This window comes from Kitasatospora sp. NPDC058190, from assembly GCF_042883685.1.
In the GTDB taxonomy this organism is placed as follows: domain Bacteria; phylum Actinomycetota; class Actinomycetes; order Streptomycetales; family Streptomycetaceae; genus Kitasatospora.
On sequence record NZ_JBHVVI010000051.1, the window covers coordinates 1 to 56,315 of the forward strand.

Below are 56,315 nucleotides of genomic sequence, written 5' to 3' on the forward strand. Positions count from 1 at the left end.
GCCCCAGCGACTCGCTGGGGCCGCGGCCTTTTTGTTTTTTGCGAACTTGCACGAGACCGGCAGGCCGGGACTTCCGCCCAGGCGCGGACGCTTCCGACATGCCGGACAATGGAGATGGTGCGCGGCCAGGAGGCCGGCGCCGATACCGCGTGACGGCACTGGTGTTGGTCGGTCCGCGGTGGAGCTGAAGCAGCAGAAGGAGTCACCAGGATGTCGAACCAGCCCCAGGACCGTCCCGAGCGCCGATCGGATGACGGCCGAGGCTACGAGCCCCGGTCCCGTGGGGGCTGGTCCAACGACCGTGGCGGCTCCCGTCGTGACGACCGCCCCAGCGGTTTCCGTCGTGACGATCGTGATGAGCGTCCGCGTCGTGACGACCGTCCGTACCGTGACCGCGATGACCGCGGTGGCGACCGTGGCGGCTTCCGTCGTGACGACCGTCCGGCCGGCGGTGGTTTCCGCCGTGACGACCGCCCCTCCGGTGGCGGCTTCAACCGTGACCGTGGCGACGACCGCGGTGGCTTCCGTCGCGACGACCGTCCGGCCGGTGGCGGGTTCCGCCGTGACGACCGCCCGTCGGGTGGTTTCCGTCGTGACGATCGTGATGAGCGTCCGCGTCGCGATGACCGTCCGTACCGTGACCGCGATGACCGCGGTGGCGACCGTGGTGGTTTCCGTCGTGACGACCGTCCGGCCGGCGGTGGTTTCCGTCGTGACGACCGCCCCTCCGGTGGTGGCTTCAACCGTGACCGTGGCGACGACCGCGGTGGCTTCCGTCGCGACGACCGTCCGGCCGGTGGCGGCTTCCGCCGTGACGACCGCCCCTCGGGTGGTTTCCGTCGTGACGACCGTGACGACCGTGGCGGGTTCCGCCGCGACGACCGCCCCAGCGGTTTCCGTCGTGACGACCGTGATGAGCGTCCGCGTCGCGATGACCGTCCGTACCGTGACCGCGATGACCGCGGTGGCGACCGTGGCGGCTTCCGTCGTGACGACCGTCCGGCCGGCGGTGGTTTCCGTCGTGACGACCGCCCCTCCGGTGGCGGCTTCAACCGCGACCGTGGCGACGACCGCGGTGGCTTCCGTCGCGACGACCGCCCCTCCGGTGGCGGCTTCCGCCGTGACGACCGCCCCTCGGGTGGTTTCCGTCGTGACGACCGTGACGACCGTGGCGGGTTCCGCCGCGACGACCGCCCCAGCGGTTTCCGTCGTGACGACCGTGATGAGCGTCCGCGTCGTGACGACCGTCCGTACCGTGACCGCGATGACCGCGGTGGCGACCGTGGCGGCTTCCGTCGCGACGACCGTCCGGCCGGCGGTGGTTTCCGTCGTGACGACCGCCCCTCCGGTGGCGGCTTCAACCGCGACCGCGGTGACCGTGGCGAGCGCGGTGGTGACCGTGGCGGTTTCCGTCGCGATGACCGTGGCGGCGACCGTGGCGGCTACCGCCGGGACGACCGCCAGGGCGGCTTCCGCCGCGACGACCGTCGGGACGACCGGGGCGGCGACCAGGGCCGTCGGGACTACGACGACCGCCGTGGCAACTACGAGCCGGTCAAGCGCCTGCCGATCCCGGAGGACGTCACCGGCTTCGAGCTGGACGCGGACGTGCGCCAGGAGCTCAAGAGCCTGCCCAAGACGCTCGCGGACGACGTCGCCCGCAACCTCGTGATGGTGGCCCGCCTGCTCGACGGCGAGCCGGAGGAGGCCTACCAGTACTCGCGCGTCGCGCTCCGGCTGGCCTCCCGCGTCGCGGCCGTCCGCGAGGCGGCCGGGTTCGCCTCGTACATGACGCAGCGCTACTCCGAGGCGCTGACCGAGTTCCGCGCCGCCCGTCGGATGACCGGCCGCGCCGACCTGTGGCCGGTGATGGCCGACTGCGAGCGCGGTCTGGGCCGTCCGGAGCGGGCGCTGGCGATGGCCGGTGAGCCCGAGGTGAAGCAGTTGGACAAGGCCGGCCAGGTCGAGATGCGCCTGGTCGCGGCGGGTGCCCGCACCGACATGGAGCAGTTCGACGCCGCCGTCGTGACCCTGCAGAGCCCGGAGCTGGCCTCCAGCGCCGTGCACGCGTGGACCGCGCGGCTGCGGTACGCCTATGCCGAGGCGCTGATCGCGGCCGGCCGTGGCGACGAGGCCCGCGACTGGTTCGCCAAGGCCGCCGAGGCCGACACCGACGGTTCGACCAACGCCTCCGAGCGCCTGGCAGAGATCGACGGCGTCGAGTTCACCGACGCGCTCGACCCGGAGCTGGCCGAGGAGGAGACCGAGAAGGCCGAGGCCCCGGCGAAGAAGCGGGGCGGCGACATCGCCGACGACCGCGTGATCTTCGAGGACGAGGAGGACGTCGAGGAGTACTACGACGAGGACGACCTCGAGATCGACGAGGACTTCGACGGCGTGGTGCCCGAGCGTTCCGAGGACGCCAAGACCGAGGACAAGCAGGCCGAGCAGGCCGAGCAGTCGGAGAAGGCCGAGAGGGCCGAGGACAAGGGCGACGCCCAGAGCTGAGCGCCCTGACCTGGCACACCGTGAGGCCCTGCCGCTCCCTCGGGGAACGGCAGGGCCTCACGGCGTCCAGGGCGGTCAGCCCAGGGTGAGGTTGCGCAGCACCAGCCCGGTGGCCGGCTTCGGCCCGAAGGAGGTGGACTTGCGCGGCATGGTGACGCCCTGCTCGGCGAGCCGCCGCACCACGCTCTCCCGGACCGGGTGCAGCAGGACGGCGGTGCCGCCGGTGCGGGCCGCCTCGCGTTCGGCGGCCGCAGCGGTGTGCAGGTAGCCGATGTCGTCCGGGCCGTCGGGGACGTGCCAGGTGTGGTCGAGCAGGGTGGCGTGCAGGACGGTGGCGTCCAGGTGGCGCCACTCCTCGGGCCGGTCGTGCGGCACGGTGGCGTCCAGCAGGGACTCCTCGGGCTCGCCGAGCAGCCAGTAGACGCCGTTGCCGCCGGTCAGCACGAAGCCGTTGCCGCCGTGCCGCTTCTGCTCGGCGAGCGCCTGGAGCGCGGCGGGCAGCGGGCCCGGGACCTCCTTGACCTTCCAGTGGTCACCGAGTCTGTCCAGCGCCTCGGCCACCGGCAGCCGGTACAGCACGCGGTGGATGGCCCGGACCCGCAGCGGGTAGCGGGCGGTGTCCACCAGGAGCACCATGCCGCGGTCCCACGGGCTGCGCGGCAGGTGGCGGTGCTCGCGCTGGAGCCGCAGGTACATCTCCCAGCGGTGGTGGCCGTCGGCGATCAGCGCCCGGCAGGTGGCCAGGTCGCGGCTGATCTCGGCGATCTCGGCGGGGTCGGTGACCGCCCACAGGCGGTGGTGGGTGCCGTCGCTGGTGGCGGTGGAGAGCAGCGGCTCGCCCTCGACCGTCCGCTCGAGGACGCCCGAGGCGCCGCCGTTGCCGCGGTAGGTGAGCAGCAGCGGTTCGAGGTTGGCCCGGGTGGTGCGCATCAGGCCGACCCGGTCGGCGACCGGCTGGGGCATGACGTCCTCGTGCGGGAGGACCACACCGGCCTCGGGCCCGCTCACCGCGAGGGCACCGATCAGACCGCGCTGGAGCAGCTCGGGGGAGTCGGCGGTGGCGGGCACCCGCTGCTCGTAGACGTAGATCGCGGGGAGCGGGTCGGCGGCGAGCACGCCCTCGCGCTGCCAGGCGGCCAGCAGCCGGGCGGCGTGCCGGTACTTGGTGTCGCGGTCGGGGCGGTCACCGGCGTCCTCGGGCTCGGGCCGGGGCAGGATCAGCCGGACCACGTTGAACGGGTCGGCGGTCTCCAGGTCGAGCCGGCGCCCCGGGTCGACGACGTCGTACGGCGGGGACATCACCGCGGCCAGCGCGCCGACCCGGTCGGGGACGTAGCGCAGGCCCCGGAAGGGGAACAGGGACAGGCCTGCGGTGGCGACGTGCCCGGGATCGCCGGGGCCGCCCTCGGGAGTCTCGACTCCGTCTTCTGCACTGGGTGCGCTCATTCTGGGCATGGTAACCGGGTACACGTTGTTGAAAGATCTGTATACCCGTGCCGTCTCGTGGGGCGGGCGAGCGATCGAGGGCGAGGTACGGCATGGACGACGGGCAGGGACGGTCGGACAGCGGCGGCCCGGGGGAGGGCGTGCCGATGGGGGGCATCCCGGCCCAGGGACGGCCCGGGGAGCCCGCCGGGGACGTGTACGACTGGTTCCGCCGGGGCGCGAAACTGCTGGCCCAGGGGCATCCGGCGGCCGCAGAGCAGCTGCTCGCCCGGGCGGCGGACGCCGAGCCGCACTCGCGCAGCATCCGGGAGGCGCTGGCCCGGGCGCAGTTCGACGCCGGGTCGTACGCGGCGGCGCTGGAGAACTTCCGGGCCGTGGCGCTGGCCGATCCGGCGGACGACTACGCTCAGTTCGGGTGGGGCGTCGCGGCGGCCCGGCTGGGCGACTTCGAGACGTCCGTCGAGCACCTGGCGCTGGCCGTGGCGATGCGGCCGGAGACCGACCACTACCGGGAGGCGCTGCGGCAGACCCGGGCCACCCTGGCGGCCCGCGCCGGGGCGTTCGGCCCGCTGCTGCCCGGGGTCCCGGCCAACGGCAGGAGTCAGGGCGGGGAGTCCGTGGCGGATGCCGGGGAGCAGGCGGGGGGAGAGCCCGAGGGTGTCAACGGCGACGCCTGAACGGGCAGGTACGAGCAGTGCAGGTGTCGAACGCGGTGAACCGCAGTGAATGAGGTAGCGCAGCCATGACCGAGACGGCCACCATCGTGCGACGCACCGCCCCCGGCGGCAGCGAGGGCCCGCTGACCGAGGCGTACGACACCGCGCTGCTGGACCTGGACGGCGTGGTCTACGCCGGCCCGCACGCGATCGAGCACGCGGTGGACTCGCTGGCGGCCGCCCGGACGGCCGGGATGCGGCTCGCGTACGTGACCAACAACGCCTCCCGCCCGCCGCGGGTGGTGGCCGAGCACCTGACCGAGCTGGGTGTGCCCGCCGAGTCGGCGGACGTCATCAACTCGGCCCAGGCGGCCGCCCGGGTGGTCGCCGAGAAGGTGCCGGCCGGGGCGAAGGTGCTGGTGGTGGGCGGTCTGGGGCTGGAGGAGGCGCTGGCCGAGCGCGGGCTGGTGGCGGTTCGCTCGCTGGACGAGGAGCCGCTCGCGGTGGTCCAGGGCTTCGACCCGTCGGTGGGCTGGCCGCAGCTGGCGGAGGCCGCGTACGCGGTGCGCGCCGGGCTGCCGTGGGTGGCCTCGAACACCGACATGACCGTGCCGACGGCGCGCGGGATCGCGCCGGGCAACGGAACGCTGGTCGCGGCGGTCAGGGCCGCGACCGGGGTGGAGCCGGAGGTGGCGGGCAAGCCGCTGCCGCCGATGCACCGGGAGACGGTGCTGCGGACCGGCGCCCGGCGGCCGCTGGTGGTCGGGGACCGGCTGGACACCGACATCGAGGGCGCGTTCAACGGCGGGGTGGACAGCCTGCTGGTGTTCACCGGGGTGACCACCCCCGCCCAGCTGCTGGCGGCCCCGGTCGAGCACCGGCCGACCTACCTGGCGGCGGACCTGCGCGGCCTGCTGGTCCCGCAGCCGGCGGTGACGGCCCGGGACGGCGGCTTCGGCTGCGGCGGTTGGGTCGCGACGGCCGAGGGCGGCGAGCTGCGGTTGACCGGTGCCGGGGACCGCTGGGACGGCCTGCGGGCGCTGTGCGCGGCGGCGTGGACGGCGCTGGACGCGGACGGCGGGCCGGTGGACGGACGGAAGGCGCTGGCCGAGCTCGGCTTCTGAGGCTTCCGACTCCCGGTGGAGGTCAGAGCAGGGTGCGCAGCCGCAGCAGGTCGCGGAAGCCGGCCTCCAGCCTGACCCGGCCGCTCGCCCAGGCGGAGGCGAAGTTGAGCGTGCCGCCGACCAGGGAGAGCAGGTCGTCGCTGGCCATGGTGAGCCGGATCTCCGCCTTCGCGGCGGGCGCGCCGGGCGCGGCGACGACGTCCTGGATCCGGCCCTCGCGCAGCCGCCCGGTGAAGGTCAGGTCGAGGTCGGTGATCCGGCAGCTGAGCGAGCGGTCCATGGCGGCGGCCTTGCGGACGTCGCCGGTGGAGTCGGACATGTTCCGGCTGAGCTGCTCCAGCGCCTCCCGGCACTCCTCGACGTTCGCCATGGCGGTGGCTCCATCCCCAGGTCACTACGGCGCTCTGACTGCCCGGGCCACGGTACCTCAGGAGGGTTTTGGCGGTAGCGTCGTCAGTGGGGTGCCCGGAAACGGCCCGGGTACCGACGGCGACGGAGCGATGCGCGCGTAGGCGCTAAGGAGGCACCCGGATGCTGCCGAGGACGGTGCGGGGAGCGGTGGCGGCCGCCGCCGTGGTGGTGGAGGAGGTCGGCAAGCGGGTCGTCGAGACGGCGGCCGCGGTCCTGGAGAAGACCGGCGTCGACGTGACCGAGGTCGAGCGCAAGCTCGGCGGGCAGTTCCCGCCGTCCGCCAAGACGCTGCAGACGATGGCGGAGGAGGCCGTCACCGCCGGGCGGGCCGGGGTGGACCTGGCGGTCGGGGTGGCGCGCAACGAGGTGGAGAAGGCCTTCGAGCGGGTCGGCGACCAGGTGACCAAGGTCGGCGTGGTGCTGGCGTACCTGGAGAGCAAGCTGCGCGAGATCGAGGAGGAGCCGGCCGCGGCGAAGCCCGGACCGGTCCCGTACGAGGCGGCGGAGGAGCCGGCGCCCGCGCCGCGGGCGGACGACCTGTTCGGACGCGGTTGGGAGTACGAGAGCGAGCGCGTGGCGGGGGAGCCGATAGTGGCCGAGCGGGTGGAGGTGGACGAGCCGGTCGAGGTCGATCCGCCGGTGCCGCCCGCGCCGCGGGCCGGGGCGCGGGAGCTGCGCACGGCGGACGCCGCGCAGGCGCCGGTGACCGGGGAGCCGACGGCCGTGAAGAAGGCGACGGCGAAGAAGGCGACGGCGAAGACCGCGACGGCCGGGAAGGCTGCCGCGACGAAGACGACGGCCGGAAAGTCCGCCGCGAAGAAGACCACCACCGCCAAGAAGGCCGCGGTCAAGAAGACCGCCACCGCGAAGCAGCCGGACGCCCAGCCCAAGACCGCCGCCAAGCGCACGGCGACGAAGAGGACCACCGTCCGCAAGGCCACCAGTACGAAGAACCCCGATGCCCGAGACGAGCCCGATGCCCGAAACAAGTGAGCCCAGCCCGCCGGTCGAGCCGCTCGGCGTCGAACTGCTGCCCACCGGCCACCCCGGGGTGGACGCCGGGCTGGCCCGGCTGGAGGCTCTGGACGGGGTCCCCGCCGAGGCACACGTCGCGGTGTACGAAGATGTTCACCAGCGGCTCGCCGACACGCTGGCCGCACTCGACCAGGAATGACCCGCAGGACCCGTAGGAGCTGAAGCACCAGTGGCAGTGGCACGACGCCGACTCGACGCGGAGCTGGTCCGCCGTAAGCTGGCCCGGTCGCGTGAGCACGCGTCCGAGCTGATCGCGGCCGGTCGGGTGACCGTCGGCGGCACCACCGCGACCAAGCCGGCCACCCAGGTGGAGACCTCGGCGGCGGTCGTGGTGGCCAAGGACGACAACGATCCCGACTACGTCTCGCGCGGCGGCCACAAGCTGGCCGGGGCGTTCGCGGCCTTCGTGCCGCAGGGCCTGGTGGTCGAGGGCCGCCGGGCGCTGGACGCGGGTGCCTCCACCGGCGGCTTCACCGACGTGCTGCTGCGGGCCGGGGCCGCCCACGTGCTGGCGGTGGACGTCGGCTACGGGCAGCTCGCCTGGTCGCTGCAGAGCGACGAGCGGGTCACCGTGATGGACCGCACCAACGTGCGCGAACTGACCCGGGACGCGATCGGCGGCACCCCGGTCGACCTGGTGGTCGGCGACCTGTCCTTCATCTCACTGGGCCTGGTGCTGCCGGCGCTGGCCGCCTGCGCGGCGGAGGACGCGGACCTGGTGCTGATGGTCAAGCCGCAGTTCGAGATCGGCAAGGAGCGCCTGGGCAGCGGCGGGGTGGTGCGCAGCCCGCAGCTGCGCGCCGAGATGGTGCGCCAGGTGGCGGGGCAGGCGTGGGAGCTCGGGCTGGGCGTGCGGGCGGTCACCGCGAGCCCGCTGCCGGGGCCGTCCGGGAACGTCGAGTACTTCCTCTGGATGCGCCGGGACGCCCCGCAGCTGGACCCCGCGGAGGCGGACCGGGCCGTGGCGGAGGGGCCCCGGTAGGTAGGGTGCTTTGCGAGCGTCCGGCCCGTCATGCTGTATGGCGCGGCCGCACGAGCCAAGGGCGCCCCGGGCAGGCGTAGGGAGAGGGGCAGCGGCATGAGCGATGAAGAACGTACGGTCTTCCTGATCGCGCACACCGGCCGGGAGGCGGCGCTGCGCAGCGTCGAGGCCCTGGTGCACGGGCTGCTGAAGGCGGGGCTCCGGATCAGACTGCTGGAGGCCGAGGCGGTGGACCTCGACCTGCCGGACGGGGTCGAGAAGGTGGCCGAGGGGCCGGGGGCGGCGGACGGCTGCGAGCTGATCCTGGTCGCCGGCGGCGACGGGACGCTGCTGCGCGGCGCCGAGCTGGCGCGCTCGCACGGGCTGCCGATGCTGGGGATCAACCTCGGCCGGGTCGGCTTCCTGGCCGAGGCCGAGCGGGACGACCTGGCCGTGGTGGTCGAACGGGTGGTGGACGCCGACTACGAGGTCGAGGAGCGGATGACGATCGACGTGATCGTCCGCACCAACGGCGATGTGGTCCACCAGGACTGGGCGTTGAACGAGGCGTCCATCGAGAAGGCGTCCCGGGAGCGGATGCTGGAGGTGGTGACCGAGGTGGACGGCCGACCGGTCTCCAACTTCGGCTGCGACGGGGTGGTCTGCGCGACGCCGACCGGCTCGACCGCGTACGCGTTCTCCGGCGGCGGGCCGGTGGTGTGGCCGGAGGTGGAGGCACTGCTGATGGTGCCGATCTCCGCACACGCGCTGTTCGCCCGGCCGCTGGTGACCTCGCCGGACTCGGTGCTGGCGGTGGAGGTGCAGCCCAAGACCCCGCACGGGGTGCTCTGGTGCGACGGGCGGCGCTCGGTCGAACTGCCCGCCGGGGCACGGGTGGAGGTGCGCCGGGGGCAGACGCCGGTGCGGCTGGCCAGACTGCACCGGGCGCCGTTCACCGACCGGCTGGTGGCCAAGTTCGCGCTCCCGGTGACGGGTTGGCGCGGGCGGTCGAAAACCGGGCACTGAGGCGGAGTCTGGCGAACCGTCAGACCGCCAGTGGCTGGGCCTCGTCGGCCGAGCCGAGCCGGCCGCCCGCCGCCGCGCGGGCGGCCACCGCGGCGAGCCGCTCGACGGCGGCGGGCACGGCCGCGGCGGGCACGGTGAGCGGCAGCCGGATGTGGTGCTCGAAGGCGCCGTCCGAGCCGAACCGGTTGCCGGAGGCGATCCGGATCCCGGCGCGCTCCCCGGCCTGGGCCAGTGCCGCGCCGGACAGGCCGTCGGTGGAGACCCACAGCGCCAGGCCGCCGGGCGGCATCGGGAAATCCCAGCCGGGCAGGTGCCCGGGCAGCGCGGCGGCGAAGGCGTGCGCGGTGGCCCGCAGCCGGTCCAGCTGGTGGGCCCGGACGGCTTGGAGCGGCTCGCCCATCAGCTCGGCGGCGATCAGCTGGTCGAGTACCGGGGTGCCGACATCGCTGTAGACCCGCTCGGTGGCCAGTCGACGCACGAGCGCGGGCGCGGCGCGGACCCAGCCGATCCGCAGGCCGCCCCAGAGCAGCTTGCCGGCCGAGCCGACGGTGACCACCTGGGCGGCGCGGTCCAGCGCCGCCATCGGGCGCGGCAACGGCGTGGACTGCGGCACGCCCCAGCCGAGTTCGGCGGTGGTCTCGTCGACCAGCACGACGCTCCCGGCGGCCCGGGCTGCGGCCAGCAGCTCGCGGCGCTGCTCCTCGTCGATCAGCGCGCCGGTGGGGTTGTGGAAGTCCGGGATGACGTAGGCGACCTTCGGCGCGGCGCCGCGCAGCACCCGCTGCCATTCCTCCAGGTCCCACTGTTGCTCGCCCGCTCGCGCCCCCGGACCCCAGCTGTACGGCACCGGCACCAGGCGCGCCCCGGTGAGGCGCAGGGCCTGCAGGGTGTGGGCGTAGCTGGGGGCCTCGACGGCGACCCGGTCGCCGCGGCCGATCAGCACCCGCTGGACCAGGTGCAGGCCGCCCATCGCGCCGGTGGTGATGAGGATCTGGTCGGGCGTGGTGGGCAGCCCGCGCTCGGTGTAGCGGCGGGCGACGGCCTCGCGCAGCACCGGGACGCCGGTCGGGTAGTGGCCGTGCCCGGCGGCGTAGTGCGGGAGCAGCTCGACGGCCCGGGCGGCGGCCTGCCCGATCCAGGGCTGCGGGGCGGGCAGCGCGGCGACGCCGAGGTCCAGGGTGCTGCCCTGCTCGTCCGGCGGGACTGGGTGCAGGGCGTCGCTCGGCGGCGGGGCGCCCTCGGGCAGGGCGGTCCAGCTGCCGGCGCCGCGGCGGCTGAGCAGGTAGCCGTCGCCGCGCAGGGTCTCGTAGGCGGTGGCGACGGTGGTGCGGCTGAGCTCCAGGGCGGAGGCGAGTTCGCGTTCGGCGGGCAGCCGGGCGCCGACCGGCAGCCGGCCCTCGGTGACCAGCAGCCGGATCTGGCCGGCGAGGGTGCGGTAGGCGGGGCGGCGCGTGGTGGCCGGCTCGGGGAGCCGGGCGGTGGCGAGCAGCCGGGCCAGTGCGGGCGGGGTGACGGTGGTGTGCCAGTCGGCCATGGCGCTCCTCCTGATGGCTCGCTCGCTGTGCTCGCTCATCAGTCCACTTGCTCGGAATTGGCCCTGGAAGGGGTCTGTTTGGCCTGCTCATCATGGCAGGGCGGCCGTCGAGCCGCCACCGCCGGGGCCGCCCCGGGGTGCGGAACCACCCGCAGGAGCACCGATTGGCCACCACGACCACGACCCCGCCCGCCCCCGGGCCGACCCGGCCGGGCTCGGCCGTCCGGATCCTCGGCGACACCCACGCACTGGGCCGCCGGCTCCCGCAGCTCGCCGTCGGCCTGGTCCTGTACGGCGTGAGCATGGCGCTGATGCTCCGCTCCGGCCTCGGCCTCGATCCCTGGGACGTCTTCCACCAGGGCCTGCAACGGGTGCTCGGGCTGACCGTGGGCGCCTGGGTGACCATCTGCGGCGTCCTCGTGCTGCTGCTGTGGATCCCGCTGCGCCAGCGCCCGGGCCTGGGCACCGTCGCCAATGTGCTGATGATCGGCGCGGCCATGGACCTCACCCTGCGGCTGGTCGGCGGCCCCGCGGGCCTGCCCGCCCGGATCGCGCTGATGGCCGCCGCGGTCGTGCTCAACGGCCTGGCCTCCGGGCTCTACATCGGCGCCCGCTTCGGCCCCGGCCCGCGCGACGGCCTGATGACCGGCCTGCACCGGCGCACCGGCCGCTCGCTGCGGCTGGTGCGCACCGGCATCGAGGTCGCCGTGCTGGCGGTCGGTGTCCTGCTGGGCGGTACCGCCGGGGTCGGCACGGTCATGTACGCGCTGGCCATCGGCCCGCTGGTGCAGCTGTTCCTGCCCTGGTGCACCGCGTCGTCGGCCCAGGACACCTCGCCGCAAACGCCCCGGATGGGGTGAACTTCCGGGCACGGAGTTGCCGCGCGCCGTTGCCGCTCGTCGCGCTCCGGGGGCGGAACCTCGTAAGGTCGTCTCCGTGTTGGACGAGATGCGGATACGGGATCTTGGGGTCATCGACGACGCGGTGGTCGAGCTGGCCCCCGGCTTCACCGCCGTGACCGGTGAGACCGGCGCCGGCAAGACCATGGTCGTGACCAGCCTCGGCCTGCTGCTCGGCGGCCGCGCCGACCCGGGCCTGGTGCGCAACGGCTCCGGACGCGCCGTCGTGGAGGGCCGGCTGGAGCTGCCCGCCGACTCCCCGGTGGCGGCCCGCGCCGTCGAGGCCGGGGCGGAACTGGACGACGGCGCCCTGCTGATCAGCCGGACCGTCTCCGCCGAGGGCCGCTCCCGGGCCCACGTCGGCGGACGGGCCGTCCCGGTCGGGCTGCTCGCCGAGCTCGGCGAGGACCTGATCGCGGTGCACGGCCAGACCGACCAGCAGCGGCTGCTGCGCCCGGCCCGCCAGCGCGGCGCGCTGGACCGGTACGCGGGCGAGGCGGTGGCCGAGCCGCTGGCCCGCTACCGGGAGACCTACCGCGCCCTGCGCGAGGTCTCGGCCACCCTGGAGGAGCTGACCACCCGGGCCCGCGAGCGCGCCCAGGAGGCCGACCTGCTGCGCTTCGGCCTGGACGAGATCGCCGCCGCCGAGCCGGTGGCCGGGGAGGACGTCGAGCTGGCCGCCGAGGCCGAACGGCTCGGCCACGCCGACGCGCTCTCCTCCGCCGCGACCCTCGCCCACGGCGCCCTGGCCGGCGACCCGACCGACCCGGAGGCGCTGGACGCGGGCACCCTGCTCGCCCAGTCCCGCCGCGCCCTGGACGCCGTGCGCCACCACGACGAGCGGCTGGCCGCCCTCGCGGACCGGCTGAACGAGGTCGGCTACCTGCTGGCAGACGTGGCCGGGGACCTGGCCGGCTACGCCGACGACCTGGACGCCGACCCGGTGCGCCTGGCCGCCGTCGAAGACCGCCGGGCCGTGCTGGCCCAGCTGCTGCGCAAGTACGGCGGCGAGGAGAACACCCTCGCCGAGGTGATCGCCTGGGCCGAGGCCGGGGCCGCCCGGCTCGCCGAACTCGACGGCGACGACGACCGGATCGACCGGCTCGGCGCCCAGGAGACCGAGCTGCGGACCGAGTTGGCCGAGCTGGCGGCCGAGGTCTCGGCCGCCCGGCGGGCCGCCGCCGGCCGCTTCGCCGGGGCCGTCTCCGCCGAACTCGCCGAACTGGCCATGCCGCACGCCCGGGTGACCTTCTCGATCACCCAGCTCGACGACCTGGCCGGGATCGAGGTCGACGGCCGCACCGTCGCGTACGGGCCGCACGGCGTGGACGAGGTCGAGGTGCTGCTCGCCCCGCACCCGGGCGCCCAGCCGCGCCCGATCGCCAAGGGCGCCTCCGGCGGTGAGCTGTCCCGTGTGATGCTCGCCGTCGAGGTGGTCTTCGCGGGCGCCGACCCCGTCCCCACCTACCTGTTCGACGAGGTGGACGCGGGCGTCGGCGGCAAGGCCGCGGTCGAGATCGGCCGCCGACTGGCCAAACTGGCCGAATCCGCCCAGGTCGTGGTGGTCACCCACCTCCCGCAGGTCGCCGCCTTCGCGGACCGGCACCTGGTGGTGGAGAAGACCAACGACGGCACCGTGACCCGCTCCGGCGTCAAGGTGCTGAACGACGAGGAGCGGGTGCGCGAACTCTCCCGGATGCTGGCCGGCCTGGAGGACTCGGAGCTGGGCCGCGCCCACGCCGAGGAACTGCTGGCCACCGCCCGGGCCCCGCGCCGGCGTTAGGCCTGTCCGGTGGGTTTCGCCGGACCGGCGAGGATCCGCCGGACAGGCCCTGAGCCGGTCGCTCCGTCGGGTCCGGCGGCCCTCGCGGCACCACGACGCGCCCTGGTGGCGCCGACTGTCCAAGAGGGCCGCCGACCTGGCATGGTGGCGGCTGGACACTGGCTTTCCAGTCCCGAGTGCCGCCGGGCGGGCAATCCTCGCGAAGCGGCGCGCGAACCTGATCGAGTCGGATGCGAGACGACGTGGACCATTCCGCCGCCCGGGCCACTGCGGCCGCCCCGGAACCGGGGCAGCTGCACGTGGTGCTCGTCCTGGCCGCCAGCACCGGCGGCATCGGTGCGCACGTGCGCTCCCTGGCCCAGGGCCTGGTCGCGCACGGGGTGATCGTCACGGTCTGCGCGCCGGCGGGCACGGACGCGCTGTTCGGCTTCTCCCGCACCGGCGCCCGGTTCCACACCGTCGACATCACCCCCACCGCGGGCGCCCGCAGCGACGCCACCGCGATCGGCGAGCTGCGCCGGGCCTTCACCGGCGCCGACCTGGTGCACGCCCACGGGCTGCGCGCGGGGCTGCTCTCGGACCTCGCGCTGCGCACCGCCGGCCGTTTCCCGGGCCTGCGCCCGGAGACCCCGCTGGTGGTCACCTCGCACCACGCGCTGCTGGCCACCGGCATGGAGCGCCGGCTGCAGCGGCTGATGGAGCGCCGGGTGGCGCGCGCCGCCGACCTCGTCCTCGGCGCCTCCTCCGACCTGGTCGCCCGGGCCCGCGAACTGGGTGCCACCGACGCCCGGCTGGGCCCGGTGGCCGCCCCGCCGATGCCCGAGGGCCGGCTCGGCCGCCCCGAGGCGCGCGCCGCGCTGCTCGGTGACGGCCCGGACCGCCCGCTGGTGCTGGCGGTCGGCCGGCTCGTCCCGCAGAAGGCCTTCGGGCTGCTGCTGGACGCCACCCGGGAGCTGTCCGCGCTGGACCCGGAGCCGCTGGTGCTGCTCGCCGGGGACGGCCCGGAGGCGGGCCCGCTGCGCGAGCGGGTGACGGCCGAGAAGCTGCCGGTGCGCCTGCTCGGCTACCGCACCGACGTGCCCGACCTGTTGGCCGCCGCCGACGTGGTGGTGGTTTCCAGTCGCTGGGAGGCCCGCTCGCTGGTGGTCCAGGAGGCGATGCGGGCCGGTGTGCCGGTGGTCGCCACCGCCGTCGGCGGCATCCCCGAGCTGGTCGGTGACGCCGCCGTGCTGGTGCCCCCGGGCGACCCGGCGGCGATCGGACGGGCGGTGCGCGGGGTACTGGCCGACCCGGCCCGTCGCGAGCAGCTGGTGGCGGCGGGCCGGCAGCAGGCCGAGACCTGGCCGGACGAGGCCGCCACCGTCGCGCAGGTGCTCAGCACCTACGACGAGTTGGTGCAGCGTTCCTAGACGGTCGCCTGCTCGACCCGGTCGGCGGCCAGGCCGTCCGGCTGGGCCGACAGGTAGGCGGCGCCGCAGGCGGTCAGCCGCAGGGCGGTGTCGATCAGCGGGACGTGGCTGAAGGCCTGCGGGAAGTTGCCGACCTGGCGCTTGAGCCGCGGGTCCCACTCCTCGGCGAGCAGCCCGAGGTCGTTGCGCAGCGAGAGCAGCTTGTCGAACAGCTCGCGGGCCTCCTGCACCCGGCCGATCATGGCGAGGTCGTCGGCCAGCCAGAACGAGCAGGCCAGGAAGGCGCCTTCGTGGCCGGAGAGCCCGTCGACGTTGTTGCCGCTCTCGTCGTGGGTGGGGTAGCGCAGGACGAAGCCGTCCTCGGTGGACAGTTCGCGCTGGATCGCCTCGATGGTGCCGATCACCCGCTTGTCGTCCGGCGGCAGGAAGCCCACCTGGGGGATGAGCAGCAGCGAGGCGTCCAGTTCCTGGCCGCCGTAGTACTGGGTGAAGGTGTTGCGCTCGGGGTCGTAGCCCTTCTCGCAGACGTCCCGGTGGATGGTCTCGCGCAGTTCGCGCCAGCGCTCCAGGTGGCCGTCGGAGGGGGCGTCCTCGGGGGTCTGCTCCAGCAGCTTGATGGTGCGGTCGACGGCGACCCAGGCCATCACCTTGGAGTGGACGAAGTGCCGGCGCGGGCCGCGGACCTCCCAGATGCCCTCGTCCGGGTTCTGCCAGTGGTCCTCCAGGTACTCGATCAGGCGCAGCTGGAGGTGGAGGGCGTGGTCGTTGCGGACCAGACCGGTCATGTGGGCCAGGTGCAGGGCCTCCACCACCTCGCCGTAGACGTCGAGTTGGAGCTGTCCGGCGGCGCCGTTGCCGACCCGGACGGGCTGGGAGCCCTCGTAGCCGGGCAGCCAGTCCAGCGAGGACTCGGTGAGCTCGCGCTCGCCGGCGATGCCGTACATGATCTGCAGGTTCTCCGGGTCGCCGGCCACCGCGCGCAGCAGCCACTCGCGCCAGGCGCGGGCCTCCTCGCGGTAGCCGGTGCGCAGCAGCGAGGAGAGGGTGATCGCGGCGTCGCGCAGCCAGGTGTAGCGGTAGTCCCAGTTGCGCTCGCCGCCGATGTCCTCCGGCAGGGAGGTGGTGGGGGCGGCGACGATGCCGCCGGTGGGGGCGTAGGTGAGGCCCTTGAGGGTGATCAGTGAGCGGATCACGGCCTCGCGGTAGGGGCCCTGGTAGGTGCACTGGTCGGCCCACTCGTGCCAGAAGTCGGCGGTGGCGTCGAGCATCGCCTCGGCGTCCGGGACGGCCGGCGGGTCGAGGTGGGAGGCCTGCCAGGTGAGCGCGAAGGCGATCCGCTCGCCGGCCGTGACGGTGAAGTCGGCGTAGGTGGTGAGGTCGCGCCCGTAGGTCTCGGCCTCGCCGTCCAGCCAGACCGAGTCGGGCCCGGCCATGGCGACGGTGCGGTGGCCGCCGTCGGCCTGCTCGACCCGGTGCACCCAGGGGACGATCCGGCCGTACGAGAAGCGCATCCGCAGGGCCGAGCGCATCCGCACGGTGCCGGCCACGCCCTCGACGATCCGGATCACCTGGGGGACGGCGTCGCGGCCGGCCAGCGGGCGGGGCGGCATGAAGTCGATCACCCGGACGGTGCCGTCCTGGGCGTCCCACTCCTGCTCCAGGATCAGCGAGTCGCCCCGGTAGCGGCGCCGGTCGGCGGGCAGGGCGGGGGCGGCGGCGGTGGCCGGGGGGACGCGCAGGTCGGCGGTGTCGGCGAAGCGGGTCCGGCCGTCGGCTCCGGCAGGTGCGGTGGCGGGGACCTCGGTCGCGACGGCTTCGGCCGGGCCGATCCGCCAGAAGCCGTGTTCATCGGTGCCGAGGAGGCCGGCGAACACCGCCGGCGAGTCGAAGCGGGGAAGGCAGAGCCAGTCCACCGCCCCGTCCCTGCTGACCAGGGCAGCGGTCTGCATGTCCCCGATGAGTGCGTAGTCCTCGATACGGCCGGCCACGTGGATCTCCAGTTCGCAATGTGGTCAGGGCATCGGCGAACGGGGGAGCGAGCGGTCTGCGGGGCCGGAGGTTCACCCCGGGACGTCCGGTCCGCCGGGGGGTGGTGGCGGGCCTTGCTGGAGTGTCCGCGCGGGGCTCGGTGGAGCCCCTGAGGTGGGTGGGGAGGAGCTGGAATACGGGGAGGTCCGGTCGCGCATCGGGGACCGGGAGTGTCCTGACGCTCCCACGCCCTCCGCGTGCTCGTGCTGTCGCGATGCGTCCGTGCAGCTTACGACGGACGAAAGGGGCGAAGCACGCGGACGCTGCCCCGTGTGGCGCCGCAATTCGGCGGAAATGCCGTGCATCGCGGAGGCGTGGCGCAGGATGGTCCGGAAGGATCACCTCCGGGTGGCCGTAACGGAGGAGCCGGTATGGCCCGGACGGATGCCGCGGGCTGGTCCGGTCCGGCCGGTCGTGCGACCGGTGTGACCCGTGCGGCCGATGGTGCGCCGGTGGTGCGCCAGGCGCACGCTCCCGGAGTGCCGCGCGCGGGCCGCACGGCATCCCGGTCAGGTCACTGATACCCTGGTATCCCGTGGACCGGCGGGATAAAACGCCCCGGACCAGCCGAACCGACGACCCTTCGAGTGCCGCCTACCGAGTCGGCCTCCCGTCGCCCGGCGAGCCGCGAGCCTCCCGCCCACGTCACCTTCGACACGCGACCCACGGGAGCCCCCTCTTGGCACAGCCCCATTCCGGCAAGGCAGCGAACGGCCGCGCCGTGACGACCAAGCACCTCTTCGTCACCGGGGGTGTCGCCTCTTCGCTCGGCAAGGGGCTGACCGCCTCCAGCCTCGGCGCGCTGCTCAAGGCCCGTGGCCTGCGCGTGACGATGCAGAAGCTCGACCCGTACCTCAACGTGGACCCGGGCACCATGAACCCGTTCCAGCACGGTGAGGTCTTCGTCACCGACGACGGTGCCGAGACGGACCTGGACATCGGTCACTACGAGCGGTTCCTGGACACCAACCTGCACGGCTCGGCGAACGTCACCACCGGCCAGGTGTACTCGACCGTCATCGCCAAGGAGCGCCGCGGCGAGTACCTGGGCGACACCGTCCAGGTCATCCCGCACATCACCAACGAGATCAAGTCCCGGATCCGCCGGATGGCGACCGAGGACGTCGACGTGGTGATCACCGAGGTCGGCGGCACCGTCGGCGACATCGAGTCGCTGCCGTTCCTGGAGGCCGTCCGCCAGGTCCGCCACGAGGTCGGCCGGGACAACGTGTTCTTCGTGCACGTCTCCCTGCTGCCGTACATCGGCCCCTCGGGCGAGCTGAAGACCAAGCCCACCCAGCACTCCGTCGCCGCGCTGCGCAACATCGGCATCCAGCCCGACGCGATCGTGCTGCGCGCCGACCGCGAGGTCCCGCAGGCGATCAAGCGCAAGATCTCGATGATGTGCGACGTGGACGAGGAGGCCGTGGTCGCGGCCATCGACGCCAAGTCGATCTACGACATCCCCAAGGTGCTGCACGGCGAGGGCCTGGACGCCTACGTGGTGCGCCGCCTCGACCTGCCGTTCCGCGACGTGGACTGGACCACCTGGGACGACCTGCTGCGCCGCGTCCACGAGCCGCAGCACATCGTCAAGGTCGCCCTGGTCGGCAAGTACATCGACCTGCCGGACGCCTACCTGTCGGTGACCGAGGCGCTGCGCGCCGGCGGCTTCGCCAACAACGCCCGGGTCGAGATCAAGTGGGTCACCTCGGACGACTGCGAGACGCCCGAGGGCGCCCAGGCGCAGCTCGGCGACGTGGACGCGATCTGCATCCCCGGCGGCTTCGGCGACCGCGGCGTCAACGGCAAGGTCGGCGCGATCACCTACGCCCGCGAGAACAAGGTCCCGCTGCTGGGCCTGTGCCTGGGCCTGCAGTGCGTGGTCATCGAGGCGGCCCGCAACCTGGCCGGCCTGCCCGAGGCCAACTCCACCGAGTTCGACGCCGCCGCCAAGCACCCGGTCATCTCCACCATGGCCGAGCAGCTGGCCATCGTCGACGGCAAGGGCGACCTGGGCGGCACCATGCGCCTGGGCCTGTACCCGGCCAAGCTCGCCGAGGGCTCGATCGTCCGCGAGGTCTACGGCGGCGAGCAGTACGTCGAGGAGCGCCACCGCCACCGCTACGAGGTCAACAACGCCTACCGCGCGGACCTGGAGAAGACCGGCCTGCAGTTCTCCGGCCTCTCGCCCAAGGGCGACCTGGTCGAGTACGTCGAGTACCCGCGCGAGGTGCACCCGTACCTGGTGGCCACCCAGGCCCACCCGGAGCTGAAGTCCCGCCCGACCCGCCCGCACCCGCTGTTCGCGGGCCTGGTCAAGGCCGCCATCGACATCAAGACCGCGGCCTCCGAGTAGTCGTCTTCTTCTTGGCCTCGGTCGTTCACCGGACGGCGGCCCCGCGTTACCCGCGGGGCCGCCGTCCGGCGTTAGATTGTGTCGCACTGACGAAAAGGGGAGAGCGATGGACGAGCAGAGCGACCAGGTGATCGCCGACGTGGCCGAGGAATGGGAGGTCCGCGGCAGCGCGACGCCGTTCCAGGGCAAGGTCACCGGCGTGCGCAGCGAGGAGGTCCGGATGCCCGACGGCAGCTGGGCCCGGCGCGACTACCAGACCCACCCCGGCTCGGTCTCGGTGCTCGCCCTGGACGACAAGCAGCGGGTGCTGGTCCTGCGCCAGTACCGCCATCCGGTCCGCCAGCGCCTCTGGGAGCTGCCGGCCGGCCTGCTCGACGTGCCCGGCGAGAACCCGTGGCACGCCGCGCAGCGCGAGCTGTACGAGGAGGCGCACTGCCAGGCCGACACCTGGCGGATCCTCGCCGACTACTACACCTCCCCGGGCGGCACCGACGAGGCGCTGCGGATGTTCCTGGCCACCGACCTGTCGGCCGCGGAGGGCGAGCGCTACCAGGCCGAGGGCGAGGAACAGGAGATCGAGGTCGCCTGGGTCCCGGTGCCCGAACTGATCCGGCTGATCCACGCCGGGCAGCTGCACAACCCGACCCTGATCACCGGCACCCTCGCCGTGCACGCCGCGCTCACCGCCCCGGACGGGCTGGACGGGCTGCGCCGGCCGGACTCGCCGTGGCCGGCCCGGCCCTTCGAGGCCTGAGCCTCCTTCGAGGACGCGGGGCCGTCCGAGGCGCGGGCGGACCGCCCGGGTTGATGCCTTGGGGTGATTTGCCGGTTCGTACGACCGGATGTCATCTCGGCTGAGCCGGACGGTCGAACTACGCTTCGCAGACGGGGCGCCCGTGCCGGGCCGCCTTCGCCGAGCGCCGGACGCTGACCAGCCGGACGCCGGGCGCGGGATGACGTCGGGAGTGGCACGGGTGGCGAGGAAGACGGCGACGATGGACTCCGGCCCTGACACGCCCGCGAGCGCCGTCCCCGGACTGGAGCGGCTGCCCGCCGGGCCCACGGTGTTCGCCGGGCGGCGCGCCGAACTGGCCGCGCTGCGGGCGGCCGCCACCCGTCCGGTGAGCGGCCGCTGCCCGGTGCTGGTGCTGGCCGGGCGCCCCGGCTCCGGCCGGACCGCGCTGGCCGCCCGCTTCGCCCGCACCGTCGCCGCCGACTACCCGGACGGCGTGCTGTTCGCGCGGCTGTCCGCCCCCGACGGCGGGCGGGTGCAGCCGGCGCGCGCGGCCCGGCTGCTGCTGGAGCAGCTCGACCCGCAGGCCGCCGTGCCGCTGCCCGGGGCGGTCGAGGACGGGCGGGACGAGCCCGGTTGCGTGGCGCTGCGGGAGGCGCTCGCGGGGCTGCGCGTCCTGCTGGTGCTGGACGACGTGCGGGACGCCGGGCAGGTGTGGCCGCTACTCGCCGACGAGCCCGGCTGCCTGGTGCTCGCCACCACCGCCGGGCCGCTCACCGGGATCGAGGACATCGACCCGGTGATCCTCGGCGGGCTGGACCGGCAGGCCTCCGGCGAACTGCTGGCCGACCTGGTCGGCGGCACCCGGATCTCCTGCGACCCGGTCGGCGGGGCCGACCTGGCCGAGGCCTGCGCCGCCCGGCCGGCCGCCCTGCGGCTGATGGCGGGGTGGCTGCGCGGCAACCCGGAGATCGCGGTCACGGACGCGGCGCGGCAGCTCAACCTGGTGGTGGGGGAGGAGTCGGCGGCCGCCGGTGGCAAGGGCGGCAAGGCGGGCAAGACGGGCAGGACCGGTGGGGCCGCGGCCGAGGCGGGGAAGAAGAGGGAGGGGCCGCAGCAGTCGGCGGAGGACAAGGCCGCGGAGCCCGTCGCCACGCCCGAGCCGGCCGGTGACCCGTCGACCTGGGTCAGGCCGGAGCCCGAGCCGGCCGAGCCGGTGCCCGTACCCGACAACGACCCGCTGATCGGCGCGTTCACCCTCGTCTACCGCACCCTGTCGCGCGCCCAGGCGCGGATGCTGCGCACCCTCACCCTGGCCCCGGCGCAGACCGCCGACCCGCGCACCGCCTCCGCCCTGGTCGGCTGCCCGGCGGCGGAGGCCGCCGCGACGCTGGCCGCGCTCGCCGAGCGGGAGCTGCTCGGCGAGGAGGCGCCGGCCGGCGACGGCGCCCCGCGCTACCGGGTGCCCGGACGGCTCTACCCGCGGCTGGTCCGGCTGCGCGAGCGGGAGGACCGGCCGGCCGAGACCGAGCTGGCCCGGGCCCGGCTGCTGGAACGGCTGGTCCGGCTCACCGAGTCGGCCCGCGCCCTGCTCGACCCGGCGGGCGGCCCAGGACCCGAGCCGCTGCCCGCCGCGCTGCGGCTGCGCTCGGCCGCGCAGGCCCGGGACTGGCTGCTCGGTGAGCGGGAGCTGCTGCTCGGCGCGGTGGCCGACGCGATCGGTCAGGGCGATCTGGACGGCTCGGCCGGGCGGCTGGTCACCGCGCTGCTGCGGTCGCTGCCGCTGACCGGCGCCGCCCCGGCCGACCTCTACCGGCTGCACGAGCTGGTGCGCACCGTCGCCGAGCGCAACGGCCGGCCCCGCCGGGCCTCGGCCGCGCTGCTCAACCTGGGGGACCTGCAGGTCGCGGCGGGCCGCTGGGAACAGGCTGCCGCGCACTACCGGGCGGCCCTGGAGCACGCCCGTACGGTCGCGGACGAACCGCTCTGCGCCCGGGCCCTGGAGGGAGCGGCCAGCTGCCACCGGGCGCTCGGCGACGCGGTGCGCGCCGCCGACTGGTACGGGCGGGCGCTCGGGCTGCGGCAGTCGCTCGGGGACCACGCGGCGGAGGCCCGGCTGCTGGCGCGGGTGGCCGAGGCGCACACCGCGCAGCGCCGTTTCGAGGAGGCCGACCGGGAGTACCGGGCCGCGCTCGCGGTGCTGCGCCGGATCGGCGACGAACGGGGCCGGGAGGCCGTCGGGGCGGCCCTCGCGGACCTGCGGGAACGCGTCGACGCCGGGTGGTGAGGACGCTTTCAGATGTATCGTCGGAAGTGCCTGGTTGCGACACCTATGGCAGGTAAGCTCCGGCGGAAGCCTACGAACCTGCCAATGTGTTCAGCGAAATTATTCGATTTGGAAGGCTGACAGGCCGCCTGGGCTTCATTACACTCGAACTCAGTCGCGCAGCGATCCCCTGCCCCGGGCTGCCCGGAGGCTTCCCCACGTGCGCGTCGCCCACCGGTCTTCTCCGGTCGGGACCCCCATGGCAAGAGGACGTGTTTAGCCGTGAAGGTCGGCATCCCCCGCGAGGTCAAGAACCACGAGTACCGCGTGGCCATCACGCCCGCCGGCGTGCATGAGCTGGTCCGCAACGGACACGAGGTCTACATCGAGGACAATGCCGGTCTCGGCTCCTCGATCCCCAACGAGGAGTACGTGGCCGCCGGCGCCACCATCCTCCCCACCGCCGACGAGGTGTGGGCCACCGCCGACCTGCTGCTGAAGGTCAAGGAGCCCATCGCCTCCGAGTACCACCGGCTGCGCAAGGGGCAGACCCTCTTCACGTACCTGCACCTGGCGGCCGACCGGGCCGGTACCGACGCGCTGATCGCCTCGGGCACCACCGCCATCGCGTACGAGACCGTCCAGCTGGGCAACGGCGCGCTGCCGCTGCTCGCCCCGATGTCCGAGGTCGCGGGCCGCCTGGCCCCGCAGGTCGGCTCGTACCACCTGATGCGTCCGGCCGGCGGCCGCGGCGTGCTGCCCGGTGGCGTGCCCGGCACCCACCCGGCCAAGGCCGTCGTCATCGGCGGTGGCGTCTCCGGCTGGCACGCGGCCACCATCGCCATCGGCATGGGCTACGACGTGACCCTGCTCGACCGCGACATCAACAAGCTGCGCGAGGCCGACCGGATCTTCGGCACCAAGATCAAGGCCATCATGTCCAACTCCTTCGAGCTGGAGAAGGCCGTCCTGGACGCCGACCTGGTCATCGGCGCCGTGCTGATCCCGGGCGCCAAGGCCCCGAAGCTGGTCACCAACGAGCTGGTCTCCCGCATGAAGCCGGGCTCCGTGCTGGTCGACATCGCCATCGACCAGGGCGGCTGCTTCGAGGACTCGCACCCGACCACGCACGACGACCCGACCTTCCAGGTCCACGACTCGGTCTTCTACTGCGTGGCCAACATGCCGGGCGCCGTCCCGAACACCTCCACCTACGCGCTGACCAACGCCACCCTGCCGTACGTCATCGAGCTGGCGAACCGCGGGTGGAAGGAGGCGCTGCGTCGCGACGAGGCGCTCGCCAAGGGCCTCAACGTGCACGAGGGCCAGATCACCTTCCCGGCCGTGGCCGAGGCCTTCGGCCTGGAGTCGGTCACGCTGGAGAGCGTGCTCGCCTGAACACCCTGACCGCTCGGCGGTCGTTCGCCCCCGACCCGATCACTTCGGGTCGGGGGCTTCGCCGTGCCCGTGAACAGTCGGTGGACCGGGCGGGTCGCTCTGTCGTCAATTCCCGTGGGTCGTGTCACTCGACCGCAGAAACGTTAGGGTCATAGGCCTACTCATCCCTTGACAGCAGCCCGCCCGATAGTCGACACATCGTGCCCACTACCGTGGATTGTGTTGCTGCGAACGCCTTGAACGGCCTAGAGTCGCAAACCGTCGGCGTGCTGCCACGCTGACGAATCGACATAGAGTCCTGGATCCCCAAGGAGGTAAGACGACTTGTGAATGAGTCGACAATTGCTCCCGGGGGTGGTCAGCCAGGACTGGCGGAGCTCACCGCCGGCCAGCCGAGTGAGGAGTCCGAGGCCCGGCAGCCCACCGTGGGCTCGGCCGAGGTCGGCTCGGTCGCACTCCGTACCTTCGAAGCACGCCAGAACACAGCGCAGGTGACCACGGTGACCGATCACGACGCCGACTTGGCCGCCTACGGCCTGGCCTACGGCGAGTTCGCCTACGGCGCCTACGACGACCCGGACGCCGAGTACGAGCCGGACCCCGAGTACGCCGCCACGCTGGCCCCCGACGCCGCGCGACAGCGCCGCGAGCGGGTCGGCCCGACCGGCCGTCCGCTGCCGTACTTCCCGATCCCCGCGCCGGTCGCCGAGCACGGCCCCGCCCAGATCATCGCCATGTGCAACCAGAAGGGCGGCGTCGGCAAGACCACGTCGACCATCAACCTGGGCGCGGCGCTGGCCGAGTACGGCCGCCGGGTGCTGCTCGTCGACTTCGACCCGCAGGGCGCGCTCTCGGTCGGACTGGGTGTCAACCCGATGGAGCTCGACGTCACCGTCTACAACCTGCTCATGGAGCGGGGCCTGACGGCCGATGAGGTGCTGCTGAAGACGGCCGTCCCGGGCATGGACCTGCTGCCCTCCAACATCGATCTCTCCGCCGCCGAGGTGCAGCTGGTCAGCGAGGTGGCCCGGGAGTCCGCGCTGGCGCGCGCCCTGAAGCCGCTGCTGCCCGACTACGACTACGTCATCATCGACTGCCAGCCCTCGCTGGGCCTGCTGACGGTCAATGCGCTGACGGCCGCTCACAGCGTGATCGTGCCGCTGGAGTGCGAGTTCTTCGCGCTGCGCGGTGTCGCGCTGCTGACCGAGACCATCGAGAAGGTGTGCGAGCGGCTCAACCCCGAGCTGCGCCTGGACGGCATCCTCGCGACCATGTACGACTCGCGCACCGTGCACAGCCGTGAGGTGCTGGCGCGGGTCGTCGAGGCGTTCGGCGAGCACGTCTTCCACACCGTCATCGGGCGGACCGTGCGCTTCCCGGAGACCACCGTCGCCGGCGAGCCCATCACCACGTACGCCACCAACTCGGTCGGTGCCGCCGCCTACCGCCAGCTCGCCAGGGAGGTGCTCGACCGGTGCCGCCCCGCCGAGTGAGTCTCCCGGGTGCCGACGAGCTGTTCCGGACCACCGGCGGGATGGCGCTGTCGCCGTCCCTCGCGCCGCGTCCGGCCGCCGAGGCATCCAGACCGGAGACCGCGCGGACCGTCAACGGCACGGACGGCGCCGAGGGCGCCCGGGACGACCGGCAGGAGCAGCAGTCGGCCGCCGGGGTGCCCGCGCCCGCGCAGCCGCCCGCCCAGCGACAGGCCGGGGACCAGGGTGCCGGGAAGGCCGTTTCCGGCGGCCGTGGCGCCGCAGCCGCCCCGGCGGGCCGGGCGCACGCGGGTGCCGCCGAGGAGCAGGCCGGTGCCGCCGGGCGCGCCCGGCCGCGGGGACGCGCGCCGCGCCGCCCGAGCGGGCGCGAGCGGCACGACGAGAAGATCACCGTGTACGTCTCCGCCGAGGAGCTCATGGACCTGGAGCACACCCGGCTGGTGCTGCGCGGCGAGCACGGCCTGGCCGTGGACCGCGGGCGGATCGTCCGGGAGGCCATCGCGGTCGTCCTGGCGGACCTGGAGCAGCGCGGCGAGGCCTCCATCCTGGTCCGGCGGCTGCGCGGCCGGTAGGACGGCGTCCCCAGGGCTGTCCGCCGGGCGCTGAGCGCCGCAGGCCGGGCGACCTGGAGCCGAGGCCGTCGGTCGGGCCCCGGGGCCCGTCGGGCGGCGTGTCGACGGCCCCGCGGCGGGGTGGGCGGCGGGGCCGGGTGAAGATGGACCGTCATGCCGAGCACCGTCGAACCAGCCGCCACCGCCGTGAACCCCACCGAGGAGGAGTCCCGGGGCGGTTTCCGCGTACGGCTGGACAACTTCGAGGGCCCCTTCGACCTGCTGCTCGGCCTGATCGCCAAGCACAAGCTGGACGTCACCGAGGTGGCGCTGGCCACGGTGACGGACGACTTCATCGCGTACATCCGGGCGATGGGACCGGACTGGGACCTGGACGCGGCGACCGAGTTCCTGGTCGTGGCCGCCACCCTGCTGGACCTCAAGGCCGCGCGGCTGCTGCCCGCGGCCGAGGTCGAGGACGAGGAGGACCTCGCGCTGCTGGAGGCGCGGGACCTGCTGTTCGCGCGGCTGCTGCAGTACCGGGCGTACAAGCGGGCGGCGGCGCTGTTCGGCGAGCGCTGGGCGGCCGAGCTGCTGCGACGGCCGCGGACCGTCGGGCTGGAGCCCCGGCACGCCGAGCTGCTGCCCGAGGTGGTGATCACCGTCGGGCCGGAGGGGCTGGCCCAGCTGGCGGCCAAGGCGATGGAGCCCAAGCCGAAGCCCGTGGTGTACGTCGACCACATCCACACCCCGCCGGTCAGCGTGCGCGAGCAGGCCGGGCTGGTGGTCCACCTGCTCACCGGCCTCGGGGAGGCCTCCTTCCAGCAGCTCGTCGCGGACGCGCCGGACACCCTGGTGGTGGTCGCCCGGTTCCTGGCGCTGCTGGAGCTCTACCGGGAGCGGGTGCTCGCCTTCGAGCAGCCGGAGGCGCTCGGGGAGCTGCGGGTGCGCTGGGTGGCCGAGGAGGGCCGGGGCGCGGTCGAGGTGACGGACGAGTTCGACCGGCCGGCGGGCGAGGGCGCGGAGAAGGCCGGGGAGAAGGCCGGGGACAAGGCCGCGGACGGGGTCGCGGGCGAGGCGAAGGAGGACGGGCGGCGATGAGTGGCGGGAGCGACGGCGGGCGGCCGGTGCGGCGCCCGCTCGGGCTGCCGGGGCAGCCGCGGGCCGAGGAGTGGCTGGAGCCGGCCTTCGAGCTGCTGCCGGAGCCCGTGGCGGCGCCTGTGGCGGCTTCGGTGGGCACCGAGCCGAGGGTGGTGCACCAGAAGTCGGCCCCGCCGGCCTCCGACGTGCCGGGGGAGCCGGTCGGGCCCGGGCTGCGGGCCGAGCTGGAGGCCGTCCTGATGGTCGTCGACGAGCCGGTCACCGAGGAGCGGCTGGCCGGGGTGCTGGAGCGGCCGCCTGCCGAGGTGGCCGCGGCGCTGCGCGAACTGTCCGCCGAGTACGAGGCGGCGGGCCGCGGTTTCGACCTGCGGCTGGTGGCCGGCGGCTGGCGGTTCTACAGTCGGGACAGCTGCGCCCGGGCTGTCGACCGCTTCCTGCTGGACGGCCAGCAGGCCCGGCTGACCCAGGCCGCGCTGGAGACCCTGGCCGTGGTCGCGTACCGGCAGCCGGTGTCCAGATCGCGGGTTTCCGCCGTCCGCGGTGTGAACTGTGACGGCGTGATGCGTACCCTGGTACAGCGAGGACTGGTGGAAGAGGCCGGATCCGAGCCCGAAACAGGTGCGATCCTGTATCGGACGACGAACTACTTCCTGGAACGGATGGGGCTCCGCGGCTTGGACGAGCTGCCGGAGCTCGCTCCCTTCCTGCCCGAGGTCGACGACGTGGAAGCGGAGTCCCTGGAGGGCACGATGATCGCGGAGGCGGTCGCCTCCGCTGCCGCACAGGCCGCGGACGGCAGTGGCGAGGCCGGTCGGGCAGCGCCTGATCGGTAGGGGGAGGTGAGGTCGGCCGAAACGACCGCACATCCCAGACGGAACGACGTACGGACACTTTGATGCGTAGCAGTGGCAACGGCAGGAACAGCAGCGGCGGCGGCAGCGGTCGCGGCGGACAGGGCGGGGGCCGGGGCGGCTCCTACGGCGGCAGCGGCGGCGGCCGCGGCGGCTCGGGCTCGCGCGGGGGTTCGTACGGCGGCGGCTCGGGTTCCGGCTCGCGCGGCGGCTCGTACGGCGGCGGCTCGGGTTCGGGCTCGTACGGTGGTGGCTCGGGCTCGCGCGGCGGCTCGTACGGGCGGGACAGCCGCCGGGACGACCGGCGCGACGACCGCCGCTACCCGGACCGCCCGCTGCGGCCCGAGGAGCGCAAGTACGACCGCCCCGAGTACGGCGGCGGCCCCAACGCCACCCCGGCCCGCGGCGGCTTCGCCGGTCGGCGCCCCGGCCCGGCCCCGCGTCCGCGCCGTGAGGGCCAGGGCGCCCCGGGCGACCCGCGCCGCCAGCCGCAGCGCTCGCGCGAGCTGCAGGCCAAGATCGAGGACGCCGTCCTCGCCCGGCACGACAAGCCGGCCGTCAAGCTGCCCAAGACCTTCGGCGAGCCCGAGGGCGAGCGCCTGCAGAAGGTGCTGGCCCGGGCCGGCGTCGGCAGCCGCCGCGCCTGCGAGGAGCTGATCGAGCAGGGCCGGGTCGAGGTCAACGGCAAGCTCGTCACCGAGCAGGGCAAGCGGGTCGATCCGCAGAACGACGAGATCAAGGTCGACGGTCTGACCGTCGCCACCCAGTCCTACCTGTTCTTCGCGCTCAACAAGCCGGCCGGCGTGGTCTCCACCATGGAGGACCCGGACGGGCGCCAGTGCCTGGGCGACTACGTGACCAACCGGGAGACCCGGCTGTTCCACGTCGGCCGCCTGGACACCGAGACCGAGGGCATCATCCTGCTCACCAACCACGGCGAGCTGGCCCACCGCCTCACCCACCCCAAGTACGGCGTGACCAAGACCTACCTGGCCGCGATCCAGGGCCCGATCCCGCGCGACCTGGGCAAGCAGCTGGCCCAGGGCGTGGAGCTGGAGGACGGCTACGCGCGCGCCGACAGCTTCAAGGTGGTCTCCAACGTCGGCAAGAACTACCTGGTCGAGGTGACCCTGCACGAGGGTCGCAAGCACATCGTCCGCCGGATGCTGGCCGAGGTCGGCTTCCCGGTCGAGAAGCTGGTGCGCACCCACTTCGGTCCGATCGCGCTCGGCGACCAGAAGTCGGGCTGGCTGCGCCGTCTGACCAACCCGGAGGTCGGTCAGCTGATGCGCGAGGTCGGCCTGTAGGCCCTGGGGTCCGTCCCCCGGGTTTTCACCGGTCGTTCGTCGGAGGGTCCTCCGCCCGTGGTGGCGGGGGACCCTCCTCCGTGTATGTGAGTCGGGACGCAACCCCTGGTCACGGCCTTGTCAGCGTCATGATCCGTGGCAGAGGATGGCCACTGGACCACCGCCCCGCCCTGTGGCGGGACTGCGCCAGGACGGGCGCCGGTGGGGTGTCCGGGGCGAGCAGGGGGAGACGGCGTCGTGTCCGATGCAGTACTGGGGCGGTCGGCCGGGCAGGCCCTCGGCCCACTGGGGCTGGCCGAGCCGGACGGGCAGGTCTACGCGGCGCTGGTGGCCAATCCGCAGTCCACCGCGGAGGAGCTGGCCGAGAGCTGCGGCCTGACCCTCCAGCAGAGCGTGCACGCGCTGGACCGGCTGGCGCGGCAGGGCATGGCCACCCGCGCGCCGGTGGACCGGCAGCGCTTCCTGGCGGTCGCCCCGGACGTGGCGATCGGCACCCTGATCGGCCACCGGGAGTCCGAGCTGCGGCAGGCCCGGGCCGAGATGCACCGGCTGATGGACGCCTTCCGGGAGGCCTCGCGCTACACCGACCCGGCGCACTCGGTGGAGGTGCTGACCGGCGGCGAGGCGATCGCCCAGCGGCTGGAGCACATCACCGAGACCAGCCAGTACCAGGTCCGCGGCTTCGACCGCCCGCCGTACATCCAGGACCCGGTGGCGCCGATGCCGTTGCAGCGGCGGCGGCTGCGGGAGGGGCTGAAGTTCCGGACCATATACGACCGGGAGGCCGTGGCCTGGCCCGGCCGACTGGAGAAGAACATCCTGGTCGGCGTCGCGGACGGGGAGGAGGCCCGGGTGCGGCCGACCCTGCCGATGAAGATGATCATCTCGGACGACCGGATGGCGGTCATCCCGATCAGCGTCGGCGACAGCGTGCTGGACGCCGCCTACGTGATCCACCCCTCGGCGCTGCTCCAGGCGCTGGACACGCTGTTCGAGGCGGAGTGGGAGCGGGCCGTGCAGCTGCAGGCCGCGATCGGCACCGGGGACGCCTCGCCGGAGCCGGAGGCCGACCACCGCAAGCTGCTGGGCCTGCTGGCGGCGGGGCTGACCGACGAGTCGATCGCCCGCTCGCTGGGCTGGAGCGCCCGGACGACCCAGCGGCGGCTGCAGAGCCTGATGCGCTCGCTGGGGGCCACCACCCGCTTCCAGGCCGGGATGGCGGCCCGGGAGCGGGGATGGCTGTGAGCGTCCCGGAGCCGGTCAGCTCCAGGGGCTGAGCGAGACCCAGCGGCCGTCCGGGCCGCGCTCGACCTTCTCCAGGCCGACCACGGCGGAGCGGTTCAGCCGGCCGTAGATGTGCGGGAAGAGGATGCCGGGGGTGGCACCCGGCGGCGGTGCTCCGTGCGGGGCCTCCCACTTGACCATCGGTTCCACCAGCGACTCCTCGATCAGCAACACCATCAGCGGGTCGGGCGTGTCGGCGAAGAAGGCGTTGGCCACCGCGAGTGCCGTCTGCTCGTCCGCGGAGCAGTGGATGAACCCGTCGGTGAGCAGTGACGCGGCGGCGTACGGGCGGCCGGGGTCGGACAGCCAGTCGTCCAGGGGAGCGAGGTGGAGGATCATGTTCCTTTTCTACCCGTTTCAGTCCTGAGCGGTCGTCACGAGCGGTCGGGAGTCATGGCCCGGCCTCCGGCCACCGCCCGACCGCTTCGGTCACCGCCCGACCGCTTCGGTCACAGCCCGGCCACCTTGGCGGAGGCCGAGATCTCGTACACCAGGGTGAGGGTGCGGCGGGCGCCCGGGCCGAGCGGGACGTCCCAGCGCACGATGCCCTCGGCGTCGAAGGAGTCCGGCGGCGGGGAGCACTCCTCCTTGCGCAGCCGCACCTCGACCGCCGCGACCTCGGAGACCGGTACCCGTTCGCGCAGCGTGACCAGCTGCTCGTCGTGCTCCTCCGGACCGGAGAAGCGGGACAGGTGCAGCCGGACGGTGCGGGTGGTGGTCTGGCGGCCGGTCAGGGCGGCGGTGGCCTGGCGTTCCTCGGTCTCGCGGACCACCCGGTAGCCGTCCGAGCTGCCGAAGGACAGCTCGGTGTCGGCCCCGGCGGCGGTGAAGCGCAGCTCGCCGCGGCCGGTGAAGCCGCTGCCGCGGACCAGCTCGACCGGGCCGGCCAGCAGTGGGTGCCCGGCCGCGTTGCGGAACCGGACCACCTGGGTGACCAGCGGGGACAGCTCCGGGGCGCAGGCGTACTCGCCGTTCGCCGGGCTGGTGAAGGCGCCCAGCGGAACCTTGTGCGCACAGCCGTCCGAGGGGACGGTGGCCGGGGCGGGGGCGGGCAGCACCCGTACCTCGCCGCCGTCGTCCAGACCGGGGACGGCGGCAGTCGGGCCGAGGGTGCTGATCTTCTCCTCGCGCAGCTCGACCTCGACCGTGCGGCGCTCCTCGTCGGTGCGCTCGCGCAGCGTCAGCAGGTCCTCGGTGAGCGCGGGCGGGTCGGTGGCGAGGGCGGAGCGGGCGGTGGAGAAGGTGAGCCGGGCGCCGGTCCAGTCCTCGCCGGTGTGCTGCCAGACCACCGCCTCCGACTCCAGGCGCAGGCCGCCGCCGTCGTCCAGGGTGGCCCGGTAGGACGGGCGCCAGAGCGCGCAGGGCACCAGGTGGCTGACGGTCAGCGCGGCCGGGCCGGGCCGCTCGGCCTCGACGGTCAGCTCCAGGTGGGCGACCAGCTCGGCGGGCTCCTGCTCGGCCTCGTCCAGGGCGATCAGGGCCTGGGAGCGCTCGTGGTCCAGGCGGCGCAGCCGGGAGTGGGTGGCACGCAGCTCCTCGCCGTAGCGTTCGCGCTCGGCGTCCACCCGGTCCAGCTCGCGGGCCCAGCGGGTGCGCTCGATCTCGCCGACGCCGGCGCCCTCGCCGACCTCCCGCAGCAGGTCGGCGCTCAGCTGGGCGAGCAGGGCGAGGCGGGCCTCCAGCCGGGCCCGGGTCTGGTCCGCGAGGCGCGACTCGGCCTCCAGAGCGTGCAGCCGGTGGCGCAGCGCGGAGTCCTCCGGGCCGGGCGGCATTGGGGCGCGGGGGCTCCAGGTGCGGACCAGCCGGGCCTCCAGCACCCGGGTGCCGGGGGCGGTGGTCTCGGCGCGCAGGGTGCGGTCGACGGCGAGGGCGGTGAGCGGGCCGAGCCGCAGCCGTTGGACGCCCTCGGCGAGCTCGACGGTCACCGTGCGCTCGACCTGGGCGCGGTCCTCCAGGCAGGTGACGGCGGTGACGGGGAGGGGGGTCCCCTGAGGGGGCGTAGGTGCTCCGGTCATCTGTCAGTTCCTCCGGTTTCCGCCCACGATGGCCTTTCCGGCCGGGATCTTGATCTGGTAACCGCCGTCCAGCTCGGTGCGGCCGCCCGGTGGCAGGTCGACCCGCCAGAGCCGGGTGCTGGGCGGGCAGTCCGGTGTCGGTTCGGTCGGGGCGTGCCAGTCGGCGCGCTCCTCGATCCGGATCTCGGCGTCGGAGGTGACCGGCACGCGCTCGCGGACCTCCACGGTGACGGTGCGGCCGAGCCGGTTCGCCAGCCGGACGTGCACCCGGTGGTCGAGCACGGTGCTGTTGCCCTTCAGCATGCCCGTGGCGGACTCGCGCAGCTCGGTGCGGCGCGCCACCTCGATGCTCTCGGTGACGCCGATGCCCAGGCGCCGGGTGCCGCCGGGGGCGAGGGTGGGCAGGGCGGCGGTGAGCAGGAACTCCTCGTCCACGGTGACCTCGACCGGGCCGGCCAGCACGGCGCGGTCGGTGCGGTTGGCGAGCACCAGGGTCGCGTACACCTTCTCCTCGACGGCCGGGACGGTGACGTACTCGGGGCGGACGGAGAGCGGGATCTCGTCCACCGTGACGGTGTGCCAGGTGCCGTCGGACGGGATGTCGGCGGGGGCGGCGGCGTCGAAGCGGTGGTCGAAGGAGCCGGCCGACTCGCGGGGCGGGACGGCGTGGCGGGGGAGGGCGAGGTCGCGGAGGCGGCCGCCCTCACGGCCGCCGGGGAGGAACCGCTCCAGCTCGTCGCGCTCGACCCGGACGGGGTTCGGGCGCAGGGTGCCGCGCCGGTCGGCGGGGGCGTCGGGGCCGGCCAGGAGGAGGTCGGGGTAGTCGAGCAGGGTGGTGTCGAGGGCGAGGCCGGCGGTGGCCGGGGGCGGGGTGGCGCGCGGGCTGCGGAGCCGCGCTCGGCGGGGCTCCGCCGGCATGGCGCCGCCGGGGGCCTGGGGCATCGGTGCGGCGGGTGCGGGTGCGGGTGCGGGTGCGGAGAGCGCGGGCGGGGCGCCGTAGCCGGCGAAGCCGGGCGGTGGGGCCGCAGGTGCTGCCCCGTGGGGTGGCGGCTGGGGTGGTGCCAGGGGCGGTTCCTGGCCCGGTTCCTGGACGCTCAGCGAGCCGCCGCCGTACGGGCCGGCGGGCGCCGCCTTCTCCGCGAGCGGCTCGGGGTGGGCGCCGCCGGGACGACCGGCCATCCGGGCGGCCTTGGCGGCGACGTGGGCGGACACCGGGAGCGGGGTGTCGCGCTCGGCGGCGGCGCGGGTGGCGGTGGCCGCGTCGTAGCCGGTGAAGAGGTCGGACAGGCCGGCCGGGGGCTCGCGCCAGCCGGAGGGCGGCGGGGCGGGCTGGCTGCGGCCGATCCGCAGTGAGCTCAGCTTGGGCAGGTCGGTGCGGCGGTCGAGGTCGGCGGTGGACAGGGCGAGTCGGACGCCCGTCCAGTCCTCGCCGGTGTGCTGGGCGACGGCCGCGCGCAGGACGAGGTGGCCGGTGTCGGAGCCGGTGCGGTAGGAGAGGCGGTAGGCGGGCACCCAGCGGGCGGTGGGGACGCTGTACTCGAGCTCCAGCTCCAGCGCCAGGTCGGGCTCCAGCGCCGGCTCCCGGTCGGGCTGTTCGGTGTCGGCCGAGCCGGTGGTGTGCAGGGTGAGCAGCACGGTGTCGACGGTCTCGATCAGCGCGGTCCGCTCGGCGGTGGACGCCCGCTCCAGCCGGTCGGCCGCCAACTCGCGCTCGTGGTCGGCGAGTTCGATATCCCGGGTGAGTTGTTCGGCGCGCTCCTGGAGTCGGGCCAGCCGCTCGTCGACGAAGTCGGCGAGCTCCAGCCAGGCCTCGGCGGGGGTGCGGCGCAGCGGCTCGCCGTGGCGGCGCTGCGGCGGCACGGCGCGCAGTGCGGCGGTTTCGGTGATCGCGGCCAGCACCAGTCGGTGGCGCTCGTTCAGTGCGCTCTGCCGCTCCATGGCCTCGTCCAACTCGCGGCGCAGAGTGGTGAGTTCGCCCGGTTCGAGGAGTTCGGCGAGGGTTTCGAGGCGGGCCTCGGTGACCGTCGTACCGGCGGGGCCGGAGAGCACCCGGGCGCGCAGCGAGTTGCCGTCCATCGAGTCGGGCAGGCCGGTCAGTCGCAGCCGTCCGCCGGGCGGGACCGGGACGGTGGCCCGGCGGCGGCACACCGCGCCCTCGGCGTACACCACGACGGAGTCGAGCACCGACGGGTGTGCCGGGACGGCCGGAGGTTTCGACGGCCCGGTGTGACTGCTGTGCTGATCGTCCATGCGCAACCCCTTCGTTCGCGTCCGGTGCGGCGCGTCCCGCCGGGCGCCGTTGTGCCGCGTCGGCCCCCGGGCGGCCAGTCTGCCCCGGGGCGGGGCAGGCGTCGCCGGATTTCCCGGGGCGCGGCGTGTGCACTGTGTGGGACGGGGGCCGAGGCGCCGCGGTTGCCGCCGGCGATGCCGCCACCAGCGGGACCGGGGACGGGGGCGGGGCGGGGCGGCGGTCGGGGTCCGGCGGGTGGGAGGATGGGCGCGGGTGCTCCCGGCCGGTCCCGGCACCCGGCGAGAATCGTCAGAGGATCGTCGAACCGTCGAGTCGAGAACCGTGATCGAGGAGAGCCACCCGCCATGCGCACTGCCGTCGTCGTCGGTACCGGACTGATCGGTACCTCCGCCGCCCTGGCCCTGTCCGCACGCGGGCTGACCGTCCATCTGGAGGACGCCGACCAGGACGCCGCCCGCACCGCCGAGTCGCTCGGCGCGGGCACCACCGAACCGGCCGAGGGCCCGGTCGACCTGGCGATCATCGCCGTCCCGCCCGCGCTGGTCGGCAAGGTGCTCGCCGACTGTCAGCGCCGCAACCTGGCGCGCTGGTACACCGACGTGGCCAGCGTGAAGGCCGGCCCGGGCAGCGAGGTCGCGGCGCTCGGCTGCGACACCGTCCACTACATCGGTAGTCACCCGATGGCGGGCCGGGAGCGCTCCGGCCCGCTGGCCGCCCGTGCCGACCTGTTCGAGGGGCGCCCCTGGGTGCTCACCCCGACCGCCGACACCGACACCGACACGCTCAACGCCGCGCTGGAGCTGGTCGCGCTCTGCGGTGCGATGCCGATCGTGATGGACGCGACCCAGCACGACCGGGCCGTCGCCCTGGTCTCGCACGCGCCGCAGCTGGTGTCCTCACTGGTCGCGGCACGGCTGGAGCACGCAGACGAGACGGCCATAAGGCTGTCCGGCCAGGGCGTGCGCGACGTGACCCGGATCGCCGCCTCCAGCCCCGCGATGTGGGTCGACATCCTGTCCGCGAACGCGGGCGCCGTCGCCGACGTGCTGGAGGAGGTCGCCGCCGACCTCGGCGAGACCGTCTCCGCGCTGCGCGCCCTCGCGGCGGTCGAGGAGGGCCAACGCCGGGCCGGCGCCCAGGGCATCGAGGCGGTCATGCGGCGCGGCAACACCGGCCAGGCCCGAATCCCCGGCAAGCACGGCGCGCCGCCCACCCGGTACGAGACGGTCGCGGTGGTGCTCGGCGACCAGCCGGGCGAGCTGGGGCGGCTGTTCGGGGAGGTCGGCGACGCCGGGGTCAACATCGAGGACGTCGTCATCGAGCACTCGGACGGGAAGCAGGTCGGTTTCGTCCAGCTGGCGGTGGCACCGACGGCGGTCAAACGGCTCGCGGCGGCGCTGCGGGCGGGCGGGTGGAGCGTTCGGGACTGACGGCGGTCGGGGCGAGGGGGCTGGTGTGATCATCGACACTCCGCTCGGGGACGGCCAGGAGCCGGGCGATGTGGCGGGGCTGGAGGTCGTCGGGAACGACGGCTTCCTGGCCGCGGTGATGGGCGGGGAGTTCACCGTCCACCACCGCAGTACGGAGACGCTGCTGGCGGCGCCGGGTGAGCGCCGGCCGCCGGGGGAGGGCGAGCCGACCTGGGAGCGGGTGCGGGAGGTGACCGGTGTGGAGGTCGCCCGGCTGATCAGTACGGATCGCGAGTTGTTCGTCGAGTCCCGGGACGGCCTGACGCCCCGAGGACGCCCGGCTGCGGTCATCAACTTCGCGGGGGACTGCGTGTTCCGCCCGGTCGGCGACGAGGCCTGGTATCGCGGCTTCCTCGACCGCTCGACCGGGGACATCACCTTCATGCTGACTCTCGGGCCGGGGCTGGAGCCGGCCTTGCAGCGGCTGATGGGGCGCTGAGCGGGCGGCGGAACGGGTGCGGGCGGCGGTCCATTAACCTTGAGGGAGACAAATCCCCGGCCGTCCGCCCGCGCAGGCGCCGGCTTCCATGCTCAGAGAGAGGTTCGGCCCCGTGGACACTGCCGACCGAGCGCACGCCCCGGTCGTCGTCGCCATCGACGGACCCTCCGGCTCCGGCAAGTCGACCGTCTCGCGGGCGGTCGCCGCCCGGCTGGGCCTGAGCTTCCTGGACACCGGTGCCATGTACCGGGCGATGACCTGGTGGATGCTGGCCAACGACGTCGACGTCAACGACGCGGAGGCGGTGGCCGTCGCGTGCGGCAAGCCGGTGATCGTGTCGGGCACGGACGCCGACGGCCCCACCATCACGGTGGACGGACAGGACGTCTCCGGCCCGATCCGGGGCCCCGAGGTGACGGCGCAGGTCAGCGCCGTGGCCGCGGTGCCGGCGGTGCGGGCCCGGCTGGTGGAGCTGCAGCGCGGCTGCGCCGAGGTCGCCGAGCGCGGCATCGTCGCCGAGGGCCGGGACATGGGAACCGTGGTGTTCCCGGAGGCCACCGTCAAGGTCTTCCTGACCGCCTCCGAGCGGGCCCGGGCCGAGCGCCGGGCGGCCGAGCTGCGCGCCAAGGGCGTGGACGAGGCGACCATCACCGCGATGGCCGCCGACCTCGCCCGCCGCGACGCCGCCGACTCCTCGCGCGAGACGGCGCCGCTGACCCAGGCCGGCGACGCGGTGCTGGTGGACACCAGTGACCTCACCCTGGAGCAGGTGATCGACCGGATCGCCGCGCTGGTGGAGGAGCGGGCCGGGCTGTCCTCGGTCTGACCACCTGGCCACCTGGCCACCTGGCCACCTGGTCATCCGACCATTGAATGAACCGCGGGCCGTCAAGGTGCCGCGGAGGAAACCATCGCGCTGCCCCGAGCGGGGCAGGTACGCACGGCACGCCCCTGGGAAGGGCCGGGCCGGGAAACGGAACAGACGAACATGACCGTAGAGCACTCCGACACCGGGCACGGTGAGCTGGACGCCGCCGACTACGCCGAGTTCATGGCCCTCGCCGCCGAGGAGGGCTTCGACCTCGACGGCTTCGACGGCGTGGACGGCGCCGAGCACGTCCGGCTGCCCGTGCTGGCCGTCGTCGGCCGCCCGAACGTCGGCAAGTCGACCCTGGTGAACCGCATCATCGGCCGCCGCGAGGCCGTCGTCGAGGACAAGCCGGGCGTCACCCGCGACCGGGTCACCTACGAGGCCAGCTGGAACGGCCGCCGCTTCAAGGTGGTCGACACCGGCGGCTGGGAGATCGACGTCCTCGGCATCGACGCCATGGTGGCCGCGCAGGCCGAGCTGGGCATCGAGCAGGCCGACGCGGTGCTGTTCGTCGTGGACGCCACCGTCGGCGCCACCGACACCGACGAGGCCCTGATCAAGATCATTCGCCGGGCGGGCAAGCCGACCGTCCTGTGCGCCAACAAGGTCGACGGCCCGTCCACCGAGGCCGAGGCCGCCTACCTGTGGTCGCTGGGCCTCGGCGAGCCGTACCCCGTCTCCGCCCTCCACGGCCGCGGCTCCGGCGACCTGCTGGACGCCGTCATGAGCGCCCTGCCCGAGGCCCCGCCGCAGACCTTCGGCGACGCCGCCCCCGGCGGCCCGCGCCGGATCGCGCTGATCGGCCGCCCCAACGTCGGCAAGTCCAGCCTGCTGAACAAGGTCGCCGGCGAGGAGCGCGTCGTCGTCAACGAGCTGGCCGGCACCACCCGTGACCCGGTCGACGAGATGATCGAACTCGGCGGAAAGACCTGGAAGTTCGTGGACACCGCCGGTATCCGCCGCCGGGTCCACCTGACCGCCGGCGCCGACTTCTACGCCTCGCTGCGCACCGCCGCCGCGCTGGAGAAGGCCGAGGTCGCGGTCGTCCTGATCGACGCCAGCGAGACCCTCGCCGAGCAGGACACCCGGATCATCTCGATGGCCGTCGAGGCCGGACGCGCCGTCGTCGTCGCCTACAACAAGTGGGACCAGCTGGACGAGGAGCGCCGCTACTACCTGGAGCGCGAGATCGAGCGCGACCTCGTCCAGGTGCAGTGGGCCCCGCGCGTCAACGTCTCGGCCAAGACCGGCCGGCACATGGAGAAGCTCGTCCCGGCGATCGAGACCGCGCTGGAGGGCTGGGAGACCCGCATCCCCACCGCGCGCCTGAACGCCTTCCTCGGCGAGCTGGTGGCCGCCCACCCGCACCCGATCCGGGGCGGCAAGCAGCCGCGCATCCTGTTCGGCACCCAGGCGGGCATCCGTCCGCCGCGCTTCGTGCTGTTCGCCTCGGGCTTCCTGGAGGCGGGCTACCGGCGCTTCATCGAGCGCCGTCTGCGCGAGGAGTTCGGCTTCGTCGGGACGCCGATCTCGATCTCGGTGCGGGTGCGGGAGAAGCGCAAGAAGAAGTAGAAGCAGCGGTTCTCGGACCGCGTTGGAAGGGCTCCGTCACGGTGGTGGCGGGGCCCTTTCGGTTTTCCGGGTGCGGTTCTCCGCGCGCCGCTTCACCGGGGGCGTTCGTGCGGGCGCCGTTCTCAGCGGGTCTCAGGGGGGCTCAGGGAGTCTCAGGGGGCGTTCCCACGGGCGCTGTTCCTACGGGCGTCAGTGGTGGTCGCCGGTGCGGCCCGGGGGGAGGGAGAGCATCTGACGGTGGCGGCCGCCGGTGGACGGGGTGTCGGCGAGGCCGGCGGCCGTGCCGAGCGTCGGGGAGGGGGCCGGGGGCGGCGCGGGCGCGGCGTGCGGCGCCGGGCCGAGGTAGCCGGCGGCGACCCAGCCCTGGCCGTTGGTGAACTGGGCGCCGGGCGGTGCGGCCGGGGCGGCCTGGCCGAAGCCGTCGCTGGTGGGAGCCGCGGTGGGAGCGGCGGGCTCGGGGTGGGGGTGCTGGTGGGAGTGCTGCTGCTGGGCCGGCATGAACTGGGGGAGGCCGGGCAGCTGGCCCGCGTAGGTGTGGAAGGACTGCTGCTGGGGCTCGTAGGGGCGCTGCTCGCCGAGCCGCGGATAGCTGTCGCGGACCGCGAAGCCGGTGAACTTCAGGTCCTCCTCGCCGGAGCGGTCGCCCGGCAGGGCGCGGAACAGCCGTCGGTACTCGGAGTACAGCTCGTCATAGATCGGGGTCGTCGAGTGGGGGTGCTCCGCGTCGTACGACGGGCGCATGTTGGGGATCGCGCGGAGAGCGGTGGCGGACCGGCCGGAGGACGCGGAGACGTCGTAGCTGTACACGTAGGGGCCAACGAGTGAGAGGCGGCGGGGATGCGGGGCGTTCGGCGTACGGGACGGGTGTGAGGGCGCTCGGCGTACCGCGGCGGGCCTGCGGGGTGTTCCCGGCGTCGGGCGGGGGCCGAGTGCCGGGGGCGGACCGGACTCCGGATGGTGGCCGCCGCCGGGTCGGTTCGGCAGCGGCCACCATCCGGCGCGCCGGAGCGGCCGATCAGGTGCCGGCGAGCGGGAGGGAGGCGGCGACCACCTGGCCCAGCGCCACCGCCCGCTCCAGCGCCTGGCGCAGCAGGTCCTCGCGGGGCTGACGGCCGACCACGCCGGCCGGCACGGCGTACATCGTCACCTCGGAGAGCTGACTGGCCGCCATCCGCCAGGCGTCGGTGACCTGGAGCGGCTGGTGCGCCTGCCACCATCCGGTGCTGCCACCGGCCGCGGCAGGCTGCAGGATCGCGTGCAGCTTGCCCATCGCGACCAGGACCGACCAGCCGGGCAGCTGGTCCGGGGTCTCGTCGAGGTCGGTGACCCGCTGGAAGCCGGCGTCCTGGAGGAGGTCGAGGAACTCGTCCTCGCCGGAGGTGCTGCCGGGGCGGCCGACCGGGCCGGTGGGCTCGACCACCAGCGAGGCGTGGCCGACCTTGCCGTGCAGGACCAGCCCGCAGGTGATGCCGAGGATGGCGGCCTGGCCGGGCGCGGTCGGCTGGGCCAGGGGCTCGGTGGGGGCGGCCGGGGCGGGGACGCCGAGGTGCGGGGCGGCGGCGGGCTGGGTCTGGCTGATGCTGCGGACGGCACCGGCCAGCTGCTCCTCGGAGACCGGGACCACCTGGGAGGGGATGCAGCGGGCGTGCGCGAAGGCGAGGACGGCCGTCTCCTCGCCGACGAACAGCACCGTGCTGGTGGGGTCCGCGTAGGTGTCGCCGGGGGTGCGGCAGGAGGTGCATTCGTAGCTGTCGGGGGCGCGGCCGCCGCCGAGTAGGCGGTCGGCCTCGTCGTCGCCGATCTCGGACCGGACCTCGTCGCTGACGTCGAGCATGCGCGGCACTGGGTCTCCTCGGGTGGATGCGGATGGGGTTCGGGGGCGGACACGGGGAGGTCGACATGCCCAACGGGCCCTTGTGTCAGGCGTCACGGGTGCTCGTCGAGGCTGACGGGAATTGCCCCGGATCCGACCGCGCCGCGTGTTCTCCTGGTCGCAATCTGTCGATGTCGGTGGCAGGACTGCCGGAATGAAGCCGTGAGGTGAGTCACGTCATCTCGGTGTTTGATCTAGGAATCAATGGCTAAAACGGACATTTCGGTCAAGATTGTGTGGCTATTACCGCCGGTAACCCTTTGCTGAGCTGGGCAGACCGGTGGAGTTTTGGTTTCCCCACCGACCGGCTCGTAGCTTCTTGGGCGGCGCAACGAGCGCCACCCGGGCTCACCCCCGACGCACAGCCCCCCGGCTCAGGCCGGGCGCGGCAGGTGCCCGCCGACGCGACCGCTCGAACAGGTCGTCGGCGGGCGGCTGGGTGGCCGGGGCGGCAGCGGCACGTCCGACACGTGCACGGCCGCCCGACGGACGCGGCAAGCGAACGCGGCCCTCTCCAGGGCCTGGTTCCGCATGCCCGCCCGGGGCTGTCGAGAGGAACCTCATGACCTTCCGTAACGAGAACGCCGCTGCCACCACCTCCGCCGCCACCAAGCGCAACCGCGTTCGGATGGCTGTCGTGGCGGGCGCCGCTGTCGCGGCCCTGCCGGTGGCCGGCCTCGTCACGGCCACCTCGGCCTCCGCTGCCCCCGTCTCCACCTGGGACGCTGTCGCCCAGTGCGAGAGCGGCGGCAACTGGGCCATCAACACCGGCAACGGTTTCTACGGCGGTCTGCAGTTCACCTCCAGCACCTGGGCCGCCTACGGCGGCACCGCCTACGCCGCGCAGGCCAACCAGGCCACCAAGGCGCAGCAGATCTCCGTCGCCGAGAAGGTCCTCGCCTCCCAGGGCCCCGGCGCCTGGCCGGTCTGCTCCGTCAAGGCGGGTCTGACCAAGGGCGGCGCCCCGGCCGCCGTCGACACCTCGGCGGGTTCCGGTGCCGCTGCCGCCAAGCCGGCGCAGACCCCGGCGCCGAAGGCCGCCACCTCGAAGGCTGCCGCGCCCAAGGCCGCCGCCCCGAAGGCCGCCGCGCCCAAGGCCGCCGCCCCGAAGGCTGCCGCGCCCAAGGCCGCCGCCCCGAAGGCCGAGGCTGCGCCGAAGGCTGACGCCGCGTCGAAGAACGACGCCGCCAAGTCCTGGACCGGCTCCAACGACGCCAAGCCGGCGGCCAAGGGCAGCTACACCGTCAAGTCCGGTGACACCCTGAGCTCCATCGCCGCCGCGCAGGGCCTGGACTGGCACGAGCTGTACAAGAACAACGCCAAGGTCGTCGGTGGCAACCCCGACCTGATCCTCCCCGGTCAGACCCTGAGCATCTGAGGCTCGGGCTTCGGCGCTCGGAATCTGACGGCCGCTTCTCCGCTGTGCGGGGGAGCGGCCGTCGGCGTTTTCGGCGTGTCGGGGTGGGTGGGGGTACGGGCTGTCCAGGGTCGGCTGTCGTGCCGGAATCGTCTGACGAGCGGGTTGGGGGAGTCGGGGTACGGGTGGGGGTCGCCGTCGCGGTGGTGATGGTCGTCGCCGTGGCGGTGGTGATGGTCGTCGTCTCGGGCGGTCTCCGGGCCGGTGCGGCCATGCGGGTCGCCGACCTGGTGTGGGACGGGCTCGCCGAGTGCGAGAGCGGCGGCAACTGGCAGGCGAACACCGGCAACGGCTTCTACGGCGGGCCGCAGATCCGGCCCTCCACCTGGGAGGAGTCCGGGGCCCTGCACTTCGCGGACCGGCCCGCCCGCGCGAGCCGGCGGGAGCAGACGACGGTCGGGGAGGAGATCCTGCGGCAGCAGGGGTGGGAGGCCTGGCCGTCCCGCGCGGGGGAGTTGGGGTTGATCGGCGGGGCGTAGGCGGGTGGGCTGCCGGCCGGGTGGTGGGGGAGGATGGTGGGGTGATCCAGGGTGAGCTGTTCGGCGACCTGCCCGGGGGCTCCGCCGCCCGGGAGCGCGTCGAGCCCGCGCCCGGGGCCGTGCTCCTGCCCGGCTGGCTGGACCCCGAAGCGCAGCTGCGCCTGATCGCCTCCTGCCGGGAGTGGGCGCGCCCGCCGGCCGGGCTGCACGCGGTGCGGATGCCGACGGGAGGGGTGATGTCGGTGCGGATGGTCAGCCTCGGCTGGCACTGGTATCCGTACGGGTACGCGCGGGTCGCCGAGGACGGTGCGCCGGTCAAGCCGTTCCCGCCGTTGCTCGGGGACCTGGCCCGGCGGGCGGTGGCGGACGCGTACGGGGAGCGGGTCGGCGAGATCGCGGGAGCGGCGGCGTACGAGCCGGACATCGCGATCGTCAACCACTACCCGCACGGCGCGAAGATGGGCCTCCACCAGGACCGCGACGAGCGGACGGGCGCGCCCGTGGTCTCGCTCTCGCTCGGCGACGGCTGCGTGTTCAGGCTCGGGAACACCGAGACCAGGACTCGGCCGTGGACGGATCTGGAGCTGCGCAGCGGGGACCTGCTGGTGTTCGGCGGGCCGGTCCGGTTCGCGTACCACGGGGTGGTGCGGACGCTCCCCGGGACGGCGGATCCGGGGCTGGGGATGGTCGGGCGGCTCAACGTCACGGTGCGGGAGTCGGGATTGGCGGGGTAGGCGGCGGCCGTGAGGTGTTCTGGTGCGAGGCATCCGCATCGTGAGGTGTCCGTTGCGAGGTGTCCGTCATCTGTGCGCATGATCGATTACTCGTTCGAGTGAATTGGTCGTTCGAGCCCGGTGCGCGGGAATGACCCGGGTCGCCGGAGAATTCGATTGAGCTGGAGAATCGATCGAAGTCCTGAGAGGGAGCGCGCGCATGGGTACCCCCGTTGACGACCTTGTGGATCTGCTCGACCTGGAGCAGATAGAGCTGAACATCTTCCGCGGGCGCAGCCCCGAGGAGGCGCTGCAGCGCACCTTCGGCGGCCAGGTCGCCGGACAGGCGCTGGTCGCGGCAGGACGCACGGTGGAGGGCGGGCGTCCCGTCCACTCGCTGCACGCGTACTTCCTGCGCCCCGGGGTGCCCGGCGTGCCGATCGTCTACCAGGTCGACCGCATCCGCGACGGCCGCTCCTTCACCACCCGTCGGGTGCTCGCCATCCAGGGCGGCCGGTCGATCTTCGCGCTCACCGCCGACTTCCACAGACCGGAGGAGGGCGGCATCGAGCACCAGTACCCGATGCCGGCGGTCCCCGCCCCCGAGGAGCTGCCCAGCGCCCTGGAGGAGGTCGGCTCCCGGCTCGGCGAGCTGCCCCCGTTCATCAGCCGCCACCAGCCCTTCGACATCCGCTACGTCGACCGGCTTCGCTGGAGCAAGGAGGAGCTGGCGGGCGTCGAGGCGCGCAGCGGCGTGTGGCTGCGCACCAACGGTCCGCTGCCGGACGACCCGCTGATCCACGTCTGTGCCCTCACCTACGCCAGTGACATGACGCTGCTGGACGCGGTCCGCGCCCCCGTCGAGCCGCTGTGGGGCACCCGGCACTTCGACATGGCCTCGCTGGACCACGCGATGTGGTTCCACCAGCCGTTCCGGACCGATGACTGGCTGCTCTACCAGCAGGAGTCCCCGATAGCCCACGGCGCGCGCGGCCTCGCGCGCGGACAGATCTTCGACCGGAACGGACAGCTGGTGGTGTCGGTGGTGCAGGAGGGCCTGTTCCGCCCGCTGAACGGCTGAGCTTCGGGTGTTGCCGCCGTATTGCGCCCTCCATGCAGTCCCATGCAGTCCCTTTGCAGTCTTCTTGCAGTCTTCTTGCGATATCGGCGGCTTCCCGGGAGCGGGGAATGATCCGGCCCGGCGGGCGGTGTTGTGGAGGATGAGGTTGTCGAGGATGACCGAGACGGACGGCTCGAACGGCGGGCCGCCCGCAGACCGGACCGGGAGGGTTGACCGATGACGGCGACAGCAGCGGAGGACTGGAAGCACTGGAGCGACAGTCGGGCGGCATCGGTGAGCGCGCCGCACGGCCAGCTCGCACTTACCGGCACGCACTGGCTGGAGCCCCGGCCTGCCGAGCTCCCGGGCCTGCCCGGGCACTGGTGGGCCGACGCCGAGGGCGTCCGGGTGCGGGCGGCTGCGGCCGACGGCATCAGCGTCGCGGGCGCGAACGGGCCGGTGGACGGCGAGGTGCTGCTGCGCCCGGACACCGACCGGGCCGCCGACACCGCCGTCCTCGGCGACCTGCTGCTCGTCCCGATCGAGCGGGAGGGCGAGCTCGCCCTGCGGGTGTTCGACCCGGCCGCGCCCGGCCGGGCCGCCTTCGCGGGCATCTCCGCGTACCCGTACGCCCCCGAGTGGGCCGTACCCGCCGTCTACACCCCCTTCGACGACGAGACGCAGTCGGTCGTCGTCCCGAACGCGGACGGCAAGGACCGCCCGCTGGCCGTCACCGGCAAGATCGAGTTCACCGTGGCCGGCGAGCACCGCACGCTGACCGTCAGCCGTTCCGGCAAGCGCCTCAGCGGCGTCATCGCAGACGCGACCAGCGGCGTCGACACCTACCGCTTCCGCTTCATCGCCCTGCCGGCGCCGGACGCGGAGGGCCGCACCGTTCTGGACTTCAACCGGGCCTACCTGCCGCCCTGCGCCTTCGCGGACCACTTCATCTGCCCGTTCCCGCCGCCGGGCAACCGGCTGGACTTCGCGGTGGAGGCGGGGGAGAAGCAGGTGCTGACGCGGTAGTCCGGCGGGGGTTCGGCGGCGCGGGGCGCGGGGTGCGGGGCGCGGGGTCGACCCGGTGTGGAGTGGGTGAGGGACGGGGCGGAGCATGGGGGCTGTGTCGACCAATCATCCTGCCAATTCAGCCACCGATCCCGCTCCGCCCTCCGAACCCGCTCCATCGTCCGATCCCGCCTCGCCCTCCGCCCCCGTTCCGTCAGCCGATTCCGTTCCGTCGTCCGGACCGGCCTCTGAGGTGGTCGTGGGGCCCGCGCCCTGGTACCGACGGGCCTTCGCCGATCTCAGTCCGCTGCGCGACCACGCCGACTACCGCCGGGTCTGGTTCGGGCAGGTGGTGTCCTCCATAGGCCAGCAGATGACGGCCGTGGCCGTCTCCGTCCAGATCTACGCCATGACCGGCTCGGCCTTCGCGACCGGCCTGGTCGGGCTGTTCTCCTTCGTCCCGCTGGTCGCCTTCGGCCTGTACGGCGGCGCGATCGCCGACACCGTCGACCGGCGCAAGCTGGGCCTGATCGGCTCGGCCGGCCTCGCCGCCGTCTCCGCCGTCCTCGCCGTCCAGGCCATCGCCGGGCTCGGCCTGGTCGCCGTCCTCTACGCGGCCGTCGCCGTCCAGGCCGGGTTCTTCGCGCTCAGCTCGCCCGCCCGCTCCGCGATGATCCCCCGGCTGGTCCCCAGCCACCAGCTCCCGGCGGCCAACGCCCTGGCCACCGTCAGCATGAACCTCGGCATGACCGTCGGTCCGATGCTCGGTGGCGTCCTGATCGGCGCCTACGGAGCCCAGGCCGCCTACCTGGTCGACACCGCCGCCTTCACCGGCACCCTCTACGCGATGTGGCGCCTGCCCGCCATGCGACCGCTCGGCGAACGCAAGGGCCGCGCCTCCGTCCTCGACGGGCTGCGCTTCCTGCGCGAGCAACCCAACCTGCGCACCAGCTTCCTCGCCGACCTGGCCGCGATGATCTTCGGTCTGCCGCGCGCCCTCTTCCCGGCGATCGCCGTCACCTTCTACGGCGGCGACGCCCGCACCGTTGGCCTGCTGGTCGCCGCCCCGGCCGTCGGCGCCCTGATCGGCGCACTGTTCTCCGGCTGGGTCAGCCGGGTCCACCGCCAGGGCGCCGCGGTCCTCGCCGCCGTCTCCGCCTGGGGCCTCGCCATCGCCGCCTTCGGCGCCCTCCACAACCTCTGGCTCGGTCTCCTGCTGCTTGCCGTGGCCGGCTGCGCGGACACCATCAGCATGATCTTCCGCAACACGATGATGCAGGTCGCCGCCCCCGACGAGATGCGCGGCCGCCTCCAGGGCATCTTCACCGTCGTCGTCGCCGGCGGTCCCCGCCTCGGCGACTTCGAGTCCGGCGCCGTCGCCGCCCTCACCAGTCCCGCCACCTCCGTGATCACCGGCGGCCTCGCCTGCGCCGCCGCCGTCCTCCTCCTCGCCGCCCGCCGCCCCGCCTTCCTCACCTACGACGCCCGCCACCCGACCCCCTGACCCACCCACCCCAAACCTGGCAGCGAGCACCCCCCGACGTGCTGTATTGTTTTCCACGTCGCCGGGAAACCGGAGACAAGGTCGAAAAGCCACCCGGCTGAGCCCCCCAGGCTCCGCCGCACGGCACGAGACCACGGGACGTGGCGCAGCTTGGTAGCGCACTTGACTGGGGGTCAAGGGGTCGCAGGTTCAAATCCTGTCGTCCCGACTGGAGTTCGCTCCATTGTCGCAGGTCAGGGCCTTGTTTCACGAGAGTGGAGCGGGGCCCTTGATCGTTTTCAGGGCCTGCCTCTCACAACTTCTCACATCGGTAATGATCATGGTCAGCCGAGCAGCTCGCCGAGCTTCTCCGAACCCGCCTTGAGGCTCTGCGGGTCGGGGTGCACGTAGACCCGCTTCGTGAAGCTGAGGTCCGAGTGACCGGCCCAGGCGGAGACCACGGTGTCCGGGACGCCGTTGTTGGCCATCCAGGAGAGCGTGGCGTGGCGGGCGTCGTAGAGGCGAACCTTGCGAACGCCGGCGGTCTCCATGAGCTTGTACGCCTCGCGCCGGAGCTTGTCCGTCTTGAGCGGGTTTCCCAGCTCGTCCACGAGAACATATCCGGTGTCGTTGTAGGCGGTTCCGGCCGAGAGTTTCTCCGCCGCCTGGATCGCCTTGAAATTCTTCAGGGCCTTGAGGGCGGGTGCCGGCAGGGGGAGAGTGCGCTTTCCGGCTTCGGTTTTGGTGTCCTTCTCGACGACCTTGTTGCGCGATCCCTTCTCCAGTGTGCGGTCGTAGACGATGGTGCGGGTGTTCTGGACGGCGATCGTGCCGCTTGCATGGAGGTCGACGTCCTCGTCCCAGCGCGCGCCGCAGACTTCGGCGGGGCGTTCGGCGATGAGCGCCAGCATCATTGCGGCGTAGAGGCGGTGACCCTTGATGGCGCTGAGGAACGCCTTGACCTCGGCCTCGTGCCACGGGATGTTGTTGGGCTTGTTCGCCTCCGCCTTCTTCTTGGCCTCGCGTGAGATCGTGACGTGCTGGGCGACGTTGCGCACCACCAGGCCGCGGCGTGCGGCGAGGTTCAGCGCGGCGCGCAGGCGGCCCAGGGCCAGCCGCACGCTCCTGACGCCGAGTCCGGTGCCGGGCCGCCCGCCGCGACGACGACCGCTCGTCAGCATCCAGTCCACGAGGGCCTCGATGTCGTCCTCGGTGAGGCTCTGGAGTTCCTTGTGGCCGCTGTGCGCGCGCACCGGCACCATCGCGCTCTCGTAGTTGGATGCGGTCCCTTCCTCGACGTCGCGCGTCGCGCTCTTGAGCCAGATGTCCAGAAGGTCGTTCAGCGTCATCTTGCTCGGGGCCACGAACGAGCCGGTGCCGAGCTCGTGACGTATGCGGGAAAGCTCGGCCATCGCCTCCTTCTTGGTCTTGAAGGTCCGAGTGAGCTGCTTGCGCTTGCCCTCGGCGGTGACGCCGATGTCAACGACCAGGCGGTAGCGGACGCTGCCGTCCTTGTGGACGATCTTGCGTATGGGTTCCTTCACGTAGCTTCCTTCATTCTCTGTCTTCTGTGCGTACTGCGTCCTCGGCCTGATCGACGGCCGAGAGATCGTCGGGGAGCACGGGCGGGACGAGACCCCGCTCACGCATCCGCTTCCGGAAGGAGGCCAGCTCCTTGCGGTCAGCGTCCGCGTACTCCTCATAACCAGCGGCCAGCTCCAGAAGAGCGGCTTTGCGGTCCGGGGCCGGTGTGGTGCTCGCGGCCCGGCGCCGCTCTGTTGCCAGTGCTGCGGATGCTCTGGCGGCGGCGGCGAGGTCGGCGTGCGCCCGGAAGGTGTCCAGCACGTCGCGAGCGCTCCCCGGTGGCGCCGGATCTGCGGCCGGTGTCTCCCCGGTGAACCAGGCAAGTGCATCCCAGGTGGGGACCTCCTGGCCGGGCAGAACCTCGACGGTCTCGGCGGAACCTAGAGGGAACAGCAGGGTGATCGGTGGCACCCCGAGCACGTCTGCGAGGACAGCGAAGTCGGTGAGCGTGATGGTGCTCCGGCGTCCTGATTCCAGGTTCTTGATCGTCTGATCGGTGATCTCCGGCAGGCCGCGAGCGGCACAGCCGTCCGCGACCGCCGACATCGTGAGGCCGGCCGCCTTCCGGGCCTCGCGCATGGACTGTGCTACCCGGGTGGTGAAGGTCGTCGACCAAAGCTCTGGGGTCATGGAAGCACTTTACGATCAGAAAAAGTGCCGCCGCAACTCCGTGATACAAACTGACGGCATCACCGCAGCACGTCTAGCGATCAGGAGAGCATCATGACGGCACCCACCTCTGACGGCATGAGCGCGCCCGAACTGCTCGCCCTTCCGGTGGCGATCGACCTCGACACGGCCAACCGGGCGCTGAGGATCGGCCGGTCCACCGGGTATGCGCTCGCGAAGGCAGGCGAGTACCCCGTCCGCGTCCTGCGACTCGGTAGTGCCTACCGCGTTGTGACCTCGGACCTGCTGGCGCTACTCGGCGTCACGGGTTACGGCGGGGCGGTCGAGGGTCACGGGGCCTTCGGAGCGGGAGAGGCACACAAGTTGTGTGCATAGAGGGCTCATCCTGGCCGCCCATGCGAGTGGCGGCCAGGATGAATGCGGCAATCAGTTGGGGTCTGAGCGCCGGGTCGACCGCGGAACCTTCGCGTACCCACAAGATCGCCGCCAGGACGTGCCGGCCGTTCCCCGCTCGCCCGGATCGTGACTGCATGGTCACCGCATGATGGACGAGGTGGCCGGCCTGCAGCTGTCCTACAGCTGCAGCGGCCCGCGCCAACTCGGACCGGACACGAAGGCGTTCGTGAGCGACGTGCGTGAGACCCTGCTGTCCCTCGAGCCGTCGGGCGTGTTCGAGGAGCGGGTCCACACGGAGGCGATCACCGCCCGTCGTCCGTGACGACGCCGAGGCCGGGCTCGGGGGCTGCTTTAGCGAACTCCAGCAACGGCTCGGTGACCGCTTCGCGCCAGCGCTCGCGGTGGCCGTCGGTCCGCAGTCGGAAGTACACGGTCTCGCGCCGTTCGTCGGTGGCGGAGCCGAAATGGCCGCCGATGTTGTGGGCGAGCAGGTAGTGGACGAGGACCAGGCTTCCGGCCGGACCGATGACTTGAACCGGGGCTGGAAGTTCCACGGGCGGGTAGGGCGCGGCGTCGCGTAGTGCGTCCGCCCCTTGCTCGCGTAGCCAGGCGCCGGTACGCAGGTGGGTGCCGGGCCAAACCCACAGGTTGCCGCAGTCGTGCTGCCTCTGGTCGGTCAGCAGCAGGCCAGCCAGGACGGTGAAAGTGCCCGGCCGGCCGTCATCCTCGGTGGGTGTAAGGCCGTCGATGTGCGGGGCACCGGGGTGGTGCGGGTGTGGAGGCAGGGTGAACGCCAGCTGAGCGACCTCGGGTGCCGGGAGGCAGACCCCGGCGCGCAAGAACAGGCGAACGGTGTCGGCGACGTGGCTGTCCTCGTAGAGGGCTTGCAGCTCGGTGTCGCTGACGAGGGCTGGCCACAGGAAGTACGGGCCGGTGCGGTCGGGCGCGGGCGGCTGGGCCGCCAAGTGCCGACTTAGCAGCGAGCGCCAGCGGGTCACCTGCTCATACGTGAGGACATCGGGCAGCACACAGTATCCGTCGCGACGAAAGATGCTGGCAGCAAAGGGAGTTGTTGTCTCCATCGGGTCATGGAAGCGGCAGTGGGTCTGGGTGAGCAACGGGATTTCCGCTGAGTTGGCCCTACAGTCCGGCGGGTCACATGAGGGTGACCGCGCTGGTACGCCAATGCCAGGGCTGATCAACTAGTAGAAGCGCACGCTGGGTGCCAGCCAGAGGCTCTGGGCCGACTTCTGTGGCCTGTGTGCTTGACGCTGGGTCGGATAGTCTCAGCAGCGAGAGGGGGGATGGTGAGCGACGACGACGTAATCGCTGGGCGGTACGAGCTACTGCGGCCCATCTCGGCAGGGATTGCCCAGGTCTGGGTTGCCCAAGACCGGGCGCTCGATAGAAGAGTTGTGCTCAAGTTGCTGGTGGAGCGCGAAGCGTCCTCCGCATTGTCTGATCGTTTCAAGCGTGAGGCGGAGGTGATGCTGAGGTTGCGTCACCTCCGTATTCCGGAAATCTATGACTCCGGAGCGGGGGTCAACCGGCTCGGCAAGCGGGTCTACTACATCGCAATGGAGAGCATTAAAGGGGCGCCGATCAATGACCTGATCGACCGCCTTGGAAACCTGCCCGCCCACCAGGCTGCCGCGCTTGCGGACTCGATTGCGGAGATTCTTCAGGGCGTTCATTCCGCAGGTTTTGTGCATCGCGACATTAAGCCGAGCAATGTGCTGCTGGACGACTCGGGGCTCGCCACTCTGATTGATTTTGGGCTCGCCTACAGCGTGGGGAAGCCTGTCCAACTTGCAGAAGTTGGCGAGGGAATCACGGGAAGCCCTCTTTATATGGCGCCTGAGCAGGTTTCCGATATTCCCGTCGAATTCAGTGCCGATGTCTATTCCCTTGGCGTGGTCCTGTATGAGCTGCTGACGGGGAGGGTTCCATTCGGAGCCGATGGATCGGTATACGAGATTCTTCGGAAAAAGGTCACGGAAATCCCTGAGCATCCCTCCGATCTCCGGCCGGAGGTGCCAGAAGGTCTGGCTGCTCTCGTAATGGCAATGCTGGATCGGCATCCGAAGGACAGGCCGGAGCTGGCGGAAGTGAGAGAGCTCCTGAAGCCGTTTCTCCCGGCGCATGGGTGGATTCCCGCCAAACCCCTGGCCTGGGACAGCGGTGGACTGGAGGGCTGGAGATCAGAGCCAGCGGTTCATCTCCCTGTGGCGGAGACCACGCTGGTTGGCAGCCGGGCGCGAACTGGTGCCAGCTACGGCTCTTGGGCAGGGGAAAGCTCAATCTCCGGAACGCGCGACGGCACCGCCGAGAGATGGGGCGATCGGAGTGCTCTCCGGGAGCTCCGGTACCGGGCATCCCTTCTGTGGCAGGGGAAGCGGCAGAATATTCGTGATGCGAGTGATTTGGATGAGGCTCGCGCCGGCTTCATGGGCGAAGGTGAGGATATTGAGGCTGCGCATGACAATATTGATAGTGCTCTTGGTCGATTGTTTATGCGCTTGGGGCCCCCGCCTGAACCGGCAAGCGGTGATTTTGTCAACCTAGGATCCGACGGGGGAGGGGCGCGGAGATGACAGGCTCGGCCGAAAACCAGCCGCCAGAGGACCTAATGGTCAGCGCTGGTCTCGATATTGCCGCCAAATGGGGGGAGGTGCTGGGTCCTGAGAAGCTGGAACTGGCTTTGAAGGCCTTGGAGCCTCAGCTCAAGCGTGAGCATGAGGCGCGCATGAGGAGGCTGGATGACATTCGCGCCCGGGAGGAAAGGCAGGCTGCTGCGGCAGACTCAGAAGCCAAGCGTGTTGCGGCGGCGGAAAAGGTGAAGGCAGAAATCGGACTGCGGGATGCAGACCGAAGGAGGAGTCATATTTACCGGATGAGCGGTTTGATTTCCGGTGTGGTGCTATCGCTTTCACTATTGATTTCCGCTGTTGCCGTTGCTCCTGCTCAGCCTTGGTTGGCCGCGGCACTCTCAGGGCCGAGCCTTCTCGCTCTGGCCAAAATATTTGTGCTCCGTCGCAGTGATCCGTCAGATATGCAGGAATCCGGCCGTATTGCTCGAAGGGCGGCTGCGAGCGCGGATCAACTACCGCCTGCGCCGTGAGCTGATGGAGGGCACCGCTTTGGCGGGGCCCTCCCTCCTGGAATCAGGCCGAACCTCCGCTCTTGTCGGCCCCAGCCCTCGGTAGCGGTGCGGTTTCAGATCGCCGTCCTCAGTGGCGACTGCGAACGGGCGGCAGCCGTGGAGACAAGCTGAGAGCCCGCGTAGGGCATGCGCACAAGCTATGCGCGTGGCCAGCTGGGAACGCGCTCGCCACTGTGTACTGGTGGCGAGTCCTCGCTCGGTCGGTGCCGGTGTTCGGGTTGCTGCTGAGCGGGGCTACTTCCGCTTGCGCTTGGTGGTCTTCTTCGGTTGGTTGCGTACTACCCCGTCGCGGGGGCGGGGCTTGGGGGTTCGGTGCGGGGTGCCGGCGGCGGCCTGGAGGATGGCGATCAGCCGGCCGTGCAGAGCGCGCCGTTGGTCCGGGGTGGTGGAGGCGGCAGGGATTTCCAGGAGGTGCTGCTTGATGACGGCGAGGATGTCCTGCTCCCACACGGCCCGCTCCTGCGGGTCGCGAGGCAGCGGGTAGCCCTCGCCGTACAGGTCGTCCAGGAACGCGAGCGCCTCCTCGTCGCTGATGCTCGTGATCCGCTCGCGCGCCGGCACCCGCAGCGCGGCAGCTTCGTCCTGGCGGATGTGCTCGATCAGCTTCAGGCGCACGGTCTCACGGGATGCGGCGACCCGGCGGTCCATGCCGAGGAAGGCGGCAGTCGCGGTGAACGCCAGGAACCCGGCCTCGCCGTCGAGGTCGGAGTCATTGAAGTTGGCCGCGTCGCCAGCGTGGCGCAGGACCGCGAGCCGGGCGACGGCCTCCTGCCGGTGCTGCGCGGGAGCGTGCTGCTCGACCAGCTGCGCGGCGCCGTCGGCGACGGCCCAGTTCGCGATGTGCTGGCCGTTGATTGCGGCGACATCGAAGAAGGTGTTCGCCAGCTGCATGGCGGTCTTGGCGGCGTGCTGGTAGCGGGGCAGCGGGTAAGGCTGGCGGCCCGGCTCGTCGTCCCAGGTGCCGATCCGGTCGACGATCGCGGCGAGCGTGTCCGGGTCGCCGTCGATGTAGGCGAGCACGGCGCGGTTGGTCAGTCCGCCCATCCGGCCCATGCGCTCGACCATCTGCGGCGGCATCAGGTCCAGGAACTCCTCCCCCGGGAGGCCTTGCGCGGGACCTTCACCACGGGCAGCGCGGCGTGCCGCCCGCTCGCGCGGCACGTTCCACCGTGCGGAGAGCATCGCGGCCAGTTCCATGAGCAGGATGGAGGTCGTCGCGTCGTCGTGCCGCGCGAACTCGGCCTCCAGCTGCTGGAGCTGGCGGGCGTGGCCGTGAACGGCCGCTTCGACCGCGCGGTTCACCAGTCCGGTCGGGAAGCCCGGCTCGGGGTGCTCGTAGGGAGGGTCGAGCGGGAGGGTGAGCAGCGAGGGCGCGACCTGCACCCAGGTGCGCCACAGGTCGCCCGCGTGCCCGGCATCGGCCAGCTCCTGCATCCGGGCGTTCGCCAGACGGTCGCCCCCTTGAGCGGCGAACGCGCAGACCACCCAAGCAGCGGCCTCCACCCAACCGCCTTGCTCCTCGCCCGCGACAGCGCGGTGACGCTCCACCATGGCGGCCAGGTCGTCCACCGAGCCCGCGAGGTGGAGGGCAGCCGGAATCCAGGTGGTGGCCCATTGGCCGATCAGCCATGCCCGGCCCTCCTGGTCGAGCCGGCGGGCGCACAGGGAAGCGGTGTCCTCGAGGTCGGCGGCGGTGCCCTTGAGAGCCGCCGAGACGAGCACCTGTCCCTCGCGCACCCACGCCGAGTCGGCCTCCGCCTCGGGTGCCTTAGTGAACTGCCGCTCAGGCGGGGCAATGACGGACGCGACCTGGGCCCAGGCCGCCAGTACCGCGGTCGTGCGCTCGGTGTCGGCGGTCACTTCCGCCCACCTGGCCATCCACTCGTCGCCGAGGTCCAGCCGCTCGTCGGCCACCGCCTGCTCGGCCAGAGTGCGCGCCTCCGCGAACCGGGAGTCCGTGATCAGCATGGCGCCGCCCCCTACATGTGTGGATCACGAACAGTCCGCCGTGATTCCGGTGATGATGATGCCCGGACCCAGCGTTCCAGGGCGGGGCACGCCGTGGCAAGGCGAGTCGTCAGCCCAGCTCAGCGCGCACTTGCGCGAGGATCGACGGTACGTCGCCCCGGTCCAATGCCAGGTAGTGGCGGGGATCGTCGTTCACATGGGTGCGGACCTCGATGTGGAAAAGCTCCACCGGATCACGGTCGTCCTCGAACTCGTAGACGTGGCAGGTGACCTGCCAGGACAGCCGCTCCGGCGCCGGGCTGGCCTGCCGCTCCAACGAGACCACGTAGTGCCCATCGGCTACGGCGAGCACCTCGCGCAGCCGCTCGGGCAACACAGCGGGGTTGGCCACCCGGCCGAGCAGCGCCTCCAACTCCTCGGCGCACGACGGGCGGGGAGGGAGCGTGGTGTCCCGCGGCAGGTACTTCTTGGTTCGCTTCGGCCGTTGGGGCCAGCGCACGTCGTCGCACTGCCGCAGGTCGTCGGCCCAGATCCGCTGGTCACCGTCGACGTTGTCAAGGTCGACCTCGTACCCGATGGGGCCCTCGGTGATCTGCTGATCGTCGTCGAGGGCCCACGCCAGCACCATTACGTACCCGCGGTTCCTCTTCCACTCCCCGCCGGTGATCTCCACCCGGTCGAACCGGCGAAGCGCCTTGACCTCCTTGGCGATGTGCGCCTGCACGGCGTTGGCCGCGTCATCGGCGCACAGCTCAAGTGCCGGGTCCGGCGACATCACGGCGAAGTTGCGGCTCATCCCGCCCCACAACGGCTCCCGCGCCCGCCCATCCGCCAGGGCCGGCACACTGCCGTCCCAACCCAGGGGCTCCCACGTGCGGGTCAGCCACCGCCACCGCTGTGCCACCGGATCGGCCGGGCCGGTCAGCTCGGCCAGCGGGAACAGATCATGGCCGGCAGCGGGCAGCGCCTCCTCGGCCAGCGCCGCCACCCGGCGGTCGTCCCACACGTGCCAGAGCACCCGCCGCCACTGGACGTCCCCCACCGGAACGCCGTCACGCAGGTGCAATGCGTAGAGCACCACGGCGATGATGTCCCGCGCGGCGACATGGTTCCAGTTGTTCTCGTCCATCCCGCCGTACTCGTACGAGGCCACCAGCGGCGTGGCCCTGCGCACGGCCTCGTCCCAGGCACCGGCGGCCGGTGTCAGCGGCATCTCTCGTTGCTCCTTCCGTACGCGCCGACGGGGCGCTCGGTCCGTGGGGAGCCGGCTCCCGTCCCTCGGCAGGGCGGGACTGGGTGTGGCGCACCACGACCGCTGTTGCCGGACGTGCTGTCGCGGCCGGGACGACCCGAGCCGCCGCAGCCGTGGGCTACCACACCCTGATCGCCGATCAGCATAGGACGATCGGGCCGCCGCGCTCGGTTGTCCGTGGAAACGTGTGGGAGGCGGTGGGCTCAGGGCCCGCCCAAAGCGGACGGGCCCGGCGACCGGCTGGTCAGCGAGCCCCGAGCGGGGAGCCGGCGTCGGCAGGATTGCCCGGAAGCTCGATGGTCGTCACCGGCTCCCAGGACAGCTCCCAGGCGCTCTCGCCGAGGGGCCGGGGACGCTGCTGGAATCGGACGTCGAGCAGGTGGACGCTGGTGAAGCGGACGGGGACGTGGCTGGGCGAGATCCGCCGAAGTGCCCTCTGCAGAGCGTCCGAGGAGGCCTCGGCCCAGGCGTAGCCGAGCGAGATGTGGTGCCGCCCACCGTCGTGAAGCAGC

The 56,315-nt window shown here is 72.9% G+C and carries 49 protein-coding genes, 1 tRNA gene and 1 pseudogene (1 of these 51 running past the window's edge); 36 read left to right on the forward strand and 15 right to left on the reverse strand.

Going from position 1 to position 56,315, the window contains the following annotated elements; genetic code table 11:
- Positions 1 to 351: 351 nt before the first annotated feature.
- Both ACFVWU_RS22905 and ACFVWU_RS22910 read left to right on the forward strand, forming a co-directional pair.
- Positions 352 to 1,311: pseudogene (locus ACFVWU_RS22905) on the forward strand (hypothetical protein); the annotation flags it as partial.
- A gap of 297 nt (positions 1,312 to 1,608) precedes the next feature.
- Positions 1,609 to 2,508 carry a hypothetical protein gene (locus ACFVWU_RS22910; RefSeq protein ID WP_387624060.1) on the forward strand — a complete coding sequence of 300 codons (900 nt, stop codon included), beginning with the start codon at positions 1,609 to 1,611 and terminating at the stop codon, positions 2,506 to 2,508.
- Between the two features lie 75 nt (positions 2,509 to 2,583).
- Here the strand turns inward: ACFVWU_RS22910 and ACFVWU_RS22915 are convergent, their stop codons facing one another.
- A complete protein-coding gene (locus ACFVWU_RS22915; protein WP_387623927.1) occupies positions 2,584 to 3,954 on the reverse strand; it encodes a DUF1015 family protein in 1,371 nt (456 codons plus the stop codon).
- Between the two features lie 92 nt (positions 3,955 to 4,046).
- Between ACFVWU_RS22915 and ACFVWU_RS22920 the strand changes: the two genes are divergently transcribed.
- Together ACFVWU_RS22920 and ACFVWU_RS22925 are read left to right on the forward strand one after the other, a co-directional pair.
- The gene (locus tag ACFVWU_RS22920; RefSeq protein WP_387623930.1) at positions 4,047 to 4,631 is read left to right on the forward strand and encodes a tetratricopeptide repeat protein; all 585 of its coding nucleotides are present in this window, start codon (positions 4,047 to 4,049) and stop codon (positions 4,629 to 4,631) included.
- A 65-nt stretch (positions 4,632 to 4,696) separates the two neighbouring features.
- Positions 4,697 to 5,734, forward strand: coding sequence for an HAD-IIA family hydrolase (locus ACFVWU_RS22925; protein WP_387623932.1), 1,038 nt, complete (start codon positions 4,697 to 4,699; stop codon positions 5,732 to 5,734).
- A gap of 22 nt (positions 5,735 to 5,756) precedes the next feature.
- On the opposite strand, the gene ACFVWU_RS22930 is transcribed toward ACFVWU_RS22925, so the two are convergent.
- Positions 5,757 to 6,104, reverse strand: coding sequence for an SCP2 sterol-binding domain-containing protein (locus ACFVWU_RS22930; RefSeq protein WP_387623935.1), 348 nt, complete (start codon positions 6,102 to 6,104; stop codon positions 5,757 to 5,759).
- A 161-nt stretch (positions 6,105 to 6,265) separates the two neighbouring features.
- Between ACFVWU_RS22930 and ACFVWU_RS22935 the strand changes: the two genes are divergently transcribed.
- From ACFVWU_RS22935 to ACFVWU_RS22950, 4 genes are all read left to right on the forward strand, one after another.
- Complete coding sequence (locus ACFVWU_RS22935; RefSeq protein WP_387623937.1) at positions 6,266 to 7,138, forward strand: hypothetical protein; 873 nt, start codon at positions 6,266 to 6,268, stop codon at positions 7,136 to 7,138.
- Complete coding sequence (locus ACFVWU_RS22940; RefSeq protein ID WP_387623940.1) at positions 7,122 to 7,319, forward strand: hypothetical protein; 198 nt, start codon at positions 7,122 to 7,124, stop codon at positions 7,317 to 7,319. Before ACFVWU_RS22935 ends, ACFVWU_RS22940 begins: the two co-directional genes overlap by 17 nt.
- 36 nt (positions 7,320 to 7,355) lie before the next feature.
- Positions 7,356 to 8,162, forward strand: coding sequence for a TlyA family RNA methyltransferase (locus ACFVWU_RS22945; RefSeq protein ID WP_380610162.1), 807 nt, complete (start codon positions 7,356 to 7,358; stop codon positions 8,160 to 8,162).
- Positions 8,163 to 8,258: 96 nt separating this feature from the next.
- Positions 8,259 to 9,167, forward strand: coding sequence for an NAD kinase (locus ACFVWU_RS22950; RefSeq protein WP_387623943.1), 909 nt, complete (start codon positions 8,259 to 8,261; stop codon positions 9,165 to 9,167).
- Positions 9,168 to 9,186: 19 nt separating this feature from the next.
- Here ACFVWU_RS22950 and ACFVWU_RS22955 read toward each other — a convergent pair whose 3' ends face one another.
- On the reverse strand, positions 9,187 to 10,701 hold the full coding sequence (locus tag ACFVWU_RS22955) for a PLP-dependent aminotransferase family protein (RefSeq protein ID WP_387623946.1): 1,515 nt from the start codon (positions 10,699 to 10,701) through the stop codon (positions 9,187 to 9,189).
- Positions 10,702 to 10,865: 164 nt separating this feature from the next.
- On the opposite strand from ACFVWU_RS22955, the gene ACFVWU_RS22960 reads away from it, so the two are divergent.
- From ACFVWU_RS22960 to ACFVWU_RS22970, 3 genes are all read left to right on the forward strand, one after another.
- The gene (locus ACFVWU_RS22960; RefSeq protein ID WP_387623948.1) at positions 10,866 to 11,561 is read left to right on the forward strand and encodes a YitT family protein; all 696 of its coding nucleotides are present in this window, start codon (positions 10,866 to 10,868) and stop codon (positions 11,559 to 11,561) included.
- An 88-nt stretch (positions 11,562 to 11,649) separates the two neighbouring features.
- Positions 11,650 to 13,383: a DNA repair protein RecN gene (gene recN / locus ACFVWU_RS22965; RefSeq protein WP_387624063.1), complete on the forward strand. Its 1,734-nt coding sequence runs from the start codon at positions 11,650 to 11,652 to the stop codon at positions 13,381 to 13,383.
- A gap of 230 nt (positions 13,384 to 13,613) precedes the next feature.
- The gene (locus ACFVWU_RS22970; RefSeq protein WP_387623950.1) at positions 13,614 to 14,792 is read left to right on the forward strand and encodes a glycosyltransferase family 4 protein; all 1,179 of its coding nucleotides are present in this window, start codon (positions 13,614 to 13,616) and stop codon (positions 14,790 to 14,792) included.
- On the opposite strand, the gene ACFVWU_RS22975 is transcribed toward ACFVWU_RS22970, so the two are convergent.
- The gene (locus ACFVWU_RS22975; RefSeq protein ID WP_387623952.1) at positions 14,789 to 16,780 is read right to left on the reverse strand and encodes a glycoside hydrolase family 15 protein; all 1,992 of its coding nucleotides are present in this window, start codon (positions 16,778 to 16,780) and stop codon (positions 14,789 to 14,791) included. The genes ACFVWU_RS22970 and ACFVWU_RS22975 overlap by 4 nt on opposite strands.
- Positions 16,781 to 17,499: 719 nt before the next feature.
- On the opposite strand from ACFVWU_RS22975, the gene ACFVWU_RS22980 reads away from it, so the two are divergent.
- The 10 genes from ACFVWU_RS22980 to ACFVWU_RS23025 all read left to right on the forward strand — a co-directional run bounded on the left by ACFVWU_RS22980 (position 17,500) and on the right by ACFVWU_RS23025 (position 30,124).
- On the forward strand, positions 17,500 to 19,179 hold the full coding sequence (locus tag ACFVWU_RS22980; RefSeq protein WP_387623955.1) for a CTP synthase: 1,680 nt from the start codon (positions 17,500 to 17,502) through the stop codon (positions 19,177 to 19,179).
- A 106-nt stretch (positions 19,180 to 19,285) separates the two neighbouring features.
- Positions 19,286 to 19,933 carry an NUDIX domain-containing protein gene (locus ACFVWU_RS22985; protein ID WP_387623958.1) on the forward strand — a complete coding sequence of 216 codons (648 nt, stop codon included), beginning with the start codon at positions 19,286 to 19,288 and terminating at the stop codon, positions 19,931 to 19,933.
- A 241-nt stretch (positions 19,934 to 20,174) separates the two neighbouring features.
- Positions 20,175 to 22,199 carry a tetratricopeptide repeat protein gene (locus ACFVWU_RS22990; RefSeq protein ID WP_387623960.1) on the forward strand — a complete coding sequence of 675 codons (2,025 nt, stop codon included), beginning with the start codon at positions 20,175 to 20,177 and terminating at the stop codon, positions 22,197 to 22,199.
- A gap of 261 nt (positions 22,200 to 22,460) precedes the next feature.
- A complete protein-coding gene (ald, locus tag ACFVWU_RS22995) occupies positions 22,461 to 23,576 on the forward strand; it encodes an alanine dehydrogenase (protein ID WP_387623962.1) in 1,116 nt (371 codons plus the stop codon).
- 425 nt (positions 23,577 to 24,001) lie between these two features.
- Entirely contained in the window at positions 24,002 to 25,069 is a 1,068-nt protein-coding gene (locus ACFVWU_RS23000) for a ParA family protein (protein WP_030245868.1), read from the forward strand.
- Positions 25,066 to 25,641 carry a hypothetical protein gene (locus ACFVWU_RS23005; RefSeq protein ID WP_387623965.1) on the forward strand — a complete coding sequence of 192 codons (576 nt, stop codon included), beginning with the start codon at positions 25,066 to 25,068 and terminating at the stop codon, positions 25,639 to 25,641. The genes ACFVWU_RS23000 and ACFVWU_RS23005 overlap by 4 nt, the downstream gene beginning before the upstream one ends.
- A 153-nt stretch (positions 25,642 to 25,794) precedes the next feature.
- Complete coding sequence (locus tag ACFVWU_RS23010) at positions 25,795 to 26,721, forward strand: segregation and condensation protein A (RefSeq protein WP_387623968.1); 927 nt, start codon at positions 25,795 to 25,797, stop codon at positions 26,719 to 26,721.
- A 239-nt stretch (positions 26,722 to 26,960) separates the two neighbouring features.
- Complete coding sequence (locus ACFVWU_RS23015) at positions 26,961 to 27,554, forward strand: SMC-Scp complex subunit ScpB (protein ID WP_387624066.1); 594 nt, start codon at positions 26,961 to 26,963, stop codon at positions 27,552 to 27,554.
- Between the two features lie 62 nt (positions 27,555 to 27,616).
- The gene (locus ACFVWU_RS23020; protein WP_387623970.1) at positions 27,617 to 28,879 is read left to right on the forward strand and encodes a pseudouridine synthase; all 1,263 of its coding nucleotides are present in this window, start codon (positions 27,617 to 27,619) and stop codon (positions 28,877 to 28,879) included.
- A gap of 237 nt (positions 28,880 to 29,116) precedes the next feature.
- On the forward strand, positions 29,117 to 30,124 hold the full coding sequence (locus ACFVWU_RS23025) for a helix-turn-helix domain-containing protein (protein ID WP_387623973.1): 1,008 nt from the start codon (positions 29,117 to 29,119) through the stop codon (positions 30,122 to 30,124).
- 15 nt (positions 30,125 to 30,139) lie between these two features.
- Here the strand turns inward: ACFVWU_RS23025 and ACFVWU_RS23030 are convergent, their stop codons facing one another.
- From ACFVWU_RS23030 to ACFVWU_RS23040, 3 genes are all read right to left on the reverse strand, one after another.
- Complete coding sequence (locus tag ACFVWU_RS23030) at positions 30,140 to 30,502, reverse strand: DUF952 domain-containing protein (RefSeq protein WP_387623976.1); 363 nt, start codon at positions 30,500 to 30,502, stop codon at positions 30,140 to 30,142.
- 110 nt (positions 30,503 to 30,612) lie between these two features.
- Positions 30,613 to 32,178 (reverse strand): mucoidy inhibitor MuiA family protein, encoded by a 1,566-nt coding sequence (locus tag ACFVWU_RS23035; protein ID WP_387623978.1) that lies wholly within the window; start codon positions 32,176 to 32,178, stop codon positions 30,613 to 30,615.
- Positions 32,179 to 32,181: 3 nt separating this feature from the next.
- Positions 32,182 to 34,428, reverse strand: a complete 2,247-nt coding sequence (locus tag ACFVWU_RS23040; RefSeq protein WP_387623981.1) for a DUF4139 domain-containing protein — start codon at positions 34,426 to 34,428, stop codon at positions 32,182 to 32,184.
- A 345-nt stretch (positions 34,429 to 34,773) separates the two neighbouring features.
- On the opposite strand from ACFVWU_RS23040, the gene ACFVWU_RS23045 reads away from it, so the two are divergent.
- The 4 genes from ACFVWU_RS23045 (at position 34,774) to der (ending at position 38,780) form a co-directional block, all read left to right on the forward strand.
- Positions 34,774 to 35,859, forward strand: coding sequence for a prephenate dehydrogenase (locus tag ACFVWU_RS23045; RefSeq protein ID WP_387623984.1), 1,086 nt, complete (start codon positions 34,774 to 34,776; stop codon positions 35,857 to 35,859).
- A gap of 25 nt (positions 35,860 to 35,884) precedes the next feature.
- On the forward strand, positions 35,885 to 36,337 hold the full coding sequence (locus ACFVWU_RS23050) for a hypothetical protein (protein ID WP_387623987.1): 453 nt from the start codon (positions 35,885 to 35,887) through the stop codon (positions 36,335 to 36,337).
- Between the two features lie 112 nt (positions 36,338 to 36,449).
- The gene (gene cmk / locus ACFVWU_RS23055; protein WP_387623989.1) at positions 36,450 to 37,163 is read left to right on the forward strand and encodes a (d)CMP kinase; all 714 of its coding nucleotides are present in this window, start codon (positions 36,450 to 36,452) and stop codon (positions 37,161 to 37,163) included.
- A 162-nt stretch (positions 37,164 to 37,325) separates the two neighbouring features.
- Positions 37,326 to 38,780, forward strand: coding sequence for a ribosome biogenesis GTPase Der (der, locus tag ACFVWU_RS23060; RefSeq protein WP_387623991.1), 1,455 nt, complete (start codon positions 37,326 to 37,328; stop codon positions 38,778 to 38,780).
- 189 nt (positions 38,781 to 38,969) lie between these two features.
- Here der and ACFVWU_RS23065 read toward each other — a convergent pair whose 3' ends face one another.
- Together ACFVWU_RS23065 and ACFVWU_RS23070 are read right to left on the reverse strand one after the other, a co-directional pair.
- Positions 38,970 to 39,587: a hypothetical protein gene (locus tag ACFVWU_RS23065; protein WP_387623994.1), complete on the reverse strand. Its 618-nt coding sequence runs from the start codon at positions 39,585 to 39,587 to the stop codon at positions 38,970 to 38,972.
- Between the two features lie 208 nt (positions 39,588 to 39,795).
- The gene (locus ACFVWU_RS23070; protein WP_387623997.1) at positions 39,796 to 40,623 is read right to left on the reverse strand and encodes a hypothetical protein; all 828 of its coding nucleotides are present in this window, start codon (positions 40,621 to 40,623) and stop codon (positions 39,796 to 39,798) included.
- A gap of 592 nt (positions 40,624 to 41,215) precedes the next feature.
- On the opposite strand from ACFVWU_RS23070, the gene ACFVWU_RS23075 reads away from it, so the two are divergent.
- The 7 genes from ACFVWU_RS23075 (at position 41,216) to ACFVWU_RS23105 (ending at position 47,039) form a co-directional block, all read left to right on the forward strand.
- Positions 41,216 to 42,031 (forward strand): transglycosylase family protein, encoded by an 816-nt coding sequence (locus ACFVWU_RS23075; RefSeq protein WP_387623999.1) that lies wholly within the window; start codon positions 41,216 to 41,218, stop codon positions 42,029 to 42,031.
- A gap of 164 nt (positions 42,032 to 42,195) precedes the next feature.
- Positions 42,196 to 42,549, forward strand: a complete 354-nt coding sequence (locus ACFVWU_RS23080; protein WP_387624002.1) for a transglycosylase family protein — start codon at positions 42,196 to 42,198, stop codon at positions 42,547 to 42,549.
- 44 nt (positions 42,550 to 42,593) lie between these two features.
- Positions 42,594 to 43,283, forward strand: coding sequence for an alpha-ketoglutarate-dependent dioxygenase AlkB family protein (locus ACFVWU_RS23085; RefSeq protein WP_387624069.1), 690 nt, complete (start codon positions 42,594 to 42,596; stop codon positions 43,281 to 43,283).
- A 199-nt stretch (positions 43,284 to 43,482) separates the two neighbouring features.
- The gene (locus tag ACFVWU_RS23090; RefSeq protein ID WP_387624004.1) at positions 43,483 to 44,343 is read left to right on the forward strand and encodes an acyl-CoA thioesterase; all 861 of its coding nucleotides are present in this window, start codon (positions 43,483 to 43,485) and stop codon (positions 44,341 to 44,343) included.
- 216 nt (positions 44,344 to 44,559) lie between these two features.
- A complete protein-coding gene (locus tag ACFVWU_RS23095) occupies positions 44,560 to 45,348 on the forward strand; it encodes a DUF1684 domain-containing protein (RefSeq protein ID WP_387624006.1) in 789 nt (262 codons plus the stop codon).
- A gap of 238 nt (positions 45,349 to 45,586) precedes the next feature.
- Complete coding sequence (locus ACFVWU_RS23100; protein ID WP_387624009.1) at positions 45,587 to 46,831, forward strand: MFS transporter; 1,245 nt, start codon at positions 45,587 to 45,589, stop codon at positions 46,829 to 46,831.
- A 134-nt stretch (positions 46,832 to 46,965) separates the two neighbouring features.
- A tRNA-Pro gene (locus ACFVWU_RS23105) sits at positions 46,966 to 47,039 on the forward strand.
- 115 nt (positions 47,040 to 47,154) lie between these two features.
- Here ACFVWU_RS23105 and ACFVWU_RS23110 read toward each other — a convergent pair.
- Both ACFVWU_RS23110 and ACFVWU_RS23115 read right to left on the reverse strand, forming a co-directional pair.
- A complete protein-coding gene (locus tag ACFVWU_RS23110) occupies positions 47,155 to 48,354 on the reverse strand; it encodes a tyrosine-type recombinase/integrase (protein ID WP_387624012.1) in 1,200 nt (399 codons plus the stop codon).
- 10 nt (positions 48,355 to 48,364) lie between these two features.
- Positions 48,365 to 49,024, reverse strand: coding sequence for a helix-turn-helix domain-containing protein (locus ACFVWU_RS23115; RefSeq protein ID WP_387624014.1), 660 nt, complete (start codon positions 49,022 to 49,024; stop codon positions 48,365 to 48,367).
- Between the two features lie 93 nt (positions 49,025 to 49,117).
- Here ACFVWU_RS23115 and ACFVWU_RS23120 point away from each other — a divergent pair, with 93 nt between their 5' ends.
- Both ACFVWU_RS23120 and ACFVWU_RS23125 read left to right on the forward strand, forming a co-directional pair.
- Positions 49,118 to 49,399, forward strand: a complete 282-nt coding sequence (locus tag ACFVWU_RS23120; protein WP_387624017.1) for a helix-turn-helix transcriptional regulator — start codon at positions 49,118 to 49,120, stop codon at positions 49,397 to 49,399.
- A gap of 166 nt (positions 49,400 to 49,565) precedes the next feature.
- Complete coding sequence (locus ACFVWU_RS23125) at positions 49,566 to 49,742, forward strand: hypothetical protein (protein WP_387624020.1); 177 nt, start codon at positions 49,566 to 49,568, stop codon at positions 49,740 to 49,742.
- Here ACFVWU_RS23125 and ACFVWU_RS23130 read toward each other — a convergent pair.
- Positions 49,723 to 50,538, reverse strand: a complete 816-nt coding sequence (locus tag ACFVWU_RS23130; protein WP_387624023.1) for a phytanoyl-CoA dioxygenase family protein — start codon at positions 50,536 to 50,538, stop codon at positions 49,723 to 49,725. The two genes, ACFVWU_RS23125 and ACFVWU_RS23130, sit on opposite strands and share 20 nt — an antisense overlap.
- A gap of 189 nt (positions 50,539 to 50,727) precedes the next feature.
- Between ACFVWU_RS23130 and ACFVWU_RS23135 the strand changes: the two genes are divergently transcribed.
- Both ACFVWU_RS23135 and ACFVWU_RS23140 read left to right on the forward strand, forming a co-directional pair.
- Positions 50,728 to 52,014 (forward strand): serine/threonine-protein kinase, encoded by a 1,287-nt coding sequence (locus ACFVWU_RS23135; protein WP_387624026.1) that lies wholly within the window; start codon positions 50,728 to 50,730, stop codon positions 52,012 to 52,014.
- Entirely contained in the window at positions 52,011 to 52,541 is a 531-nt protein-coding gene (locus ACFVWU_RS23140; protein WP_387624028.1) for a hypothetical protein, read from the forward strand. Before ACFVWU_RS23135 ends, ACFVWU_RS23140 begins: the two co-directional genes overlap by 4 nt.
- 276 nt (positions 52,542 to 52,817) lie before the next feature.
- On the opposite strand, the gene ACFVWU_RS23145 is transcribed toward ACFVWU_RS23140, so the two are convergent.
- The 3 genes from ACFVWU_RS23145 to ACFVWU_RS23155 all read right to left on the reverse strand — a co-directional run.
- Positions 52,818 to 54,551, reverse strand: a complete 1,734-nt coding sequence (locus ACFVWU_RS23145) for a hypothetical protein (protein WP_387624031.1) — start codon at positions 54,549 to 54,551, stop codon at positions 52,818 to 52,820.
- A gap of 109 nt (positions 54,552 to 54,660) precedes the next feature.
- Positions 54,661 to 55,764, reverse strand: a complete 1,104-nt coding sequence (locus ACFVWU_RS23150) for a hypothetical protein (protein WP_387624033.1) — start codon at positions 55,762 to 55,764, stop codon at positions 54,661 to 54,663.
- Positions 55,765 to 56,047: 283 nt separating this feature from the next.
- Positions 56,048 to 56,315 carry the 3' end of a hypothetical protein gene (locus tag ACFVWU_RS23155; RefSeq protein WP_387624036.1) on the reverse strand. It continues 473 nt past the right edge of the window, so the window shows 268 of its 741 coding nt (coding positions 474-741); the start codon falls outside the window, past its right edge — the gene reads right to left on this strand; the stop codon is at positions 56,048 to 56,050.

Excerpts from the sequence above, each read along its gene's own strand:
- recN (WP_387624063.1), top strand. The coding sequence starts at position 11,650 with ATGCGGATACGGGATCTTGGGGTCATCGACGACGCGGTGGTCGAGCTG.
- ACFVWU_RS23125 (WP_387624020.1), top strand. The coding sequence starts at position 49,566 with ATGATGGACGAGGTGGCCGGCCTGCAGCTGTCCTACAGCTGCAGCGGC.
- ACFVWU_RS23015 (WP_387624066.1), top strand. The coding sequence starts at position 26,961 with ATGGTCGTCGACGAGCCGGTCACCGAGGAGCGGCTGGCCGGGGTGCTG.
- ACFVWU_RS22935 (WP_387623937.1), top strand. The coding sequence starts at position 6,266 with ATGCTGCCGAGGACGGTGCGGGGAGCGGTGGCGGCCGCCGCCGTGGTG.
- ACFVWU_RS23075 (WP_387623999.1), top strand. The coding sequence starts at position 41,216 with ATGACCTTCCGTAACGAGAACGCCGCTGCCACCACCTCCGCCGCCACC.
- ACFVWU_RS22985 (WP_387623958.1), top strand. The coding sequence starts at position 19,286 with ATGGACGAGCAGAGCGACCAGGTGATCGCCGACGTGGCCGAGGAATGG.
- ACFVWU_RS22950 (WP_387623943.1), top strand. The coding sequence starts at position 8,259 with ATGAGCGATGAAGAACGTACGGTCTTCCTGATCGCGCACACCGGCCGG.
- ACFVWU_RS22925 (WP_387623932.1), top strand. The coding sequence starts at position 4,697 with ATGACCGAGACGGCCACCATCGTGCGACGCACCGCCCCCGGCGGCAGC.
- ACFVWU_RS22920 (WP_387623930.1), top strand. The coding sequence starts at position 4,047 with ATGGACGACGGGCAGGGACGGTCGGACAGCGGCGGCCCGGGGGAGGGC.
- ACFVWU_RS22970 (WP_387623950.1), top strand. The coding sequence starts at position 13,614 with ATGCGAGACGACGTGGACCATTCCGCCGCCCGGGCCACTGCGGCCGCC.
- ACFVWU_RS22940 (WP_387623940.1), top strand. The coding sequence starts at position 7,122 with ATGCCCGAAACAAGTGAGCCCAGCCCGCCGGTCGAGCCGCTCGGCGTC.
- ACFVWU_RS23040 (WP_387623981.1), bottom strand. The coding sequence starts at position 34,428 with ATGGACGATCAGCACAGCAGTCACACCGGGCCGTCGAAACCTCCGGCC.
- ACFVWU_RS23030 (WP_387623976.1), bottom strand. The coding sequence starts at position 30,502 with ATGATCCTCCACCTCGCTCCCCTGGACGACTGGCTGTCCGACCCCGGC.
- ACFVWU_RS22955 (WP_387623946.1), bottom strand. The coding sequence starts at position 10,701 with ATGGCCGACTGGCACACCACCGTCACCCCGCCCGCACTGGCCCGGCTG.
- ACFVWU_RS23020 (WP_387623970.1), top strand. The coding sequence starts at position 27,617 with ATGCGTAGCAGTGGCAACGGCAGGAACAGCAGCGGCGGCGGCAGCGGT.
- ACFVWU_RS22990 (WP_387623960.1), top strand. The coding sequence starts at position 20,175 with ATGGACTCCGGCCCTGACACGCCCGCGAGCGCCGTCCCCGGACTGGAG.
- ACFVWU_RS23140 (WP_387624028.1), top strand. The coding sequence starts at position 52,011 with ATGACAGGCTCGGCCGAAAACCAGCCGCCAGAGGACCTAATGGTCAGC.
- ACFVWU_RS22930 (WP_387623935.1), bottom strand. The coding sequence starts at position 6,104 with ATGGCGAACGTCGAGGAGTGCCGGGAGGCGCTGGAGCAGCTCAGCCGG.
- ACFVWU_RS23145 (WP_387624031.1), bottom strand. The coding sequence starts at position 54,551 with ATGCTGATCACGGACTCCCGGTTCGCGGAGGCGCGCACTCTGGCCGAG.
- ACFVWU_RS23120 (WP_387624017.1), top strand. The coding sequence starts at position 49,118 with ATGACGGCACCCACCTCTGACGGCATGAGCGCGCCCGAACTGCTCGCC.
- ACFVWU_RS23150 (WP_387624033.1), bottom strand. The coding sequence starts at position 55,764 with ATGCCGCTGACACCGGCCGCCGGTGCCTGGGACGAGGCCGTGCGCAGG.
- ACFVWU_RS23010 (WP_387623968.1), top strand. The coding sequence starts at position 25,795 with ATGCCGAGCACCGTCGAACCAGCCGCCACCGCCGTGAACCCCACCGAG.
- ACFVWU_RS23115 (WP_387624014.1), bottom strand. The coding sequence starts at position 49,024 with ATGACCCCAGAGCTTTGGTCGACGACCTTCACCACCCGGGTAGCACAG.
- ACFVWU_RS23035 (WP_387623978.1), bottom strand. The coding sequence starts at position 32,178 with ATGACCGGAGCACCTACGCCCCCTCAGGGGACCCCCCTCCCCGTCACC.
- ACFVWU_RS23095 (WP_387624006.1), top strand. The coding sequence starts at position 44,560 with ATGACGGCGACAGCAGCGGAGGACTGGAAGCACTGGAGCGACAGTCGG.
- ACFVWU_RS23045 (WP_387623984.1), top strand. The coding sequence starts at position 34,774 with ATGCGCACTGCCGTCGTCGTCGGTACCGGACTGATCGGTACCTCCGCC.
- ACFVWU_RS22915 (WP_387623927.1), bottom strand. The coding sequence starts at position 3,954 with ATGAGCGCACCCAGTGCAGAAGACGGAGTCGAGACTCCCGAGGGCGGC.
- der (WP_387623991.1), top strand. The coding sequence starts at position 37,326 with ATGACCGTAGAGCACTCCGACACCGGGCACGGTGAGCTGGACGCCGCC.
- ACFVWU_RS23090 (WP_387624004.1), top strand. The coding sequence starts at position 43,483 with ATGGGTACCCCCGTTGACGACCTTGTGGATCTGCTCGACCTGGAGCAG.